This window comes from Azospirillum sp. TSH64 (genome assembly GCF_003116035.1).
GTDB lineage: Bacteria > Pseudomonadota > Alphaproteobacteria > Azospirillales > Azospirillaceae > Azospirillum.
Genome location: NZ_LGQW01000004.1, coordinates 1 through 52,140 on the forward strand (window position 1 = coordinate 1; position 52,140 = coordinate 52,140).

The window sequence follows — 52,140 nt, forward strand, 5'->3', positions numbered from 1 at the left end:
TGGTGCCCAGGGACGGAGTCGAACCGCCGACACGGGGATTTTCAGTCTTATTCGAGCCTCCCGGTTTCCAAGGGCTCTAGATAACAATGGGCGCATTTTGTGCCGTTTTTGTGCCATACGCGCCGCCCGCCGTTTCTCGCCCCAAGCGCCGGGCGAAAAGAAACGGGGCGCCGAAGCACCCCGCCAGGATCAGCCGAAAAGCGCGGAGGCGATCCCCTCGGTCCGCTTTTTCCGCCGCGCGTTCGCCTCGGCGTCGTCGAAAAGATGCCCGTATGTGTCGAGCGTGATTTGTGCCGACGAGTGCCCTAGCTCCCGCTGCACTTCCTTGATATCGGCCCGGCTCTCGATCAGAACCGAGGCGCGGAAATGCCGGAGAGCGTGGATACCGTACCGAGCTTTCCCGTCCTCGCCGACGACCTTCGCCTCGACCTGTAGCGGATACCAGAACCGATTTGCGATGTTGGAGAGGCTCTCGACCTTGCCCGAGCCGTTGGGGAAAACGAGATCGAGCGGTCCTTTTGGACAGGCGATCCGCCACGACTTGAGCTCGATCCGGAGATCGTCGGGAATGACGATGCGGCGCCGGGAGCCTTTGGTTTTCGTCGGGCCGATCGTCCCTTTCTCGTCGGCGCGCTGCACGATCTCGATCGCCCCCTCCTCGAGATCGACGGAGCCCCACGGGAGCCCCCGGAGCTCCGAGATACGGGCGCCGGTCAGGATTGAGCATTTCAGCAGGAGGAGAAACCATCGGTGCCGATTGAGGCGGATTGCCTCGAGCTCCGACGGGCGCCCCTTGGGCGACGCCTTCCCAAGCCCGACGCCGTTCCGGTTTGCGCCGTGATCCCCAACCGACCAAGCCGCCGCCCGGCGGACGAGATCGCGAACCTCGTCCTTCGTCGGAATCTCGACCGAGGTTTCGTGCCGCCCGCTCGTCGAGATCGTGACGCCCTCGGCGGCGTTGATCGCGACGAGCCCGCGGGTTCGCGCCTCGCTCAAAATCCCGACCAAGCTCGTCAGGACCTTTTTCGTCATGGCACGGGAGACGCCGTCGCGGAGGAGCTCGTCGCGGTATTCGACGACCCTCGGGGTCGTGAGGCGATTGAGGCGGAGCGCACCAATCCGCGGGACAATATGCCGGGAAACGTGATTCCGGTATTGCTTTAGCGTCCCCTCCTCGGCGGGCGGACGCCCATTCCGACCAATCTCCACAGCCCCAAGCCAAACGGTCGCGGCCTCCTCGATCGTAACGGAGTCGCGGTCGTGAACGTGCGTCCCGGCCTTTACCGCCCCCTCCGTCTCGACGCGATAATCCTCGGCGTCCTTTTTTCTGTCGAAATTCTTCGCTCGGCGCTTCCCGCTTTGGTCGATGTAACGGACTTGCCAAGCGGAGCTTTTCGATCCGTCTCGGTTTGTCCATTCGATTTTTTTGACTGTCGCCATATTGCATTCCGATCTAGGGTAAATCCGCCAACACGACGGATTTTTGCATTGTGTCATAAACTCCCCCGGTCGAAAAGTCTTGCGTCGGGGAAACGGTTGCCCTATCTAAAAACGGCGATGGGGAAACTGTTTCCCCATTTGCCCCTAGATCGGAGATCAAACCATGACCGCTTTTCTCCTGATGCTCGAGAGCCAGGGATCGAATCACAAGGGCGCAATCCGTCACGTTCGCGTGCGAGCGCAAAACCGGAAAGCCGCCCTCGCGCTTGGTGACAAACACGCGCGGAGGGACGAGCGGGTCCTCGCCGCGCTCCTCGCGGTCTAAGGGGAGGGGCGGATATGACCAGCCAAAACACCACTCGCGACGAGCGCGTCGGGAAAGTCCTTCGCCTCGCTTACGGGCGCGGCACGCAATACGCGCGGATCGAGGCGGTCCGTACCGACCGGCGCGGCGGCGTCAAACTCCGTATCCGGCGCCTCGAGGGGCTCGGGACCTCTGCCGCACATTGGAACGTCGAAACGAGCGAGATCGCCGCCACGGATAGGCGGATCATCGGGGAAATGGTCGATAGGGTTCCGGTCGGAGCCCCGCCTCCGCCGACGGTCGCCGACCTCGAGGCGCTTGTCGCCAAACGCGAGGCGGAGGTCGCCAAGGCGGAGGCGGACCTTGCAACGGCAAGGGGTGAGGAAGCGGCGGGGAGCGCCAGCGAGTTTCGTGTCTCCAACGCCGCGCGTCGCGTTCGTTATGGGCAAAGCGACCTCGACGCCGCCCGGAAGGCGCTCGAGCTCCTTCGCCTCTCCGGCCTCTAGGCTGCACGGCGGGGCGCAAGCCCCGCCTGTGACATTCCGCCGATTCAGCATGTTTTTCCGTCAATATGAACGAACGTTTGAGTTACGTTAATCTCCTTGTGGGAATTTTCCTACACCGTCTATCCTCGTTCGCGGCGCCCTGCCGTCACGTCTCGAGGGATCGTTGATGCCTACCGTTGTTATCTGCCCGTCCGAGGGCGCGAGTCCGACCGTCCGCCGGATTCACGGGGCTTACTTTGACTCCGGCGCCGAGGTCCGCCTCGTTCAGCCGGTCGGGCCGGATGCTTTCGAGGTCCGCGTCGCTTATCGGGTCGAGCGCGATCAACTGGCAGAGCTCGGCGACGCCTATGTCGCAGCCGCCGGAGAGGCGCCCGGCGGCGCCGAGGAGCCGTGCCCGGACGGATGCACGCTTATTTCGGTGACGCCGATCGAGGACGACGATATCGAGGTCGTTTTCGCCTACCGGCTCTCGAGCCGCGCGCTCGGCGATATCGGGCGCGCGTTCCTCGCTGCGGCGCGTGGCGTCGCTAAGGCGTTGGTCGTGTCGCTCGGGATCGCCTCTGCCTGTGTCGCCGCCGACGCGGACGATCGCTTTGATCCGCTCGACCTTTTCAGCGATCCGCCGACCGCGGCGGGCGAGGCGGGCGACCTTGGCGCATAAAAAGAGAAGGCGCCCTCGAAAGGACGCCCTCTCCCCCTAGATCGGAATCCGGTCGCCCGAAATCCGTTCCCGCGGGGATCAGCCGCGGGAAAATTCTAGATACGCGCTCACGCCGCTATCGACAAGCCCGAACCATCGCGCGGAGCGTGTAATAGTCGGCGAGGAGCTCCTCGATCGCCGAGCCGGGCGGGAGGAGGTCGAGCTCGTTGGCGGCTCGCTCCTCGATAACGCTCGGGTATTCGACGACCGGCGGACAGTTAGAAGCGATGGGAGCGCAAGCGGTCGCGGAGATCGTCACGATCGCGAGGGCGATCGCTCGCCGCGCGAAGTTGCTCCGCCTGGATTTCTGCCGCTCGTTCATTTTGCGCGCTCCGTTCTGCCATGCGCCCGGCGACGTAGATCGCCAGCCTATCGAGGACCCGCGTCGCGAGCTCGAGGAGGGCGGCGACCGCCGTCCGCATTACTTCGCCGCCGGGTTAGTCGGGCTTGCCGGGGAAGGCTTGCCGGTTTCTTTCGCCCGCCCGAACGTGAGGGCGAGCCACTCGAGAACCCGGTAAGCCTTGCCGAGTTTGCTCGAGGGGTCGGGAGTCCGCGTGCCGCTGACGATCAGCGACGCGAGGGACAGGATCGCCAGCAGGACGCCGAGGACGACGTCGAGGTTTGCGAGGAGGAGGTTTAGGGTTTCCATCGCGGGAGCCCTCCGGCGGTTTTCGGAGGCTCCACTTTGCGACGAATGGCGGGCGACCGGGAGCGGCGTCGCGTACCCGGCTGACGCTTAACAAGATGGCTTGACACCCAGAAAACCAATTCGTAACTTTTGCCGGTATCTAGCACGGTTCTACAAACGGTATTGCATACGGTGCTTTGTACGGCATATGATGCGGCTTCCACCCGCTCCTCAGGTCGTAACCGCTGAAACGAGGGAAAGATATGGTAACCAAATCAGAGCGTTTTGAGCTCCGCCTCGACCAATCATTGCTCGAGCGAGTAGACGCTTGGCGCGAAACGCAAATCGAAAACCTGTCGCGGGCAGAGGCTATGCGCCGTTTGATTGAGACAGGATTGGGTTTGAACAGGTCAGCTGGTGAGGGAATCAGCGAAGGAGAAAGGGCTATTCTCGCCGTCTTGTTAGATTTTCCGGCCGCTAAGGAGAGAATTAGAAGCATTATGGAGGAGGGCCAATACTGGGCGTTGTCCAGCGCCGTACCGCAGGCTTTTACTAAGCCAAAAGAGCCAAAAATATCAAAAGAAGTAAGTGATATACTAGGTATGTGGTCGAAAATAGAAAGCTCATACGGACAACTTCGCCATGGTACTCAAAATAAAATACGCTCAATGATGGCGTCTGAGGATATGGAAGTCAGTTTTCCGGGATTTTCTGCAACCTCAGAGCCTGCTCATGCGCAGGCGGCATGGTATCTTACAACTAAACTTGGACAATTTCAGAATTTCAAAGGCAGGCATCTCGCGACTGGACCGATGCTGGAGAGGTATTACCGAATGATGCGAATATTCCGCCCAATCGAGTCAAAGAATGAAGGTGAGCCGTTTTACTACCTAAACGATGATGAGAGCCTCGCCCTCATCAAAGCATGGCTCGGTATCGACATGGGGCCGCGGAGCGTGTCCTAATTGTTCTGTCAGCCAATAGTTGCGCCTAAAGCCAGAGCGTGTTGCGTCGTGTCCTTCGCTTCTGGAATTTTGGCGCAACTATCGGGGCATTGTTTGCTCTACCAGCTGACGCCGAGGGCGAGCCGCGTCTCGGCGCCAAAAGCGGCGCCATTAAACCCGCGCGCAGCCTGGAATCGCTGCAACGCCTCTTGCGTTTTCGGGCCGGAGAATCCGTCGACCGTGAGGGCGGCGCCGTGCGCGTTTAGCGCCGCCTGGATCGCGGCGATCTCCGCGTGAGCGGGGTCGAGCTCGCGGCGGATCGCGGTCGTAAAGGCGGAGGCGAGGCGGACGTCGTAAGCGTTCGCTCGATAGCCCGGTCCATTGTAGCTCTCGGCGAACCGCGCCCACTCCGCGCGACGGAGCTCGTCGTCGAGCTTGCTCGAACGAACGAACGCGACGAACGCCGCAAGGTGATTCCCGGCGCTTTCCGAGTGCGCCTCGACGAACGCCTCGACCTCGGCGTAACCCGCCGCCGCGTGATTGCTGCCGAGGATTTGAAACGCGCCCCACGACGCCGCCTTTAGCGCCGCCTCCCGGTCGAGGCGCATGGCGACGAGGAGGCGCTCGTATTCCCCGGCGCCGCCGCGATAGAGGCTCCGGTCCCATTTCGGGGCGGAGACGGCGGGGTTTGACCTGTTGAACCGCCCGCGCGTGAGCCGCGAAAAGACGTGCGCCTCGAATAGTATTTTTGGGCGACCGTCGGGGAGGAACGGGGCGCCGCCAGCCTCGACGGCGAGGACCGCCCGCACGACGGCGGGGAGGCAACCGAGCGCCCTTGCCGCCGCCTCGATATCCGCGGCGACGAGCGGGCGAGCGGCGCCAGCAAACGGAAGGCGGGCGCTAGACATTCCCGCCCCCGTGCTGCATGGCGCGCGAGAGGATCAATTGATCGAGGCGAGCGGTAATTGAAATCCCCTGCGCCCGAATGTCCTCGCGGAGCCCGGAAACGTCGGTGTGGAGTTGCGCCATATCGCGAGCGTAATCGTCTCGACGGACGTACTCGCCCCGCGTTTCGTCGATCCGGCGATGAAGCTCGCCGACGTCCTCGGAGAGCTTGTTTCGGAGCGTGTCGTCGCCGTCGTCGATCCTCTTAAAGAGGAAATGAAAACCGCCCCAAATGCCGCCTACGATGGTCAAGCAAACGGCGATGATCGCCAGGATACTCGATAGATCAATCGTCACTTTCCGCCCCTCCGCCGCCCTTGATTTCCGCTGAAATCCGGCTCGAATAAGATTGAGTAGTTAAGGAGTGCTCGACGCTTTTTATCGAATAGGAGCCGTTGACCTCGGAGCGGAACCCCTCGAGCGCGAGAAGGCACTCGGCGAATAGGTCGGGGCGACCGGGGAGGGTGAGGTCGACGGTTGCTTTCCCGCTCTCGCCTTTGTCGAGTTGGGATTCCGCTGCGCTTTTGGCCTCCGCCTCTGAGGCGTAGGGCAAGCGGTCGCGGAAAGTCGTTTCGCCGGAGCCCGCCTTTACCGACTTGCGTTCGCCGGTCGCGTGATCCTGCCAATAGGTTTCGACGGCGCCGAACGAGCCACGCTCGGCGAGCTTCGCTTTCCAGCTTGTGACGTCCGCCGGGCGGAGCGTAAACGTCGGCGCCGGGGCGCCGGAGACGGTCTTTCCCTCGCCGCGCTTCACGAACAGGAGGCGCCCGTCGGCGGGCTTGGCGACCGCTCCGTTTTGCCCGGCGATCCTGGTAAGAAACGCCGCGTCGCTCTCCTCGGTCTGGTCGATATGGGCGACCTTGATCGCGGCGAGCTCGTCGCCGACCCGCGTCTCGAGCTTGTTCTCGGCGGCGACCTTGCGGACGATCTCGCCGACCGTCGTGTCGTGCCAGGACCGGGTTTTCGGCTCCCGGTAGCCGCCGGAGAAATCCGCCGCCTTGGCGCGGATCGTCATGGATCGCGGACCCGAGCCGACCTCGACCTCGTCGAGCTTGAACGAGCCCATATAGGCGGGGAGCGTGCCCGGCGGCTCATACCCGAGCCAAACCTTAAAGGTCGCGTCCTTTGGCGGGTACGGGACCTTGTGCTCGCGATCGTCGAGCGTGATCTCGAGGCGGTCGGACGTAACGCCCGCCTCGTCTGTCACCTTGATTTCGAGGAGCCGGTCGCGGAGGGCCTCCGTTATGTCGGTCCCGTTTGCCTCGATCCGAAAGCTCGGTTTGTAATTGTCCTGCATGGATCAATCCCAAAGCCGGATTAGCCGTTGCCGCTCGGGCTCGGCGAGCTCGGGGAGCTCGATCAAGAGCCCGCCGGGGAGTTTGGGGCCGTGATCGGCGAGGTCCGGATTCGCCGCTAGGACCGCCTCGACGGTCCCGGCGGTGCGCCCGTAGTGGCGCCAGCAAATCCAATCGACCTCGTCCCCGTCGCTCGTCCGATAGGTCGCCATCGTCAAGCCTCCCAAACGACGGGGTCGGGGCGCGGGCTGTTCCAACGGATCGCCTCGGCTCCGGAGGCGGAGCTCGCTTGCGCGATTCCCTTTGCGGCGGCGGTCAAGTAACCCGCGCCGCGCCCCGGAACGAGCCGCGACGCGATCGAGAGCGCCGTCGAGGCGGGGATTTCGCGGAGCCGGTCGGCGACGCCGAGGAGGGTTCCGGTCGGGTTCTCGACGAACCGCGAGGCAAATTCCCCGGTGTCGATCGCGAGCGCGCCGAGCCCGCGCCCGAGCTCGTCGAGCGAGCCGGGGAGCCGATTGAGCGCGAAGGATACCGGATCGGTTCCGACGGCGCGGGAGAAGTCGGCGAGCGCCGGGATAGCGGCCAAGCGCCCCATTCCAGGGAGCTCGATCCCAACCGCGCGAGCGGAGCGCGCGGCGGCGGCGGCGACCATCGTAAACGAGCCCCCCGCCCCGTCGACCGGGACGCCGACGGCTTGGAGCCCTTGCGAGATCGCGGAGCCAGCCTCGCGCGAGACGTCGAGCGCGGTCGCCAGGACGGCGCCCGCCGGGCCGACCTTGACCTCGTCCCAAGCCGCGAGCCCCATCGCCTCGAGGGAGGGGAGGGCGCTCGCCTTGACTGCTGCCGCGCTGTCGCGCAATTCCCGCTCCGCCGCGCTTAGAGTGTTGTCGGAAATGACGCTCGAGACATTCGCCTCCGAGCCCCTCTCGCTGTCGTCCCCGTACCGGAGGAGCTCGAGCGAGAAGTCGACTTTCCGCGGTGTTCCGTCGGACAGAAAGAGAGCTTGCGTCTCCTCGATCTTGGTAACGACGTATTTCCCATGGACCCGCCCGCGCCCGTCGACGAGGAGGAGGGGCTCGCCCTTCCCGGCCTCGGCGCGGAGCTTGTCGAGTTGCCCGATCCCGCCGCGGAATTGCGGGAAGATCGTCCCGGCGAGACTGATTTGATCGGTGCCCGGTCCGAGAAATTGGAGCGCCGGAGCCCGGCCTAGCCGGTCCTGCGACGGCCATCGGTACTCGGTCGACCGCTGCAACGTCTGATATGCGGCGGTGTCGATCGAAAAACGGTACTCCCCGAGCGCCAGCATTACCCCCGCCATACGATCGGCCTCCTAGTTTGGGAACATGGTCGGAGGAGGCGAGCGCCTGGTTATGCTCGTTCTCCTCCTCCGTAGGTGTTTAGTCGTGTAGGGCGGACCGCTGCCGCGCCGCCGCCTCGTCGATAATCCGCTCGACCTCCTCACGGACGAGCCGGGCGATCTCGTCGCCCTTGGCGCCCGGTGGGACATTGAGCGTGATCGGCGCGTTGACCGTGATCGGTCCGCCCGCGCCGCCCGGCGCCGTGCCGCTGGGAGTGCGAATGGCGAGGCTCTCGATCGGCGGGAGGGGCGAGGCGAGGGCGGGCGGGGCGCTCACGCCCGGCGGGAGCGGGGCTCCGGTCGCCATTGCCGGGGCGACCGCCATTGCGGCGCCGAGAGCCGCCCCAAGGGCGCCCGCCAGAGGGCCGGAGGCGGCGCCCGGCCCTTCCTTGGCGATACCCTCGCCGAAGGTCGGGAGGACCGCCGCGCCGCTCCGCGTGAGCTCGGAGAGCGGTCCTTCCTTCGCGTCCGAGAACGGGAGGAGGTTCCGGACGCTCTCGAGGGCGCCCTTTACGAGCTCGGCGGGCTTGTCGAGCATGGAAGAAATGCCGTCGACGAACGTCGAGAGGAGCGCCCGACCGGACTCGAACAGGTTGATCCCCGAAATCGCGAGGACGATCTCGTTAAGCGCGGTCCCTATGATCGCGCCGGGGTGGAAGTTGGTCAGGAGCGCGGTTATCCCCCGGATGATCCCTTGATCGAACCCGGCGCGCACGGCGTCGAAGGAGGGGAGCGCCGCCGACACGATCCCCGCAAAAGCGGTGCCGATCGCCGAGGCGAGCCCGCCGATCGCGCCGAGGACCAAGCCGGGAAGCTCGGCGATCTTCCCGCCGAGGTTCATAACCCACACGACCGCCCCGCCGACCGCCGCGCCGACGCGCTCGCCGAACGACCGGAATCCCCCCTCCGCCCCCTCGATCGGACCGAGGAGGTTCGATACCCATTGCCAGAGGGACGAGATCGAGGCGATTACGCCCTCGACCATCGGGCGTGCGGGTCCGAGCGCCGCCATAAAGGCGGTTCCGAACCCGTCAAACATGGCGGCGAGATTGCTCCAATTGTTGTAAATCCACGTCCCGGCCATCGCGAGCCCGACGACGACCGCGCCGATCCCGGTCCCGATTACCGCGACTTTGAGCGCGAACAGCGCGCCCCGGACGAGTGCCATCGGGTTTAGGAGCGTCAGCATCGCCCGGCCCATCATGCCGACCGCGGAGACGACGACGCTCGAGGTCGAGAGCGCGGCGCCTTTTAGGAACGTCCAAGCGTATCCGGCGCCGATCGTGGCGATCTTTAGGGAAATGAGCCCGACCGCCGCCCCGGCGATGACCTTCGTCGCAATCGGGAACTGCCCGGCGAGGTCGGCGACCTTGGTAACGAGCGGGCCGACGAATGCGAGGGTGTCGTTAAGCGCCGGGAGGAGGATCGAGCCGATCGTGATCCCTAGGACACTCACGCGGTTCCGGAATAGCTGTAGGTTGTTCGCCGTCGTCGCGGAGCGCGCGTCGTATTCCTTTTGCGCGGAGCCGAGGTAATTCGTCTCCTTCGACGTAGTCTTAAACGCCGCCTTCAAAGCGTCGAGGTTGGAGAGCATGGGCGAGATTGCGCCGAGCGACTCCTTGCCGAAAATCTCCGAGGCAACGGCGATTTGTTCGTGTTGCGGGAGCTCTTTCAATGCCTCCATAACGGCGACGATCGACCCGACCGCGTCCTTTTGCATGTTCTTCGCGAGGCGCTCGGTATTGAAACCGAGCTTTTTGAATGCCTCGGCTTGCTTGTCGGTCGCGCTCGATCCCGCCGACATAGACATAACCATGGTCTTTAGGGCGGTCGCCGCGACGTCCGAGGTCGCGCCCGCCGAGAGCATGGCGGAGCCAAGCGCCGCCGTGTTCTGCGCCGAGAGCCCGGTCGTTACGGCCAAACCGCCGACCCGGCGGAGGACGTCGGCGATATCGGACGCCTTGCTCGCGCCCTCGTTGGATAGCTGATTGACCGCGTCCGCGAGCGCCTCGACCTGGGGCTGAGTCAGCTTCATAGCGGTGCGCCATTGCGCCATGGTCGTGCCCGCCTCGTCGGCGGAAATGTCGAAGGCGATTCCCATCTTCGCCGCCGCCTCGGCGAACCCGAGGAGCTCGTCCTTTGCGATGCCGGATTGACCGGCGGCGGCGACGATTTGCGCGAGCCCGTTCGCCGCCATCGGGATTCGCTGCGACATTGCCAGGACGTCGGCGCCCATTTGCTTGAACTGTTCCGGCGTGTCGAAATCGACAACCTTTTTGACGTCCGCCATAGAGGACTCGAACTCGACGGCGGGCTTAATCAGTCCATACAGGCTCGCGCCGAGCGCGGCGGCGTCGCCGATTTGCAGCCGATAGGAGTTGCGGTCCGCCTTGTTCTGCGCCTGCGCCTTCGCGAGCTCGTCGCCGAGCTTGCCAATCTGCGCCTTTGCCTTCCCGACTGCGGAGCCGAAGGAGGAGGCGACGTTCGCCCCGATGTTTACGACGACCGAAAACGCCGTTGCCATTTATCGCCCCTTGCCCGCCGCCTTCGCGATCTCTTTCTCGAGGTCGTGCGCCTCATTGATCCAAGCGAGGAGCTCCTCGACCTCGAGATCGAGGAGCTCCTCGAGCCCCCAACGTGTCCGCCTGTTGAGGATTAGGACGGCTCGCCGGAGCTCTTGCTCGGAGAGGCGCCGCGAAAAGCCCCGTACTGCGCCTCGAGCTTGGAGAAGTCGGCGGCGTCCATGCCGAGGAGGTCGTTCGGGGCGAGCTCGCAAAGGGACGCCAGGAGGTCGACCGCCTTTTTCGCGGCGCTCCCCTTCGCGTCCTGAAACGCGAGCTCGTCCCGAACGGTCGGGCGGCGCATACGAACCGCCCGGACCTTGGTCCCGTTGATCTCGACCGGAAAGTCGAGCTCGATATCCGCAAATCTCCGCTTGTCCATTGTGAATCCCTTCCCTTAGACGCCGATCGCCGAGCGAATGCCCTCGAGTTGATCGGTCCCGCCGATCTTCCGAATCATGTTTTCGACGTCGATCTCGATCAGGCTCTCGCCGCCGATCTCGAGCCGGTAGTAACGAACCGCGAACGTGAGCTCGAGGGTCGCCTTTTCGCCCGCCGCCCAAGAGCCGGTAGCCATGCCCTTGATGCTGCCGCGGAGATTGCACACGACCGGGACGACCGCCTCGCCGTCGCGCTGCAAGGCGCCGCGCGCCGTGACCTGTACCGCGCTGCCGTTGGCGAGCCCGAACAGACGGATCACGTTCTCGTCATAATCCGAGAGCGTCGCGGTCGCCTCCATCGCCTCGAGCCCGAGGTCGATGTCGATAGGCGCGTCCATGCCGCCCGCCCGGTGCTCCTCCGTCTTAACGGTGAGCTCGGGGAGCTCGAGCTCGTCGATCCGACCGGCATAGCCGCGCCCGTCGACGAACAGGTTAAAGTTTTTCAGAACGCGAGGGTTTGCCATCGCTCCGACTCCTTACTTGAAAATCTCGGTGATGTAGTCGTTGACCAAGTGCGACCGGAACGAGACGCGCTCCGCCGGATAAGGCGGCGTAAAGTCGAAGTCGAAGTAGATGCGGCCATCGGCGATCGACGTCGGCGTGTTCAATTCGGGATCGACCCAAGCGTCGCCGCCGAGGATTGCGCCCTTCGCCTTCAGAGAGCGGAGATACTCGCGGACGCCCTCGAGAACGTCGTCGACATAGGTTTTCGTGATGCAGCGATCGACCGCCCACAAGTGCGCGCGGAGCATGGACTCGTGGATCATATCCGCCGTGCGGACGACCGAGAGGAAGGTCCATTTCGGGTCCATCGCGGTCGTGCGATTGCCCCAAAGCCGATAGCCGTTCTCGCGAATGATCGTCGCGACGTTGTTCTCGTTCAGCAGATTGGCGCGCGAGTTGACGTCGCCGAGCGAGAAGTCGATCGGGCGGGTCGTGCCGCCGATGCCGTAAATCTCGTTGTTCGAGGGGCTCCACCAAAAGCCGCGGTCATTGTCGATCCGGCAAATGATGCCAGCAACGCGCGCCGAGGCGGGCTCGCTCCGGAAAGCCGAGGTTGCAGTATCCCAAACCTTCACGCCAGGATCGACGACGTAAACGCGCCGGTTCCCGAAATCCTTCGTATAGGCGATCGCGGCGGCGTCGGTCGTGCCGGGACCGTCGGCGACGATGATCGCGCGGAGCCGGTCGGCGACGCCCTCGAGCTCGGCGACGACGGGGTTTTTCGAGGCGACGCCCTCGACGACCGGACGGTCGGACGTGAAGCCCGGCGCGATCAGAATGCGCGGGGTGACGCCGAGGGCGCCCTCCGCGGCCTTGAACGCATGGACGCCCGTATACGCGCCGGTCGAGGCGTCGACGCCGCCGATCACCTTGGAGATCGTCGCCGCGTGTTTGGCGGCGTCGTCCGCGCCGGAGCCCTCCTCGACGCGGATAACGACGACCATCGCGCCCGCTTGGTCGAAAATCGCGTCGATCGCCGTCGGTAGCGTGCCCGTCTCGCCGATCCCGGCGGCGTCGGTGCGCTTGCCAGCGACGAGGACCGGCTCGTTCAGCGGAAATTTCGTCACGTCCGCGGCGGGCGCGGTCCCGATCAAGCCGATAACGGCGCTCCGGACCGTGCGGATCGGACGCGGACCGGCGTCGATTTCGATTACCTCGACGCCGTGCAAAAAGGTTTCAGACATAGGAGGTCCCTCCGTTTTCCCGGTGTGTATTGATCGCCGGAACGGAGGGGCGCCGCGAGCGAGAGGCGGTACTCTAAAAACAAAGCCCAGCGCGGGCGCCCGGCTGTTTGAGGGGGGCGGTTAGAGCCCGCCGGAGCGTCGGAGGGTGCGGACAATATCCCGCCCGCCCTCGTCCTCCTCGATCGAGCTCTCGCAGTGCCGAGCCTGCCGAAACACGACCCGAAAGACGGCGTCGACCGCCCACCGTATCGGCGCCGTGAGTCGGGCGAGCGAAGGGCCGAAATCCCCGCGCCGGGCTTTGCCCAAGCGCGAGGATATCGTCTCGTCGGGATCGCCCCCGAGGATCGCGTTCGCCAGTTGATCGAGCGCGACGAGGACGCCGAGGAGGTAGCGACCGACGGCGGAGATCATTGCGCGGGCCAAGCGATCGGGAAAACCGCCTCGACCTCGGCGATCGCCCCGGCGGCGGCGATCCTCTCGCACGCCCCACGGCGACGCCCCTCGATTTCGGCATTGACCGCCGTCCATGCGTCGGCGGTCGCCTTGACGATCGCCGCGACCTCCGCGAGCGCCTTGCCGGTGTATTCGGCCTCGGCGGCGAGATACGGATAGCGCGCCGGATCAGGCGCCGGGTCCGCAAAAAACTCGCGAGCCTCTCGCCCCTTTTCGGAATAGGTCCCCTCCTGCCCGGTGGCGACGGTGATAAATCGAGCCCTAACTTCGCCAGCTTCGCGGTTCACCTGCGTTATCGCCAGGGCTCTCGCGGTCACTAGCGCCGTCGCCGACTCTTCCGCCACTTCTTCCGGGGGCTTGTCGGTGACGCGGTAAGCCACCATCACCGCGTCCGCCGTCATCACCCATTCGCTTTCCGGCAGGCGCTCGACCCGCTTGCCGTCGCCTACGGGCCTTTCGTCAACGATAGGCAGAGCCCGCCAACCGGGGCACATCGCCTCCCAATCCTCGCGCGCCCAAAACCGCCACGCATCAGCCGGATGCTGAACGCCGCCAGGACCAACAAACGGGACGGCGCCCTCAAACACAGAAAACGAACCGTCGCTGCGAACCAGAGCAGTAGGAAAGACAACCATAATACACCTCGGCAATAGAGGATTATTTAGGGGGCTAGAGGTATGGCCGGTAAACTACAACCGCCAATCCAGGGTACGTCCCTGGGCCAAGCGTGGGCGTTCCAGCATTTCCGTTGTAGTAGGGGCTGGAAGTCATCGGGGGTTGCGTCGCAGCAAGTGCGGCGGTCTGCGTATCGCCAGCTAGGCTGTCAGAGGCTATGTATCCAGACCCGCCGCCGGGGCCGGTGCCGCCGCCGCCGAGGTAACTGGCGTTGCCGCCGCCGCCGCCCTTCCAACCGCCCCCGCCGCCGCCGCCAGCTTCGCGACCGTTAGTGCCTACGCCGCCGTTCATCCCGCTGGCGTTACCTCCCGCGGCGGCTTGCGTCCCGCCTGTCGCGGAGTTTGCGCCATTTCCGCCCGAAAGCCCGCCGCCACTCCCGCCCCTGTACGGGTTCTCGCCCCCGGTGCCGCCCGCGCCGCCCGCGACGGCCTTAATAACGTTGTCGATCAGGGCGACCGTGGCGCCGCCGCCGCCGCCACCATAGTTATAGTTGTCCGTGCCGGTTCCGCTGTTGCCGCCGTTCCCGTACCCGCCAGCGCCAGCGCCGCCAGCAGCGGGACCATTCCCACCGCCTCCGAGCCCGCCCGACTGCCCGGCGCCGTATTTGACGACCTGCCCGGCTAAAACCTCGAATTTCGCGTAGGTGTACCCGCCGGGACCGCCCAAGGCGTTCGAGTTGCCGCTTCGCCCCCCCGGCCCGCCCCAAAGGTAGAACTCCACCACCCCATCTTGCGGGATGGTAAGAGAGGAAAGCGTCGCAGACGTAGTGCTGTATTGAGTTGGAGCGCCGGGGGTGTCCGACTTCGACCCCATCATAAGGTCACTTAAAGCCAGCATTACGCCCCCCTCACAATCGCATAGTAAAACTTGCCGTCCGGGTAGACCTTCCCAACGGCAAAATTCACTTTGTTGGCGGAAGTGTTCGGGTTCGTGCCGCCGACATTGACACAATTTCCGCCAAAACTTAGGGTGCGCCCGCCGACGGCGTCTTGCGCCCAACGGATAGCGATAGATTGCACCGCGCCAGCCGCGGGCGGATTGGCGATGTTCGCGAGCGTCGAGGCTGCCGAAATTGTGCCGAGATCGAACTCGTTGCCGAGGTTCGCGTCGACGGTGAAGGTGTTGGAAACCGCGGATACCGTCGTCAGGTTGGAGCGCACGGCGGTGGCGAACATCACATAAATGGACGCCACGCCGTTGCGGACGAACCTAAGAAACGAGGTATAGGCGGACATGGCCTCGTTCCAGATTCGGAAAGTCAGCGCCTGATTTTCTGCGTTCGCTTCCCACGTCTTTCCGTTCAAAGGGGCGTCGGATTCCCGCCAATAGAAGCTCGGGGAAGCGGCGTCAGCCGTCATGACTGCGGCGTTCATGACCGTGGCGTTCATGGTCGTGCCATTTAGCGCGCCGGTCATCGTGCCGCCGGTTTTCAGCACCGCATCCAAGGCGTTGATTTGCGCGATCTTCGCGGCGGCGGCGTCGAGGATCGCCTGCACTTCCGCAATGCGCTTGGCCTCGAGGTCCGCAACGCCGCTCGTCGCCGCGCCGACGACCTCGGAAACCGAGACGTTTCCGACCGCGGCCTCGATCGCTTTGGACAGGAGGAGGAGGGTTTTCTCGTCCGAGGAAGGGCCGAGCGCGTCAACCCTCCCTTGGATCGCCGATTGAAGGTTCGCCAGATTCAGCGGCATTTAGCGCCCCCTAATTTCCGAGCGCGAGCAAAAGAACCTCGAGCTCCGACACGTCGGAGTCGATCGTCGTAATTGCTTCGCGAATCCGCCCGACGTCGTCGTCGAGGTTGTTTTGCACGCTGGGGAGGGGGTATGCCCTCCCCTCCGTCCGATCGTCGATGATTTCCGGTCCCGCCATCGGAGCCCCCTCGGGATTACGTCACGACGACGCGGAGCTTTCGCGCCTTGGGGCGATAAAGCGCCGTGCCGTTCAAGGTGAGGCGGATTCGGACGTCCTGCGCCGTAAACGGCGTGAGGACAAAGGTCCGCTCCTCCCAACCATCGCCGACCGACGAGCCGCTCGCGAGCGGGATCGGGTGCCATGCCCCGGCGTCGTCCTCGGCCTCGACGACGATCGTCGAGGTTCCCGGCGTGAAGGTGTCGAGGGTAACGGCGACCTTGACGTTCGTCCCGGCGGGGATCGCGCGGGAAATGTAGGTCGCCGATTCCTTGAGCTTCCCAAGGATCGGCTGCACGCCAGGGTAAAGGACGGGCGAGCGGTAGGCGGAACCCTTGAGGACCGCCGTAACCGTGAGGTTCCCGTTCAGCTTCTCAGCGAGGGAAACGACCTGTCCGTCGGCGGCGCGGATCTGGGAGCCGTCGGCGCGGGTAAAGACGAACTCGACATTGCAGTCCGCCGCCGGGCGCTCGACGCTCGCCGCCGCGATAATGTCGGTCGCGTCGGTCGCCGAGATCGTGCCGAGATTGATCGTCCGCGTCGCCGCGTTGAACTTCGCCGCCAGGAGCCGGAAAGCGAGGTCTTTGTCCTGGTGCGGAGTCCACGTCGAGGCGTTGCTCGAGGAGAGCAACACGCCGACTTGGTAAGGCTGCGCCGTGATCCAGCCGGAGACGGGATCGTATTTGCCGAGCTCGGCAATCGCGAGCGCGTGCGCGTCGTCGTCGGTCAGGATGACGAGCGCGTATTCGCGGTTGGGCTCGATCCAAACCGGGTTGAACGTGCAACGGGTCGCGACGCCGCCGAGCTTGATATCGGCGGGCGCAATGACGCCCTGCGCGATAACCTCGCTCGTCGGGAGCCCGGTCGCCGTGCCGCGGATTTGGACGTAAACGGGCTTGCTGCCTTTGGCGGTAAACCAAACCTCGGCGCCCGCAAGGTGCCGCCCCTCGGCGAGCGTGAAGGTCTGCGCCAGCGGGTCGACGTGGTACTCCTCGATCGTCACGACCCGGCGGCGCGTCTCGGTCGTGATCTGCCCGCGCCCGGTAAACGCCGCCTGCCCGAACGACCCGCCCGCGCCGCGGAGCGTAATCCGCTTGGTGCCCGCCGGGACGTTGGCGGGGATCAGAAACGCCCCCTGCACCACGCCGCTGTTGTTCGCCTTGATGTTCGCCATTCCGATTCCCCTTTAGGCGCTCGGCGTTACGTTGATGCCGTCGAAAAGAACCTCGACGAGCTCCTCGCCCGGCCCAAAGCCGGAAGCCTTAAAGTTGACGGTGATTTGCCGGAGAAACTCGACGTCGGCGCTCGACTGCGAGACGACGGTGTCGGAGACGCTTGTCGACCGGGAAACCGCGGTGCTAACGCCCGGCACGAAATGGCCGGTCTGGACGAACCGCTCGGTCGAGTCCGAGGTAAACACGGTGTCGGTTCGCGTCCAAAAATCGACCTCCGGCGTCAGAGTGACGACCGCCGGGATCGGCTCGAAAGCCATGTACGGATTGATGAGCATGAACCCGGACCGCTTGGTCTGCTCGAGAGCCGCCTCGAGATCAAAGGTCAGGGTGACGCGATCCGAGCCGGTCGGGTCGAGGATCGCCGCCTCGATCGGGAGCATAAGCTCGCCGTCGATGATCGCGGCGGTCTGCGCCGTGCCTTGGTCGCGGAGATCGTTGTCGATAAAGGGATCGACGAAAACGCCGCGCTTGGACGCGGGCTCACGCGAGGCGATATCGGTCCGGAGGCGTTCCTCGGCGACGAGGCTAAAGAGGTCGTCGATCCGGCGCCCCATTTCCTCGAGCGACGCCATCGGGACCGCGCGCACGGCGTTGTTCCGAACGGTCGGGAGCGCCGAGCGCCACGCCTGCGAAATCTCCGCGATGCCGAGGAGGCTCGCCGGGAGCGACGGCGCCGCCGGGCGGATCGAGTGCGACAATCCCTTTACGCGGACGATCTCGCCGTTCCGATTGAGCGCGAGCGCGTCGACGCGCGGGAGCTTCCAATCGTAATCGACGAGGACGAGCGACCCGGACACGGCTCCGGAGACGGTAAAGCCGTCGTCGTCGACCGCCGTCGGAGAAACCGAGGTCAGATACCGATAAACGACGGTGTAGCTCGAGCCGGGCGCGGGCTCGGGTCCGCCGCTCGGCGACCAATCGACCCGATCGGCGTTGCGGAAGTAGCTCGTTCCGACGGCGTAGGTCGTCCCGCCCGTGAAGGCGGAGCCGCTCCAAGTGCCGCCCTGGTTTACCGCAACGATCTCGACGACGGTCGGGTCGGGCAGAGTGTCGGCGGCGTTGGTAAAGGTGCCGTGCGTGAGCGTCACGACCTTTTGCGCCGTGATGACGACATCGCGGATCGTCTTGATCGGGGTGTGATTCAGCGTGATCCGCTGCGCCCCGCCGTTCGCCGTCGAGTAGGAGTGCGGCTCCGAGTTGATGCTCTCGATATCCGGATCGACCGGGTAGCGGATACGAGTCGAGGTCGCGCGCGAGGTCTTGAAGCCCTCGATATTGGCGGTTCCCTCCTCGATCGAGAACACTTGCTCGGCGCCGTCGACGGCGAGCGCATGAACCCGGAAGCCGGAGACGACATAGTTTCCGTTCGCCTCGACGTCATACCGGGCGAGCGCGATCGCGACGCTATCGAGCTCCGGCGGCGCGGAGCGATTCAGCAGGACGCCGTTTTCGATCGCATAGATCGGGTAGAACTGCCCGGCGCCGCCGTCGGCGTCCCAAGCCCAAGCGATCGACCGCTTTAGCCGACCGGCGCCCGCCTCCTGATAGTTGCGCGTGCCGACCGCCGGATCGCGGAGCTCCGGGTCCTCGAGCTCGGTTACGGTTGTCTCGATCATGCGAACGCCGACCGCGACGGTCCGATTGACCGGGATCGTAAAGCTCGCGCCCCCGACCGCGCGGATCGCGCCGACGAGATAGACGGCGCCCGCGGCCAGGGTAACGGCGCCCGTGTCCGGGTTGACGGCGCACGCGGCGTCGCGAACGACGTCGCCCTCCTTAAACAGAACGTCGGCGATGTTCTTGATCCGGTCCGCAAGGATCGCCTGCGACTCGTTAAGCTCGGCGGACTGCAAGCCTCGCCGCGCCACGAACTGAATCGAGTCGTACCCCTTCGCCGGGTCGAACCGATTGTAATATTCCTCGAGAGCCATTCCCCGCCCCGCTTAGAAGGTTACGACAAATTCAAACGTCTCGCGCGTAGCCGCCGAGCGAATAATCGGGGCGCTCCGCTGCAAAACGAGAAGGATACCGGGATCGACAATCTCCGCCGGAGCGAAGTAAAATTGCCCGAGCGGCGCGTCCGGGTTTGTTACGGTGTCGACGAAGATCGCCGTTTCCTTGATCGTCTCCCCGGACCCGTCCGAGAAGTCGAAAACGAAACGGAAATAGAGGTTGTTCGTCGGGGTCGGCGAGATCGCAAACCGCCCGGTCGGAACGACGATCCCGCCGTCCGCGTCCGGGGTGACGAACTCGATTTGTTGCGCCTTGCGGCGACCGACCTCGGCGACCAGCGCCGCCGCGTCGGAGGGCTCCGCCGGGCGGGCGACGTAGAACGAGACGCGGACCGTCGCCTCCGGTGCGATCGAGCCGCTCGGGGAGCGAATGATCCGACCGGCGACCGGCTCGACCGTGTAGTCGGCGCCCGCGCTGTATGTCGTCTCGCCGTCCTCGCTCTTGACGACGACGCTCGAGATATTGCCGAACCCGGTCGCGACCCGCTCGTCGGCGCCGAACGCGGCGACAAGGTTTTGATTCGAGTCCCACCACGAAACGCCGTTCCCCCATCCGAGGAAAATCGGGCGGTCCTTGATCGCCGCCGCGATCGCGGCGCGTCCCGGCCTAGTTAGAACTGCCATGCGAAGCCCCTATGATCTCGCGCGTTGTCGACCAATTGGACGAGGGCCAGCGAGCCGACGTCCAATACTGCCCCTCGAGCTTGCCGTCGGCGGATTGCACTCGCTCGACGCCCATCCCTGCCGAGCTCGACAAAGGCGGAGGCTCGGAGAGGATCGGCCAGTGCCCAATCGCCGACGCGAAAACGACGGTGAGGCGCTCCGCGCCGCCGCCCGACATTTCCGCCGGGTCGACGTATTGGGCGCCGTCACCTATGCCGCGCTCGAGCCGCTCCGGAACCGGGACCGCCTCTCGCCCCCAAGAATGCGAGGACGGGGCGCCGCCGCTAGAGAGGTCCAATACGCCGCCGGTTTCGCGCCAGTAGGCGACCGGGAAACAGGCATTCGACGACCCGAGCGGCTCGGAGTCCGATAGGACGATTTGCGCCCGCGAGAATTTCAGCGGAGCCGGGAGCGCGCCGGGGTCGGGGAGGGGCTCGTTATCCGAGATCGCGAAAAGGTGCCCGTGCGCGCTCGCATGATTGGGTTCGTGCCAGCCTGCTCCGAGCTCGTTCGCGTCGAGGAGGAAGCGGTCGCCATACTGCACTGTGAGGGCGACGGAGGGCGCCCGGCTCGGCTCGACGGAGATCGCGCTCGCGTCGATATCCTCGGCGAACGCGCGACCGAACGAGAGGACCGGCCAATCGTCGCGGAGGCGGACGCCTGAGTAATCGGACAGGAGCGAGCCGTCGGACAAGCCGGTATGATCGAGCCGCACGCGGCGGAGGTCGAGCCCGCCATAAACGCGCGAGAGCCGCGAGCGGATCGGCGCCGAAAGGCGAGCGATTTCGACGACGCGCTCGACGAAAGCGAGGTCGGCGGGCGCACGGTCGAGTCCAAGTTGGAACTCCGACCATCGGAGAGTCCCGGCGCCCTCTCCGGCGCCCTCCTCCTCGACGGTCGCGACAAAGTCGATCCAACCGAGCGCGGTCCGGAGCGCCGCCGGAGTGCCGCGGACGCGCTGCCAGAGGACGCCCTCGGCGAGCGCCCGGCGCGGGTCCGTCAGGAACGGGAGGAGCTCCCCGAGCCCATACTCGTAAATCAGCCACGGGACGAACGAGTCCGGAATGTCGATCCGCTTGGCGGTCCGGATCGCCGGGACGCTCGCGCCAAAACGGGCGAGGTAGTCGATCGCGCTCGAGGCGTCGCGCTCGAGGTCGGTCGCGTTGGGCGGGAGGAGGTCGCTCATTACCGGCGCCGCCCGGCGAGGCGAAGGGCGACGGAGCCGATCGCGACGCTCGTCGTCCCGTTCGCGACAATGTCGGCGCCGGGCGAGGCGAGCTCCACCTTATGCACGCCTCCGACGTGGAGTTTCGAGACAAGCCAGGAGCGGGTTAGGTCCCAACCAAGCCCCGCCTCTTTCGCGAAGGCGGCGCGGAGCCCGGCCTCGAGCCCGTCGAAAACCGCTGTGGGCGTGTCGGGGAGGAGCCAGATATCCGCCGAGATTGTCGCCGGAACGACGGTCGCCGGAACGACCGAAACGGTATCCGTCAGGACCCGGACGTCGTCGCGAAGGACAACGGCGCGGACCGCCTCGAGGAGCTCGGCGGTCGCTGCGCCATCGCCCTCGGTCGAGAGGATGGAGATCGTCACGTCGCCAGGACCGAGGCTCTCGACCGCGGCGTCCTTTACGCGCGGATCGGAGCCTCGCGCAAAGCGTCGGTAATGCGCCGCGCCGCCCGCCGCCGAGGAGCCTTGCGTCGCCTCGACGACGCGGGCGCGGAGCGCGACGTCGCTCTCGTCGGGGAGGCGGACGACGCCGTAAAAGGCGGCGAGGTTGTCGAGATCGCCGCCGCCAGCGAAGGCGAGGAGCGTCGCGCGGACAGCGTCGTTAATCCGCTGCCGGAGGAGGAGCTCGCGCGAGGCGGCGACCTCGAGGAGCTTGATCGCCGGATCACTCTCGAGGAGCGCGGCGTAAGCCGGATCGCGGGCGACGAGCTCGCGGATCATGCTCGCGACAATCGCCTCGAACGAGAGCTCCTCGACGACGCCCGGCGCCGGGAGGGAGGAAAGGTCGAGAGCCATTAGACGACGATCCCCTCGAGCTTGATCTCGCGCCCATCGGGCCGATAGACGCCCTCGAGCGAGAGCTCGACGCGACCCGGCGAGGCGGATACGATTTTGATGGTGCGGACCTCGAGGCGCGGCTCCCAACGGTCGAGCGCCGCCGCGGTCGCGGCGTAGAGGTCGACGAGGAGCGCCTCGTTAACCGGGCGATCGACGAGGCGCGGAAGCTCGGAGCCATACTCGCGGCGGTGCTGGCGTGTGCCGATTGGCGTCGTCAGAATGTCGCGGATCGACTGTTGAAGGTGCCGAACGCCGTCGACCTCCCGCCCGCTCTCTCCGCTCATTCCCCGCATGGAATCCCCGCGCCTCAAATCCCGCGGGGAAAACTACGCTGTGCGTTCGAGACTGTCGGGCGGCGTCCGGTAGCCTGTCCATAGAGTGCCGATTTGAGCCGATCTCGACAGGGGCGGAATAGCGGACTTGGTCCACTGGAACGGGTTTAACGAGCGAACTTAACCTACGCCTGCCTTGCCGCCGGGCTGGATCTAGGTGAGCTCGGGCCTTAAAGTGCTGATGACGCTTGGTCTGGCGCACAATGGCTATTAGCCCGATTTGATTCCGGACTGCTTTGGTCGCCACGCCCTAGATGCCGTAGCAAGTTTACTGAGATTGCATTTTAACTACTAAGCAGGGCCTAAAAATGAAGGTTGATGAGGCAAAATACTCGATCGCTGAAATCGTGGATTGGTATAAGAATAAAGAGCTCGTTGCAAATAAAGATTACCAGAGGGGCACGGGAATTTGGCCAAAGACGGCCGAAAGTTATTTCATCGATACTATTCTGAAGGAATTCCCGTTTCCAAAGGTTTATTTTCACGAGCACCTTGATAAAAAAACTCGCAAACCCATGAGAGAAATCGTTGATGGGCAGCAGAGGATTGCAGCAATCGTCAAGTTTGTCGATGGAGGATTTGCGCTTGGTAAAAATGCTAAGGGACATGAGGGCCAGAAATTTGATGATTTGGCCGAAGATATAAAAGAATCATTTTTTTCTTATACAATATCTGTAGATGTTATTCGTAACGCTAATCGTTCTGACATTCTCCAGATGTTTAGGAGAATGAATGCTTATACTTTGCCGCTCAATCCTGCGGAGAAGAGGCAAGGCGAATTTTTTGGAGAATTTAAGGATTGGGTGAATACTATTTTGGACGAGTATGGATCAATACTAGTAAATTGGAAAGTTTTTACAGGTAAGCAAATAATCCGTCTAGCAGACGCTGAGTTCATCGCTGACTTGGCGTTGGCGGTTGATCAAGGCATTGTGAGTACAAGTCCAACAAGCTTGTTTGGTCTGTATAAAAAGTATGATGCTGATTTCAATGAGAGAGGTCGATTTGACGAAAATATCAGGGGGGCGTTTAACGTCCTCTCTGTTGATTTCTCTGAAATTCAATCAACTTATCTCACAAGGCCGCATATTCTTCACTCTCTTCTTTGTGCATTGATCCATAACCGTCACGGGCTCCCCGGCGCGCAGGAAGCGATTGGCGTTGCACCCATCGGCCAATATTACGTTGATCGAGGCTCTGCATTAGAGGCGCTAAAAAGGCTGGCTACTGCGCATGAGGAAAAAGATACTATGACGTATAGAGAATATGTTCAGGCGGCTTCGGAAGGAGGGAATCGCATAAATCAACGAAAGGTTCGGGTGAAGTATCTTTGCCAAGCCTTACTTGGGGAGTTGCCATAAAGCGATGAGCCTTCCTGCATTATTCATGACCCTAGAAAGTGAGCTAGATAATGTTTCATTTCATATCAGGGAGTTTGTCAGAGGAAAGCCTCAAATAACATCATCGACCAATTTTTCGTTTCAAGAAGAGTGTTACCTCGAGGGTTTGATATCGCGTGCTTGGCAGGCTTGGGGCTCTTTTTGTCGGGAGTGCATAATAGAGTCCTGTACGGGAACGGTTAATCTGTCTGGTGTAGCGATTACTGCACTGCCTCTAGCTGGAAGCGCAGGGCATGTATCTTGGGCTGCAATAAAGGCTAAGTCGACGAGTAACGCCCCTCCTTATTGGGGGGGAGTGAATGGACAGTTATGGAAAGAGCCAACTTGGGGTGATGCGGACATCTTGGATAGAATTTTGCTCCGCTTAACACCCCATAATCACGGACAATTTAGGTCGGCGATTTCTGCTTATCACCAGAGTATAAAGTCTATACAGATAATTCGGAATGGATCAGCACATAACAATCATCAAACTATGACTCAAGTAATGTCTCTTGTTTCGAATTACGTTGTATTTCCAATTAGCCATCCGGTGCACGCAATGTTCTGGGCAGAGCCTTTGACTAGAGATTTTCTCGTGACTTTTGCTTTGTACGAAATGAAAGCTGCGGCTCTTGGTGCAATTTCATAAATTGCGCTATATTAAAGGGCGCTGCTTTATTTAGCAGAGTCTAACGGATCGGTGAGGCGCCGCCCGGCTTTGATCTGTGTCCCTAGCCGGGCGGGCCGGTCCTACCGCCACTGTCGCCGATGTGTGTATGCCCCTTGAGGGAAATTCCGTCGGCGGTGACGTCTCCGCCGGTTACATCGAGGCGCCCGTTTAGGGAAAAACTCCCTGTCATGGTCGCTTTCGTCGACCCGCCGCTCGCCGAGATATTGACTGCCGGAGCCGTGACCGAGACGGAGGCGCTCGACTTGATCGCGACCGGACCGGACGCCTCGATCGAGATATTCCCGCTTGCCTTGACCGAGACGTTTTTCTCGACCGTAAGCTCGGCGTCGCCTTTCACGTCCGCCGAGAGCTTGTGCGCCTCGCGGTCGTATTCGACGACCGTCCCATCGTCGTAAATCGTCCGCTGCACCGTCTCCCGGTCGGCGGGCGCCGGGCTCCCCGACGAGAACGTCGCCGGGAGCGCGACGGCGTTCGCGAGCTCGCCGCCGGGCGCTAAGACGAGGACCGTCTCGCCGACCTCCGGAGCGTGCCACGTCCGATCTTTACCGGCACGGGTCGTGAGCCATGGAATCCAGTTGGTGACGATATGCCCGACCGGGTCGCTAGCGTCTCCGACGACGACACGGATTCGCGCCGCCGGATAGTCGGCGGAATGAACCTTGCCCATGCGGAGGAGGTTCGTTAGGCGGCGAAGGACGTCGGTTCCCTCTTGGCTCCCGACGCCGCCGGTCGCCGCGCTCGAGCGCGGAAGATCAAACATTAGCGAACCGCTATCGAGGCGGGGCGGAGCCCGTGCCAGCAATACCGGACGGCGAGCGGGATTTCTCGCGCCGTCGGCTTCGAGGCGTCACGCGCGGCGTACATGCGGACCGCCAGGAGGCGGATTCCCTGCGCGGCGTCCGTCGGGATCGAGCCCTCGAGCGGGCGCCCGGCGTAGTCCTGCGCCGCCTCCCGCGCGTTGCGGACGGCGAGCTCGAGGAGGGGGCGGTCCTCCTCCGGAACGGCGCCGCCGAGGAAGGCGGAGACGTCCTCGAGGTCGGGGATCGCGGAGCTTGTCGGAGCGACGCCCTCGCTCGTGGCGGGTTTCTTGCGAGCCATCAAACGACCCTTTTGTAATCGGTGACGGGCGCCCCGCCGACGGTGATCCGCTCCCAAATCTCGGAGGGCGGGTCGCAAACGGGCGGGACAGTGCGGTATGGAGCGCGGTACTCGACCGCGAACGAGAGGCGGACGGCGCCGATCGGGAGGCGCCCGTCGGTCGAGACGTCGATATCCGTGTCGGTTAGGTGGATCGTCGCCGTCTCGAGCCCCGGAATTTCGAGCCACTCGAGCGCGCCCTCGACCTGTAGCGCGAAGGCGTCGAGGGTGTCGTCGACGTCGTCCAACGCGCGGACGACCGCCTCGACGGCGATCTCGAGGGTCCGCGTCGTCGAGCCATTCTCGCCGGAACGCGGATAGCTGTCGGCGGCGACTTTCTCGCGCCGGGCATAGACGAGGACCGCCGGGAGATCGCGCTCGTCGAGGTTTCTGGCGCGGGAGGCGTAAACGTGCCCCTCCGCCATCGTCCATCGCTCGCCGGGCGAGCCCGGCGCGTCGTCGGAGGGCGGGATCGGGGCGACGCGGTAATCGGCCAGCCGGGCGGCGATAGCGTCGCGGATATGGGCGCGAGGGTGTTTCATAGCTCGAAAATCCGGAGGACGGTTACTCCGGTCCCGTCGTCGTCCCGATCGGCGATCTCGTATCGCTTCCCGGCGACCTCGAGGCGATCGCGCTGTCGCGCGTCTCGCGCGTCGGACGTCCGGAGCGTGAAGGTCGGGCCGCTCGAGCCGACGTCGAGGGTCGTACCGGGCGAGACGCCGACGTCGGAGTTATCGAAAATGCCGAGGACCGGGGAGGGCTCGGCGGTCCCGAGATAGAGGAGCGCCTCCTCGCCGAAATCCTCCGGCGAAAAGAACGCGAGGAGCTCCTCGTCGGTCAGGACCGCGGCCATGATTTAACCCTCGATCTTCGCGAAAGCGGCGTCGCGCTCCGCGGCGGTTGGGCGATAGCCGAGGATTTCGGCGAGAGCCGAAAGCTCGGGCTTGCCGCCCTTGTTGAAGTGCTCGGCGTTGCCCGGCTCGAGGAGCGCGATCGCGTCGGCGATCTCGGCGATCCGGTCGCCCTCCGGCTCGATCTCGGCGATCTCGGGAGGCGCTTCCGGGTCGGCGGCGGGCGCCAGGGTTTCGGGGGTGGGGGCGGGGGCGCCGGATTTACTGGCGCTCCACTCCTCCGGCTCGACGGCGACGGCTGAGGCGATATCCTCCGCGGTTGCCTTGCGCGCGAACCGCCGACCGACGAGAGCGTCCGCCTCGTCCCGGTCGTGGATTTCCACGACCGAGCCGGGCTTTTTGCTCTCGCCGCCGACGACCAGCGTAACGAGCGCGACGACGAACATTAGCGGACCGACGTCCGGGCGGCGGCGTTGACGCGGTACGGCACGACCAGCGGCGCCGACTGCATCAGAACCCAACGGACCGCCGGGTCCTCCTCCACCCACGACTTGAGGAAATAGGGCATGGCCTGATAGCCCGCCTTCTCGTCCTTGATCGCGCCGTAATGGCGGACGCCCTCGAGCCCGCGGCTCGCCATGATGACCGTATGGGGCGGCAGATACGGGACGACCTCGCCCGCCTCGTTCTCGTAATAGTCCTCGTAGATCCAGAGGCGGAGCTTGCCGAGGGTGCCGACCATCTGCGCGCCGTCGGCGCCGATGATGATCGGGCCGAGGGTGACGGAGGCGGCGGCGAGGTTGGCGACCTTGGTGTCGACCGCGTCCTTGTATTCCGGGTCCTTCTTCAAGAGCTCGTAGGCGTCCGCCGTCATGACGACGTCAGTCGGGGCGCGACCCGAGGCGAGGAAAATCTCCTGCGCCCAAGTCTGCAAATCCTTGACCGGGGAGACGCCAGCCTCGCCCCAACGGGCGGTGCCGGTGAGAGCCTTGGTCAATTCGGCCTTGCGACCGAAATCGACGACCTTCGTCGGGTAGCCGTCGCCCTCGACCGTAACGCGACCGTCGAGGAGAGCTTCCGCGGCCATAAGCTCCTGCCGACGGGTCAGCATTTCGATTTGATCCGCCGTCTCGCGGGCCAAATGCGCCTGGATGCGCTGCGCCGGAGTCAGGGAGCCGCCGACCGTCTCGCCGACGGTGCGCTTAAAGCCCTTCGTCGCGTCGAAAACGCGCTTGTCCTTCACATAGGCGGGCTTGAAGGAGTCGACGCGGAAGCCCTGCGAGGCGACGATCTTTCCGGCGACCAGCGGGGAGACGAACGGGGAGATTCGACGGCGCCCATTGACGACGTGAAACTCGATCGTCTCCTCGGTCGAGGAGTCGACCGTCGGGAAAAACATATTCAGCAGGAAGGACGCGGGAGTCGGCGTGTTCTCGACGACGCCGCGCAACACGCGAGGATCGAACATATCCATTCTGAGGGAGCCCCCTATTAAGCCATGACGTCGGCGAGGAAGATTCCGCCGCCGCGAAGTGCGTCGCGGACGGTGGCGGCGGTGTGCCCGGCGCCGTAGGTCAGCGCGCCCGCGTTGAAATCGCCGGAGACGTAGACCAAGCCCTCGGCGTCGCCGCCGGTCGTGTCGACGTCGGAGACGACGATCGCAGTCGGGACCTGGGAGCCGTCGGACGCGGCGGCGGCGGAGATCAAATGCTCGCCGGTCGCCGTGACCTTGCCGACGACGGCGCCGCGCGGCACGACGCCGTTACCGCCGGAGAAAACGACCTTGCGATCGCGGAGGGTGCCCCCAACGATCAGCGTGTCGGGCGAGAAAACGCCCTCGCCCTTCGTAAAACCTGCCTCGAACATTCGGAGCCCCTCCGGTTAAGCCTTGCCCGCCTTGACGATCGAGGCGACCAGCGCCGCGACCTCGTCGCCCTCGCCCTCGGATGCGCCGGGAGCGGGAGCCTCGAGAGCGTCCTCGTCGCCAGCGATCGCGGAAAGCGAGGCGCCCGCCTTGGCCTTTTCAGCCGCGACAATCTCCATCGCGAAAGCCTCCGGCGACGAGCCGGATTCAATCGCCCGAATCTTCGCCTCGTCGTGACCGGCGAGGGCGATCTCCTCGATCTTCGCGATCCGCTGGCGCTCGGCGGTCGCGCCCTCGGCGCGGAAGTGAGCGGCGATCGTCGGGTGATCCTTCGCGATCGTCTCGGCGGTGATCGCCGGGGCGGTCGCGACCGGCGCGGTTTCGGTTTCCATCCTGGTATTTCCTTTGCTTGCGTGAGAGCCGCCGGTCGCGCCGACGACGAGCCCGCCGAACGAGGCGGGCTTTTGCTTTTGGACGCGGGCGGCGAGGTCGGCGAAAACCGCCTCGAACGAGCCGAGGCGATCGGCGAGTCCGGCGGCGATTGCCGCCTCCCCGACCTCGGTTCCGCCCTGTCCGAATTTCGAGAGGACCGTCTCGCGGTCGACGCCGCGGTTACGGGCGACGGCGCCGATAAAGACGTCGGCGAGCGCGTCGATTGTCCGCTGAATCCGCGCCGCGCCCTCGTCGGTCGCCGGGTCGTCGATCTTCGCCGGGCTTTGCGAGCTCGCGAAATTCATCGTCCGGACGCCCGCGCGCTCCTCGGCGGCGCGCGTATCGCGGAGCGCCATCCGGACGCCGATCGAGCCGACGATCGCGGTCGCGTCGACGACGATCTCGTCGGTGGCGGAGGCGATCCAATAGGCGGCGGAGGCGCCGAGTCCGCCCACATAGGCGACAATCGGCTTACGCCCCCGCGCGTCGTAAATCGCCTGGGCGAGCTCGGCGGTCCCGAGCGCCTCGCCGCCGGGCGAGTCGATATGCAGCAGGACCGCGCCGACCTCGGGATCGTCGAGGGCGGCGGCGAAGTCGCGCCGGAGAACCTCGTAAGAGGTCGCGCCGCTCATGGCTTGAAACACATTGGCGCGCTTGAACAGCGGACCGCGGACGTCGAGGATCGCGACGCCGTCACGGACTCGCGCCTGCTCCCCGCGCTCGAGCCATTGCGCCCGGTACGCCTCGAGCGCCTCCGGCGTTACGGCGTTCTCGCGCGCGGCGATCTCGAGGAGCCCGCGGAGCGAGCCCTCCTCCATTGCCCATACCGCCGCGAGTGCGGCCTCGTAAGCCCTCATTCCTCGCCCCCTTCGCTTTTGGTTTCCTTCGCCGGAGACGGGGCGCTCGGAGCGGTCCCGGTCGCGGAGTTGACCGGCGCCGCGGGCGGAGCGTCGAGCCCTGCCGCCCGCCGGAGCTCGACCTCGCGGGAGCGGGTGCGATGCTTCGTCGCCCAATCGCCGCCGGTCTTTTCCGCCGTGATCTCCTCGGAGGTTTTCCAGCCGCGCGCCTCGGCGATCTCGTCCGCCTTGTTCTCGTCGAGCGGGGAGAGGGAAATCCGCGCGTCGCCGATCCACTGAGCGCCCGACCAAGCGGCGCGGCGGATCGGGTCGGTAAAGAAGCCCGGCGCCGAGAGGAGCTCGCGGGCGACCATTTCCGAGAGGAACCATTCGTAGACGGGTTGGCAGAACGACGACGCCAGCCAAGCGCGGCGGGTCCGGAAGTGCTGCCACGCCGTTTCGATCGCGGCACGCGAGGCGGAATAGCTCGAGTTGAACGTCTTTAGGAGGAGCTCGTATGGAATCTCGAGCGCCACGCCGATTTGCTTGACGATCGCCAAGAAAAACGGCTCGAATTGAGCATTGGGACGCGCCGGGTTCGCGAACTCGACTGACTCGTTACCGGCGAGATCGACGACCGCGCCCGGTCCGAGGGCGATATCCCCTCCGAGGTTGCCCGGTCCGCCCTCGAGCTCGCCCAAGCCTTCGCCCGTCTCCGTTTTGACGAACACGGTAAAGAACGACGAGACGACCGCGGCCATAAGCTCCGACTCGGTGAAGCGGTCGAGTTGCTTTAGCGGCTCGATAACCGGCGCCAGGAACGGCACGCCGCGCCGCTGCCCGTCGCGGAGCTTGCGGTAAACGTGCAAGAGTTGGCGCTCGCCGGTTTTGGCGCCATAGAACGGGATCGCCGTATATTCCTCGTCGGCGCCAATGGTCCCGAGCGCGTCGCCGGGATGCTTGTTTCGGACGAACGCACGGACCGCCGCGCCGTCGCCGTCGCGCTCGATACCGGCGGCGACGCGCTCCGTCTCGGGGATGCCCGGCGGGTTGGCGACCCGGTCCGCCTCGATCAGTTGCAGCGCGAGCCCGGCGATCGCGCCTTTCCGCGGGAGGTAGCGCCGGAGCGGAAAGATATCGCCGCTCTCGAGCGCACTCCGGAAAACGATATCCTGTAATCCGGGGAAGTTGGTCGATAGTGTCGCGTCGCAGAAATTCGAGCCGCCCCAAATGCCGAACAGGAGCTCGGCGCGGCGCTCGAACTTGTCCGCCGCCTCCTCGGTAATCCCGAGGAGGTCCGCGTCGACGGTCGACCGGAGCCGGAGCCCGGTTCCGACGACGTTCGTCGTCTCGGTCGCGAGCGCGCCGACGGCGAGCGGGTTATTCCTGCCGAGGTCGCGGGAGCGCGAGCGGAGCGTCGCGAGATCGCCGAGGGTGTCGGAGTCCGCCGATCCCGAGGTCGTGTGCCAATTTTTCATGCTCGCTTTGTCGGAGCGGGCTCCCGAGTAGGAGCCGCCGCCGACGTAAAGCGCCGCCGCCTGCCCGAGCGCCTTCGCCTCGGCGCGGGTAAGCCCAGCGCTCGGGACGTTGCGGGCGGGGATTCGAACGCGAGGCTTGCTCATAGCGGGACGATCCGGCGCATACGGAGCCCCCCGCGCGTCTCGCGCCGGGCGAGGGGCTCGAGGCGCTTGCGCTCGGCGTAAAGGCGATCGAGGTCCGCGCGCCATAGCTCGCGATCCTTGATAACGACTCTCTGCCCGCGTTCCTCGACCGCCTTAATCGCGGCCTCGACACTGGCGAGCTTGTCCGCGTATTGGCCCAAAGCCCCGCCTCCTCTCGCAAATCGAGGCAAAGTTACCGGGCGCCGAACGATCGCGAGAGCGAGGTCGAGTACCTATGCGGCGACGCCGCGGGAGCGCGCCCGGCCTCGCGAAGCGGCAGGCGGGCGGGGCGCGGCGGGCGCGGCGGGAGCGGGATCGGCGGCGCCCGGCTCCGCCCGTCCGCGACCTCGAGGGGTGGGCGCGGGCGCCGGTCGCCCCTTGCCGCCGAGGATTTCGGCTCGGCGATAGAGGTCGACCTTGATCGAGAGCCGGGCAGCGATTGCGTAGACGCGGCAATCGAGAGCCTCGTTCCGCTTGCTGCCCTCCTTTTCCCATACCTTGTAGGGGAAGCCGTTTTTGTATTTAGTAACGGCCTTTTCGGCGGTGAGTTGGTCGAAATAATCCTCGCCGTAACGCTTGGGAAAATGACAGTAACCGGGGCCGGGCTCTCCAATCCCGAGGCGCTTATAGATAAGGTCTTTTGCTGTATCCACGCCGACGATGAAAACGTTAACTTTCTTGGCTACGTTTTTGGTTGCCTTTTCCGGCCAAATTGGGCGCGCTCCGGCCATGCCCTTGATTGCCCAAACCCGGCGCCCGAACCGCGAGCGGCAAAAATCATAGACCGCCTGTGTATGGTGTCCGCCGGAGTCGACGCACGCCGCCTCGACGCCAAGGGTCCGCCCCGACGGATGAAGGAATCGCCGCTGCAACGCCTCGTCGATCGCCTCCCAAAAGGCGGAGGTCGTCGGGTCGCCATAGAGCCGGAGATAGTCGATCGAATACGTCTCCTCCTCGAGCCCGGTCCCGAGGTACTCGATCTCCGCGCGGTCATCCTGAATATCGACGCCAGCGTTTACGAGGAGCACGCCCGGCGGGAGCGGCTCGACGCCGTATTCCTCGCGGCGCTTGAAAAGCCCGCCCGCCTCGAGGCTCTCGCCCTGGTCCTCCCACGTCTCCGCAAGGGTCGTGTTGATCCAGACCTTGAGCGAGTCGGGGAATTTCTTTGCCTCGAGGAATTTCTCGACGATCTTCGGAATCGTCGTCCAAGGGCTCGCGAGCTTGTTGAGGTGGAATCCCGCGTGACCATTGAACGGCGACGGTCGATTGCAGCAAACGCAAAGCGAGCGCCCGTGCTCGTCCCACTTGCTCGGGGTTTGCTTGTCGCCGCAACAAATGAAGTCCGCCGTTTGCCGCCAACGCCCGCGCTTGACGCCGCGGAGCCGTTGGCTCTCCGACCACGCCACGCCGCACGCCTCGCAATAGTACGCGGCGGTTTCTGCCTTCCCCTCCTCCCAACGCACTTGCGACCATTTTAGGTGCTGCGCCGCGTGGCAGTGTGGGCACTCGAGGAAATACCGGCGTTGGTCGGACTCGAGGAAACTCGCCTCGATCCGGCTCGCGCCCTTGATTGTCGGCGTCGAGAAAAGCCCGATCTTCCGGTTCCAAAAGGTCGAGGTTCGCTCGGTAACGAGCGAGACGGGGTCGCCCTCGGTTCCTGCCGAGCGCGGGTAGCGATCGACCTCGTCGCAAAGCACGATCCGGACCGGGCGGGACGCCAGCGACGCGGGCGAATTGGCGCCCGCCATCGTGATATGCCCGCCGGTAAACGTCTTATGCAGGATCGTATTTTCGCTGTCCTTCGCCCGCGCGTCGCCGATTTTGTCGCGGAGGATCGGCGTGTCGCGAATCATGGGCGCGAGGCGGTCTTTCGACCACGCCTCCGCCATCGCGATAGTAGGTTGCAGGACCATCATGGGCGCCGGGTCCTGCGAGACGTGGAACCCGACGAGGTTGTTAAGCGCCTCGGTCTTTAGAACCTGGGTGCAAACCATCGCCGTAACTTTCTCGACCCGAGGATCGGAGAAAGCGTCCATCACGCCGCGCGCGGGCTCGACGCGGGCGGTTTCCCATTTGCCGGGCTCGCTCGACGCCTCCGGCGAGAGGTATCGGTATTCGTCCGCCCATTCCGAGACGGTGCGGCGGGGCGGCGGGGCGCACGCGCGCTTGACGGTCTGCACGACCGCGCGCCGGAGCGCCCGGCGAGACTCCTCGCGCATTTCCTCGAGGACGCCCGCGGCGGCGAGCGCCTCCCCGGCGAGCAAGCCCGCGACGACCCGGTCGGCAGCGGCGCTAATCGGCTTCGCCATCGTCGACGCCCTCCTCGACCTCGCTCTCGTCGACGTGCGAGACGATCTCGGAGAGCCCTTCGTAAATCCCCTTGGTGATCGCGTCGACGATCTCGGTCGACGCCTCGGGGTTCCCGGTCCACTCGTCGACGAGCGGGCGGACCTTGGTCGGGATCGCGAGGAGGCGGGTTTTGCAGCGCGAGAACTCCGCGCCGACGACCTTCGCGACCTCGTCGATCGGGACGACCTCGCGCTTTGCCTTTGCGAGCTCGAGCTCCTCGCGCGCCGCTCGCGCCGTCTCGTACCGCTTGCGGATTTCCTCGAGCGAGAGCCGGGACATATCGCCTTGCGTCGCTGCGATCGCCCGGTCCTCGAGCCATTTCCGGACCTCGCCGGTATCGAAAGCGTACTCGCGCCCTTTCCGGCCTTGCTCGAGGACCGGCATTCCCGCTCGGAGCCAAGCCGAGACGGTCGGGAGCGAGACGTCGAAAATCTCGGCGAGCTCGTTTCGGTTTACTTTCTTGCCCATGCTCGGACTCTCTGGGGAGTGCCGGGCGACGGAAAGCGAGCTCTGGTCGCCCGGCGGGCGGGCTTAGGCGAGCCCGCGGCGGTCGGCGTAAGCCTCGAGGATGCTCTCCGAGAGCTCGGCATGGCGGCGGGCGGCGCGATCGGGTCGGAGGCTGTCGGCGGCGATCTGAACGGCGGAGGGCTTGCGGTTCGCGGCAATGTCGCGGGCGAGCTCGAGGATATCCTCGACCTCCTCCTCGAGCGCTTCGAGCGTCCCGCCATTCCAGAGGATCAAATCCGCCTCGATCCTGTCGACCCGCTCGGAGGGATGGATCGGGAACCGGAACCCGAGCGCCAGGAGGAGGCGCCCGACGATCCCCCAACGGGCGCGGGGCTTCACGCGCGGGTTTTCGATCCGGATGATAACGCCGCCGCGGGCGCGGATCGCAGCCGCTTCATTCGGGAAACGGACGTCCTCGGCGGCGAGGTCGGTTTCGTCGAGACTGTCGACCCGACGCTCCCAAGCGCGGACCCAAAGGTCGGCGCCGATCATCCTCCGCCCCCAAGCGGTCCCGAGCGTCACTTTCGCGTGCCTCGACGTCTTGCCGCAAAGCGCCTCAAGCGGCTCCCCGCTGCCATCGCCCTCGAGCTCCCGGTCGGAGAGCCCAAGCGCGCGGAGCATTGCCTTAAACGGGTCGGCGAACCGCGCCCGCTCGAAACCATGTGCGTCCTGTAGAATGTTGGCGACGGTCGATTTTCCAGACCCGGCGAGTCCGGTGATCCCGATAAGCATTTCTGGCGAGCTCCGATCTAGGTTGGAGCCGCGAGGTTGCCGGGGAGGCGAGGGGGCGGCGAGCGAGGTCCGATCGCCTCAAAGAAATGCGAAACGGTTTCGCTTTTCCGCTTGTCATGCGAAATGGTTTCGCATATTCTCAAAAGCGTCGGGGGGCCGGAATAGTCCGACCCCCCGGCTCTAGCAGAGGAGAGAAGTCCATGATCCGATGGACATTCCGACTCCACTGGAAGGGAAAGACGATCGAGATTGAAATCGAGATCGGCCTAACCTTCTAACGGAGAAGGGGGAGGGAGTTAGCGGCTCCCTCCCCCGCCTCTCTAAAGGAAAGATAAGCGAGCACGCGGCGAACGTGAAGGGGGCTAACGTGGCAACTTCAACCAACGAGCGCAAAAACAGCAGCATGACCGGGGCGGATTTCCTCGCGTGGCGGAAGGCGCAGGGGATGACCCAAGGGGACGCGGGGGATCGCCTCGGAGTGACGCGGCGGACGGTTCAGCTTTACGAGGCGGGGGAGCAACCGATCCCGCGCACCGTCGCGCTTGCCTGCCGCGCCATCGCGGAGGGGTGGGCCGATTTTGCGGAGCGCGCGGAAACGGAGCTCGGCGCGTCGTGAGCTATGCGTTTTTGCTTCGCCGCCGTTAGCTTGGTTGTGCGTTTCCCGCATAGCTCGAGGCGTTTCAGCGGCGGCGAGGCGCCGGGGCAATGGAAACAAAAAACGCGGTTTGGAATTTTGTTGCCTAGCCGATTACCGGGGTCGCGAGGCACCCGTGACGGTGGGGTGTCTAGGAGGACCCATACCGGGGGAGGGGGGGGCCGCCCCCTCGATCCCCCTCGAGGGTTGCTCCTCCCGCCCCGCCACTGCCCGTCTGTTGCACCGTGCGAGGATCGAGGGCTTTCGAGGTAGCCTATTGCCCCCCGCTCCCATCCTGCGGCCTTCTATGGGCGCAGGGGGCGTGCTGCCCTCATATTACTGCCCATTCCCCCATACTCGAATCTTGACGACCCGAGCGAGACGAGCCACAGCAACGATGAGCGGAGCGTTCGGATGGAGGCTCCGTATGCTCTCGAGCATTCAAACGGCCAACGTGGAAAACAAAACGGCCCCGCATTTGCGGGGCCGCGCCTTACATCAGAGCCTAGTTCAAACTAGGCCTAACGTTACGCCCTACGAGCGACCTTACGCTCTTCCTGGGCCTTGTGATCGTACTTGCTCAGGGCAGCCTCGAACGCAGCGTCGTCGCGCCACTTCGCGAACGTCGTTCTGGCACGCTCCTCGGCGTTCTGGCAGAACTCGATCTGGTCTGTCCTGTTCATAGCTCACTCCCCATTGGTTCACATAGCTAGCGCCTATCCGAGGCGGGAATCAAACGATTTCTGAATCCCCGAGCGTGGCTAGCCAAACGCGCTTTCCGTTCCAGTCGTCACATTGCAACACCCTGTACCCGCACCCAACAAAGACACGAGATATCATATAGTGCTTGTCCATAGATTTTTCAGGGGGGTTATGGTCGTGCGTACACCTATCCACCTGTTTAGGGCGCTTTATATTCAAAATCATCTCAGTTAGATAACAAACGACTCCCAAAATCATCCATCGGTCTTGCTTCGTAAACTCATCATGAATGCTTTTGCCAGTCCAGTGCTCAACAGTTTCCCCGGTGAAACTGTTCCTTTCGACGATATAAAAATAGTACTCTGGCCGATCCGGCTGGTAGGGGCCGAGCGCCACCGCGGCGAAGTACGTTGAACCTTTATCCTGGTCTGCTCCGAGATAGCAGAGCGCCATACAATCGTGCTCGCCACGATCAAAAAAATCGTAGTCGGATGGCGGAACGGTAGCCTCAAGGACAAACGGCATAGCAGCACTGTCGAATTTAGAATGGGGCGCGGAGCTTACTCGTCTCGCAAGTTTACGTAAAGCAGTGCCTGCTCGATGCAGCCAAGGTCTTGTATTGCGTTAGTCGCCTAACAACCCTGCCAAACGCTCGCGGTGCGAGACGCGGGACGAGGAGCTTCCCTCCTCTGCCCCTCGCCTCTTTCCTTGGTCCTCATGCGTGTCCTAAGCGGCAATGCTCGAGGCGTGCCTCGTGGGAGGATACTCGGAGTAATGGCGCTCCGCCCGTTCCCAAGCCTTAATCTCGACCTCGCGCACGATGTAGTGGACGGCACGAATAATCGCCGGGTTAGGGTTGAGATTGAGGAAGTTCTCGACCGCGTCGGTAATGTGACCGTGATCGAAGCGCGCCTCTTTCCTCTCCTCGATATCGAATGCGAGGCTGATTAGGCGATCGTCCCAATCTTCGACGATGCCAGAGTTTCCGAGGTTTTCGTTTTCAGCGTTTTCGGTGGCGATGCTCATTGCGCCCTCGTTTCTGTGTGACGTGATTTATCGTCTCACGGATTTGAAAGGACGCAAGCTATGCACCCCCGCATATGCGCAACGTAATTCATTGAGGTTTCTCAATCAGTTGCGCATGTATCCCGTTCGGAATAATTCAATCAGTTTTTCGTCAGCCCCGGCGCTCGACTTTGCGCCGGGGCGCTCATGCCTTTTAGCCATTCGGGATACGAACCCGATCCGCCCCGTAGTACCGCGCCGCCCTCTCCCATGCCCGAACCTCGACGGCATGAGCGAGACGCAATGCGGCAACAATGAGCGGATCGCTCGGGTCTAGGAGGAGGAGACGATCCGCCTCGGCGACCGGGTCGACGCAATCGTTGAGCCCGGCCCCCGCGCTCTCAATCCCCATCGCGAGGCGAACTAAGCGATCGCCCGCGTCCTCGCAGTAATCTCCCTGGTTGTACGGCATATTTCCTCCGGTTCCGATCTAAGGTTGCCATACTAGGAGAACATATCAGGAACTCAACCCTATTTGAGAAATATCGGGGTATGTGTTCCTAACGGGCGGTCGCGAGGGCTTGCTCGTATGCCCATTGGAAATTCTCCGAGAACCGCTCCCTAACAACGAGCTCGGTCGTGTCGAGCAAACCGAGCCGAGGCTTGACCTCGACTCCTGCGTCAAATTGATACATCAGCCGGATGGGCTGTCGCTTTTGCCCGCTGTAGGGTCCGCCTTGGACCCTGCGCTTTCGCCCGAACCGTTGCCAGATAACGAACTCCTCCGATCCGGTTTCGATCGGCGCCAGGAAATAGCCGCGTTTCCGGAGGAGGGCGCTCGGCCACTTTCCGGGGCGAGTAGTGTCGGTGATCTTCCGGCGGGCGCCGATCGGGATCGCGCTGTTTCCTTCGCGCTCGCCGCCGGTTTCCTGCAATTCCATGAACGGGGAAACCGAGCCGACTTGCGCCTCGAGGTTCTTTTTCCCCGCCGGGCGATATCGAATCCCGTTGGGAACGTATTTCCCGCGGATCGTGAAATTCGACGTGAGGCTATCCCTCACGCGACCTTGCGCGTCCTGGGCGGTTTTCGTGAGCGCGCGGGCGATCGCGTATGGCGCTTGGCGCCCGAGGTTGTCGATTTTTCGGAGGTCGCGCGGACCGAGCTTGATCTCGAAACGGAGCATTTGCACCCCTTGGGGAAACGGTTGCACTCCTCCGGCCTTGCGGGCGGGGAAACCGTTGCCCTATGATCGGAGTGCCTCGATCGTTCCCCGTTTCCCGAGAGTAGAAAAGTTGGATCGCCTCGCCCGTATCCTCGCCGCCCTGCGGCAAACCGGGCTCGGCTATAACCTCTCCGCGATGAAACCGGCGGACCTCGAGCTTTGTCTCGAGGCGTGCCGGGCGGAAGCCGAGCCCGACGACGACCTCCGCGGCGCCCTTGCCGATCTCGAGAGAGAGGGGTATCGGCGTTGGGCTTGGGAGGTCGTCCTCGAGTTCGCGCGACGAGCCGGAATGCGAACCGAGGAGGCTCGCGCCGACCTCCGCCAGAACCGCGAGGCGATCGAGGAGGCGTACCGCGCCGGTATGTCGCCCGAGGACGCCGTCGCCCTTTACCTCGACCTTTTCCCAAGGAATCCCCAATGATCGAGAAAATCGACCGAGAGCCCGAGACGACGCGGGAGGAGCGAGGATCGCGCCAGATCGCCGCCGCCCGACGAAAGGCGACGGAGCTCGCCTCGCATTGCCAGTTTTACGGGATACCGCTCGAGACGGTCCTCGATCTCGACGTCCCGACCCTCCCCCCGCCGATCGACCTTGCGGCTTTCGACGCGCCAGCGTTCAACGCTTGGCGAGAGCGCCTCGGGCTCTCCTACGTCCGCGCCGCGGAGGCGCTCGGGATTTCCGATCGCATGGCGAAGTATTACGGGGGCGCGGGAAAGCCCGTCGAAGGGCGGAGCGGGAAGATTCCTCGGACTGTCGCTCTCGCGTGCGAGGCGCTCGAGCTCCGGAAAGCCCTCGGGCGCTGAATTGGTCCCGGCGTGCGACCCGCGCCGGGTTCGCTGTTGATAGGCGCGAAAAAGCCCGGCTCCCCCTCCCGAGAGCCGGGCTTTCCCCCACCAATAAGGCGCGTCGTGTCCCTAGTCGCGAGGCGCCTTATACTCGACCCCGCCGCCAGGGGGAGGCGAGGTCGAGTACCGTCGCTCCCTGACGGGCGCCCGCTTCACCGGAGCCCCCCGCGATCCACGTCTCGACCACGCCGCGCGAGACGGCGCCGGTTTTCATGGCGACCATTTGCCCGCCCTCGAAAAAGGCGAGGGTCGGGAGCCCGCGGACGCCGTACCGGGTCGCAATGCCGGGCGAATTGTCGGCGTTTACCTTGACGATCGAGAGGCGCCCCTCGAGGGCGGTCGAGAGCGCGTCGAGGACCGGAGCGATCGCTTTGCAGGGGCCGCACCAATCGGCGTAGAAATCGACGACGACCGGGATCGGCGAGGCGAGGACGACGGCATCGAAATCCGCGTCGTCGAGCTTGCGGACGGTGCTCATAGCTGGACTCCCGAGAGGAGATACGCCGCTGCGACGATCGCGACGGAGGCGGCGATCGCGCCGCCGTAACGGTGAAGGATCGCCAGGACGCCGCCCGCGAGGGCGGCGGCGAACCCGAATAGAACGGTTCCGACAATGATCGCGGCGGCGACGACAGCCATAGCGACCGCTGCGAGGACCGCGATCGCGGTTTCGAGGAAGTCGGTCAATTGCCTTCGCCTTCCGCCTGGATTTGATCCCAGCAGTCCCCGACGAGCTCGAGGAGCTTTTCCCGCCCCACGCCGCCCGCGGCGGCGAGGGATGCGGCGAGCATGGCGCCGACGGCGACAAGCGCCTCGGTCGGGAGGTCGATCCTCCCGAGGACGGTAAGGACTCGATCAGCGGCGATTCCCATTTTGCGCGCGAGTATTTCCTCGGCATTCATGGCGTTATTCCACCATCCCGAGGGCTTCCTTGTAGAGCTCGAGGACCGCCTCTTGCTCCTGTCGGTCCGCCTTGTCCATCTTTCGGAGGCGGATAACTTGACGCATGATTTTCGTGTCGAACCCGGTTCCCTTCGCCTCGGCGAACACGTCCTTAATGTCCTCTTGGAGTCCTCTTTGCTCCTCGAGGAGACGCTCGATCCGCTCGACGAAGGATTTCAGCCGCTCCGCGGCAATCCCGCCAACGTCACTCATTTTCCGTTTTCTCCGATCTAGGGTTATGCGGCGGTCGACTCTGCGCCCGCCGTGTGCAAGCCCGCGAGCGGGAGGAAATACCCTCGCGCCCCAAGGGCTCGCATGATCGAGGCGGCGCGTTCGTCCGCCTCGGGAAAGGGACCGGCCCCGATGATCCCGCGGAGCCGAGCGATTGCCCGATCCGCCTCGGAGCCGGAATGCAGGACGAGGAAACCGTCCTCGAGGACGAGGTCGATCCATCGGAGGGCAGCGGCGAGGGCGACGTCGGTATCGACCAAGCCGCGCCCGACGCCGTCCTGCACCGCGCCGGATGCCCGCCGGATACGCTCGACGACCTTCCGGGTATCTCGGAGCCCTAGCCCGTCGAGAGGCGCTCTAGCGGCTCCCTGTAGGGCGAGGAGGATATCGGCGTCCTCGGGTTCGGCGGCGGGGTTAGCGATCTCGAACAGGATCGCCGCCGGGAGGGCGAGCTCGACCCGTTGCGTATCAGTGAGCCGGGGCATTACGCCGCCTCCCCAAACTTGCCCGCCATCGCGCCCCAAGCGTGCCAACCGGGGCGGGCGGTCCTCGAGAAAAGCTCGATGTAAGGACCGGGAACGAGCGCCTCGATCCGCTTGTATTGGCAATCGGGTTTGCGGGAATGCTCCCGACGCTCGTCGACGATCAGCCGACGGACCCGGCGAGCCTCGGTCGTGTCGTTCCGCGAAGGGCTCCCGCGCGTGCCGAGGAGGCAAAGCTCGGGGTTTGCGCGGGTCCAATAGCCCATGCCCGAGAAAAATGCCTCGTCGGTCGCCGGGAGCTCGGCGCCGCCCTTCCGGAGCTTCGCCCAATTGAAACCGACCGTTTTGTATGTGAAGCCCCAAGCCCGCATGACCTCGAGCCCAACGGCGAGGAGCGGGTCCGTCACCCATAGGAACAGGACGCAATCCGGCGCCGCGAGCTCCGCGACCGGGAGCGACTTGATCGCAGGAATCGTCATGGTGTCGTAATGGCGCTCGATCTTCTCGCTCGCCCCGCTGTAAGCGTTGAAGCGCCAAGGGGGATCGGCCAGGATCGCGCCCGCCTGTCCGAGCGGGACGTCCTCGAAAACCGCCTCCGCGACGGCGCGATAATCGGTAGCGTCGAGGCTAAGGCTATGCCGCGTCATGCCGCGACCTCCTCGTCGTACTTGCCCGCCAGGACAGCGCCGAGCGACCGGACGTGTCCGCTCGCGCGCTTTTTGGGGTCTGCCGCCTCCTCGCCGCGCCGGATCATGGCGACGGTCTCGTCGAAACGCGCCCTCGCCTCCGGCGGGAGGTCCTGATAACGAATCCGGCTCCGCTCCGCCTCCGCCTCCTCGGCGCGGCGTGCGTGCTCCGCAAGGTGCTGTTGCGCCCGCGTGGCGACGAGTCGGCGCTTTGCGACGAGGCTCCGGAGAACCTCGGCGACGTCGGCGGGCGCGGGCTGGAAGCGGAGGCGCTCGATCAAGTGCTCGACGGCGAGCTCTCCGATCTCCGGCGGGAACTTTGCGAAAATCTTCGCGAGCGACCGGGCATAGATCGAGGGCTCGACCGCGTCGCGCCGGGCAGGAATGGAGCCGACAAGGACGCCGACGAGCCCGACGGCGACGCGCTCGGGCGCGACGACGGCGAGGCTTTGCTCGACCTCGGCGACGACCCGCTCGCACGCGGGCGCCGGGACGAGGCGGGTATAGCTGTCGACCTTGTCGGGGCTGTTTAGCGCCGCCCAATGGCGAGCGGTCGTCGGGAGGGCGGCGGTACTGACGGGAGCCGGGAGGTTTTGCAGCGCGACGGAGAGCGCCGGAAGATTTGCGGTATGGGTTGCGTCGTCCATTGGGGCGATCCGGTGATCTAGGGGGAGGGGAGGGTCGAGGGGGATTAGGCGGCGAGCTCGCGATCCTGGGCCTCGCGATAGAGCTCGCGGACGGCGTCCATTACCGGGGAGGAGCCGAGGCGGGCGGCGCTCGGCGCCGGACGGCGGTCGTCGTATGAGCCCTCGAGGAGCTTGGTAAAGCTCCGCTCTTGGCAGAGGAAATCGAGGTCGGCGCGGAAACCGCGGTCGGTCCGCCCGGTCAGGAACGGCGAGGCGCCGAGCTTTTCGAGAGCGACCTCCCATCCGGGGAGCCCGCCGCAATCGCGGAGCCGGGCGGCGAGGGCTCGGCGGCGCTTGTCGGTGAGCTTTTGCGCCCGCGGGAGTCCGTTCTGCTCGGCGGTCGCGTTGTAGAGATCGACCGCGAGCGAAACCTCCTGCGCCGTCGGACCGGCGGGCGCCGTCGAGCGAACGCGAGACGGGACTCCCTCGTTAGAGGGAGAGTCCTCTCTTTCTTTATCTGTATCTGTATCTAGGGCGGCGTTATGCGTTACGGACGGCGTTACTTCGGCGTTACGCTCCGTTACCTCGGCGCCCCCGACCTCGCGCGCCGCCTTTTGGCGCTCGCGGAAACGACGCTGCCGGTCGGCGTTCGTCTCGTCGGATTCACGCTCCCGTTTCGGTTGACGCTTGTTCCAATTGGAGATTTTGTCGCCGTCGAGGAGTCCACGCTCGCGCATATGGTCGACAATCCGCTCGACGACGTCGTCCTCGAGATCGAGGTCGAGCGCCATTTCCTCGAGGTCGAGCCCTTCGATCGTGCCGCGGTTTTGGTTCTGCGAGGCAAACTCGAGAAGGAAAACCCACGCCGAAATGACGGCGGTTTTGTGCGCCTTTGCCTTTTTAGCGATCAGCGCGAGCTTAGTATCGCGCACGGTGCCGTGATAGAGGCGCAACCAATCCCAAGCCATGCGTTAGCCCTCCACCGTCGCGGCGTTACGCGGCGTTATGGTTGCGTTACGAGTGTCGAGCCATGCGTCCGCGATCCACCCGACAAGGGTCGAGGGCTCGGGTTGCAACCCGACGGGGATTTCGTGTCCGATGGACGCGGCGAGCTCGCGAGGCGAAAGCCCTCCGCCTCCGGCGGCGATCCGCCGGGTCGCCCACTCGAAATGATCGACGGCGACGGCGAGCGCGGCAGTCCCGAAACCGATCGAGCTCATAGCCGATACTCCTCGACGATGATCTCGACGCGCGGCTCGGCGGCGTACCGCTTGCGGGAAATGAGATCGACGACGACCGCGTCGTCTCGGTAGGCGACCCGGTTAAGCGCGTCCTGCACGCCCTTGGAGTAGTTGTCGACGTCGGGGCGCGCGGTCGGGACGACTTCGCCAGCGAGCGCCGCCTCCCGGCGCCGGAGCGGCCAGGACTCCGGAACCGCGACAAACGTCCGGACCTCGAGGACGACCGCCCCGGCGATCGGAGCGGCTCCGCGGAGCGCGGCGCGGGCGCGGATAACGACCTCGTCCTTGAAGAACCGGAGTCGCTCCCGCGTGAAGAAGCGACCGGAGCGCCCATCATGCCCGGCGCGCGACCAAGGGACCGCGGCGCCGGGGATTGTGATCTCGAGGCGGCGCGTCATGCCCGCGCCTCCGTCCGGTAGGCGTGCGCCGGGCGGCGCTTGAAGTAGTAGCCGCGCCGATTGGCGTTGTTCTCCGAGACGGTCGCCCAACGAAGATTTTTCTTACGACAATCGAGCCCTTCGCCGTTCCGGTGATCGACAAGGATATGATCCTCGGTCGGCGGAAGAACGCCGAGGACGTCCAGCATAATGAAGCGATGGAGATAGATTACCGAGCGGACGCCGCCGACGGTAACCCAACGCTTTGCGTAAGCCTTGCCGCGATTGTCCTCGCTGTAGGTCCACACATGCCGGGAAACGATCGGGACGACTTTGGGGTCGACGAACGCAAAGCGATCGCCGCTCCTGCCGAGGAAAATTCGGGAGGGCTCCTCCGCCTCACGCGCCCAATCCCTCGGGTCAAACGGATCGAAGGATTCGGAGAAATCGGCGAGGTCGAGCGGGTCGAAGAAATCGAGGCTCATTTCTGCCCCCGCTTGCTCACGGGAACGAGCCCAAGCTCGCGGCGGCGCTCCGAGCGGCGAATAGCCGCTTTCGTAATGTCGTCGAGCCGCTCGTAATTCGCGCGGAGCTTGGCGTCGAGCTCGGGCGGAACGTGCTCCCGGCAATACCAAAATTCGGACTGTCCGAGGCGCTTGTTCCCGACGCCGAAAGGGGGATTCGGCTTGTCGCAGATCATGCACACGGGCTTTTGCCACGGAACGGGGGCGGGTTTGCTCGACTTGCCGAGAAACGCGGCGAGTTGCTCGACTTGGTCGAGGAGGGACGGGGGGCGCGTGCTCATGCCGCGATCTCCGCGACGCGGTCGAAGCGGGAGCCCTGGTATCCGGACATAAAGCGGCGGATCGCCTCCGCTTTGCGGAACGTCGGGGAGCGCCCGCTCTCGAGGTCGCTAACAAGGTGGGGGTCGTTCGCCGCCAACCGCCCGAACCGCGAAGGCGCGAGCCCGGTTTCAGTCAGGAACGAACGGATTTCGGCGAGGAGGTCGGTCGTCATGCGGACTCTTGTAATCCGCCTTGTGGGAAATTTCCATCAATTTTCCGTCAATGTGACGGATAGTGTCGTGTCGACGCCCGACGAAGCGGCGGATATATGTCTCGGCGTCCTGCGTAAAACCAATTGTGCAAGGGCTCAAATTTGCGTTAGATGGGTATCTGTTTGCGTCACAATGAAGGATTGCCCGCTATGAATGCGGAGCTTGATAACCCGACGGGGGCTCGCGCTCGCTTACTGGCGCGTGCAAGGGATCGTCGCTTTTCTCTCCGAGAGCTAAGTCGCCTTCTCGAAAGAAACCCCTCGTACCTACATCATTTTGTTCATAAAGGGTCGCCGCGGGATTTGCCCGAGAAGGAGCGTATTAAGCTCGCGTCTCTCTTACAAGTTGACGAGAGCGAGCTCCGCGACTCCGACTTTTCCGCGGTTCCTGAGCGACCAAGTACCTCGCAAAACTTAGATCGCTCAAAGCCTCCGAGCCTTCCGATCCTATCGGCTCGCGATCCAAGCGGCGCCATGATCCGAATAAATCGCGAGGATGCCGTCGAGTTTACAGACGTCTCGATATTCGGATCAGGAATAGCTTTTGCGATACGAATTACAGATCCCTCACTCGCTCCAAAATTTGATCTCGGAGACGTTGCTATAGTTGATCCGGATGCCTTGGCAGGACCCGGCGACTATGCCTGCATAACTTTAAAAGATAAGAGAATAGTCGTTGGTCGACTTGTCGAGAGAAGCGGCGGATTGATTGAGTATCGCCGCCCCGGAATTTCTGAGTTTTACCAACTCTCCGCCTCTGATGTTCACGCGATCGAAAAGATCGTCGGCGTCGTTCTCCGTTAAACTCGCTCCCTAATTTTCGTGCCTGCGAAAGCCCGCCGATTTTCGACGGGCTTTTTCGTTGCCCGCAAAGCGTCGGATCGTTACGCCCTCGTAACAGACGGGCACCCGCCGTGTTATCGGAAAAAAATGCGACTCGCGAGTCGCGATGACGCAAATTTCCGTTGCGACATCGGATTAACCCGAGGTATATACGCTGCATAGCGCCGAACGACGCTAGACCTAGATCGCAGATCCCCGGAAACCCCCCAAATGATGAATCGCCAACACGCGATTATGACGGGAGTCGTATTCCCCCGCCTCGTCGCCTCCGCGGTCGCCAAGCGCGCCGAAAATCCCGCCGCTCCTCTTTCTCACGCTGAAACAATCGCGGTCCTCCTCGACCGGACGCGCAACCGTTGGGGCGATTCCCCGGCGGCTCTCGAGCTTGCCGAGCGTCTCGGAAACCTCTCCGGTCGCGAGCTCGCCCTCCCGCTGCGCCTGTGATGGAGCGGAGAGAATGGCGACCTCTCTTTCCCTCGACGTAACCCTCGACCTCGGCGACCTCGGCGCCGTCGATCTCGTCCTCGAGTGCGCCTATAGCCCGGCAACGCGGGACTATTTCGACAAGCCTCTCAGCGTCTATCTGCCGGGCGACGGGGAGGAGATCGAGGTTTCGCGCATCTTCGTTTGCCGCAACGGAAAGACGGAGCCTGCGCCGGAGATCGAGCTCCTCGTCGAGCGCCTCGGGTTCAATCTCGAGGAGCGTTTCGCCGAGGCGATCCGCGAGGCGCACGTCGCCAGGAACGCCCCGCCGGAGGATCGCGACGAATGATCCCCGCCCGCCAACCTTACAAGGCGAGCGGGCGATATGCCGGAGAGGCGGCGCGGGAGGTCGATAGTCCCCGCGCCGGTTACTTCCGGCTCCGGCTCCGGAAGGGGGCGCCATACGTCCCCGCCCGTATCTGGATTGGACTGCCGCGCGACCCGCTTACCGGGGAGCTCCTCGATCGCTCTTACCGCCCCATCGTCCAAATCGCCAACTTCCCGGCGACGGACGATCCAGAGGAGGTCGCTCGGGTTTGGCACCACGGCGAGACGATCGACCCGGCGACCTTCGCTTACATGCGGTCCCGCGCCGAATGGGCGCGACTGCATGACCCGGAGGCTCCCGCCGCGAACCCCCTTCGCCCGGTCGACCTGTCGACCATGCGCCCGCCGTTCTGAAACCCCCTAGATCGGATCAAGCCCTATGGAAACCCCCGGTATCGGACACAACAATCCGCCGACGGACGAGGAGCTCCTCCTCGACGAACTGGACTCCGCGATGTTCGCCCATCGCCAGCGTGCCGCCGAGCTCGCCGCGTCCTGCGAGCGCGCTCCGGAGGCGGTTTTCGACCTCGAGACGGCGACAAAGTCGATCCTCCTCGCTGCGCAAATCGGCGCCTTTCTGTCCAAGGTCGAGGCGGAGCGCAAGGATCGCAAGGACCCGATCCTAAAGCACGCCGCGACGATCGACGGGTTCTTTAAGGCGCTCGTTGGCGACCTCGAGGCGTCGCGCGACGCCGTCCTCGAGCGGATCGCCGATTATCAAACCGTGATCGCCGAGGGTCCGGACGACAAGGCGCAAATCCGGACCGACGAGGGTCCGCTCGCGACCTCCTCCATAACCCGGACCGTCCGGATCATCGGCCCGGACAAAGTCCCGAGCCACTTCCGGACGATCGACGTCGCCGCGGTTCGCGCCGCCGTCAAGGCTGGCGAGACGGATATCCCCGGCGTCGCGATCGTCGAAACCCGCAAAGCCCTTATCAAGTGAGTCGCCAAATGCACAACCTCCCGACGATTGCCAACTCGGCGCCGGTCCCCTCGACGATCGACATTTTCCTCGACGCCTCGAAATTCAATCAGCTTTGGCGCGTCGCTCAAGCCTTCGCGAGCTCCAACCTCGTCCCGGCGACCTACCGGGGAAAGCCCGAGTCCTGCATGATCGCGTTCGATCTCGCGAACCGGCTCGGCGTGCATCCGTTGATGCTCATGCAGAATACGACCGAGATCGGCGGTCGCCCCGGTTTCTATGTGGAGTTTCTCGCCGCCCTCGCGGCATTCCGCGGCGTGTTTACGGGGCCGATCGACTACATCGTCGAGGGCGCCGCGGACGCGGGCAACCTCAAGGTTACGGCGGTCGCGACCCTCACGCGGGATGGAAAGGAGCGGCGGGAATCCGTCACGTTGAAGGAGGCGAAGGCAGATGGATGGACCCGCAACTCGAAATACCAGTCGATCCCCGAGCAAATGCTCCGCAAGCGCGCCGCCGGGCGCTTGATCGGCCTCTATGCGCCGGAGATCAAATTCGGCTTTCCGACGACGGACGACCTCGAGGACGCCCTCCTCTCGACGACGGCGATCGTCGTCCCTGAGAGCGCCGAGCCCGTCCGCCCCGAGCCGATGAAGCCGGGCAAGGTCGAGGCGATCGACGCGGAGGTCGTCGAGCCGCGCCAAATGGATATCGAGGAGGTCGTCGGTCGCTCGGAGCCCAAGCCCGCCGCTCCCGCGCCTGCCGCCCCGGCTCCCTCCGCCGCGCCCGCCCCGGCTCCGGCTCCGGCGCCCGCCGCCGAGGACAAGGAATTTCCGGGTTTCATGGTCCGCGATCGTTTCGGGGAGGAGATCACCTTTTACGCGAAAGCCGGTGTTCACGCGCAAAAGGCGATCCAAGCCGAAATCGCGAAGTGCGCGACCGTCGACGAGATCGAGGCGGTTCTCGAGCACAACGCCGAAACGGTCGGCGCTATGTCGGCGGGTTGCGTTGCGAACGTGAGGGACGCCGCCGAGGCGCGGCGCGGAGAGCTCGCCCCCGCCGCTCCGGCGCCGGAGGCTACCGAGGAGCTTCCTCCGGTCGAGAAGCCCGCCAGCGAGCCGGAGGGGCTCGAGGATGAGCCCGCCGCCTCGGCGGTCGACGAGAGCCTCCGCGTCCCGGTCCCGATCAAGGGCGATGGCTCGGTCGATTACGCCGCCCTCTTTGCCAAGCTCAAAGGCGGCGTGACGAACGCGGCCTCCGTCGCGGCGCTCGAGGCGTGGAAGGCGGCGAATATGCCGACCCTCGAGGATCTGAAAGCGAACGTCCCGACCTGGGCGAAAGCCCTCTCGGACGCCATGCAGAAGCGCCGCGCCGAGCTCGGCGCCTGAGACGACGGGGAGCCGGTCGCCCCGGCTCCTCCTTCCCCTAGATCGACGGAATCCTCCCCATGAAAAACGCCTCTCTTGACCTCGTCGGCGGTTCTGCCGCCGCCCCGTCCCGCCCGTCCGACCTCGCCGAAATCCGCTTCTCGATCTGCAAAGGCGCGAACCCGCGCGTTTCGATCGGCGTCGCAAAGGAAATCGTCGACGCCATGCCGTCGACGCCGCGCCGAGCCGACCTCGAGGTCGACGGCGAGGGGCTGGTTTGCCTCCGGTTCGATCCGGAGGGCCGGTTCTCTGTGATCTCGAGCGAGGGCTCCAACTTCTACTGGATTCAATTCGGCACCGATGCCGCCCCTTGGCCCTGCACGTCGGAAAAGCGCGGCGCGCACACTGTCGGCGCCGTCGTCCGCGGGCTCGAGGTCGTCTCGACCGCCCCGATCCCCGAGTCCTTTTACGTCGGCGGAAAGCGCCCGGCGCCGATCGCCTCGATCGAGGAAATCCGGGCTCGCGTCCTTTGGCTCAATGAACAGATTTCCGCCCGCCGTTTCCGCGGAATGACGATCGAGCCGGTCGTCCGCGACGGCGAAATCCGTCTCCGCGTCGTCGAGGAGGTCGTCCTCTAATGTCCTCCGTTCGCTATCTGGATTTCCGCGCCGCCTCCGCTCGCCTTGCCGAGATCGGCATTACCCGCCCCGACGGCTCGCCGGTCCCGGCTGATACCGTCCGGACGTGGGCGGACAAGGGCAAGCTCCCGTTTTTCAAGGGACCGGACAATAAGCGCCGGATCGCCGAGCCGGAGCTCCTGTCCGCCTTCGCCAAGCTCCAATCCGAGGCGGCGAAACCGTCTCGCCGGAAGTGAGGGGGGCAGCCATGCGGCACAACCGCCCCTCTCGCGTAACGGTCCCGGCTCGGGCGCACCCGATCGTGCGTTTCATCTTCGCCGAAATGCGGCGCCAGGGAGTGACTTACGTCGAAATGTCCGAGAAATCGGGCCTCGCACGCGAGACGCTTACCGCATGGCGGACCCGGAACAAGCCCGACCTCGAGAGCCTCGAGGCGGCGCTCGGGGTCTTAGGCTTCGATCTCGGTCCGCTCCTGCGAGGAGCTCCGGTCGACCTCGGCGGCGAGATCACAGCCTCCGCCGCCGCCCTCGCCGGATACCGGCTCTCCCCCCGTCTCCCCGATCCGGGCGCGCTTCCCGCTCCCTTTACCTCTCTGACCAAGGACGAGTCCGAAGAATGAACGTATGGACCTTTACCGGGCGCCTCGGCGCCGACGCCGAGCTCCGGACGACGCAATCCGGGGAAAAGGTGCTCGGGTTCCGCGTCGCGAACGACGTCGGTTTCGGCGACCGGAAAACAACCCAATGGGTCGATTGCAGCCTTTGGGGGCGCCGGGGCGAGGCTCTTGAGCCGCACATGAACAAGGGAACGCAAGTCGTGATCTCCGGCGAGGTGACGATCCGCGAGTTTGAGAAGCGCGACGGGACGCGCGGCGCCGGGCTCGCGGTCCGCGTCGCCGAGGTTTCCCTCGTCGGCGGGCGCCAGGACGGCGACGGAGGCGGACGCCGTGAGGAGCGCCGGGACGACCGCGGCGGCTATGGCGGCGGAGGGTATGGAGCCCGTGACCGCGAACCGCCGCGCTCCGAGGGCGCTTACGGCGGAGGGTCGCGCCGCCCGCCGGGCGACCTCGACGACGAAATCCCCTTTGCGCCCTGCATCCACTGAGCGACCGGGAGGGGGCTCCGCCTCCTCCCTCGGCCTCCCTCCTAGATCGGATCACCCTCCCCATGAACACGAACGCCCCGGCGCCGAGCGCCGATCGTATCCCGCGCCATGCCCGCGACCTCCGCCACGCTCTCGCGTCCGAGCTTCCCGAGGTTTGGTCCGGACTAATCGACTCGCGCGTCGACGCCGTCCTCCGTCGGGAGGTCGCGAAGGTCGTCGACACTGAGACGCGACCGCTCCGCCACGATCTCGCGAACGCCACCCAAGTGCGGGTTTTCCTCGAGGGGCGGGTCGCCGAGCTCGAGGGGCGCCCCGAGGTTCCGGCGGCGCTCTCGCCCTGGTTCCCGTTCGTCGCCGAGTGCCTTCGCGATTACGCCCGGCTCCTCGAGGACGGCGCGATCGACCGCGCCGGGCGCTACCTGTCCCACGATATCGAGAAAGCCGCGGAGACGCTCGAGCGTGCGGTCGAGCCCGCGGCGCCGGGCGAGGTCTGTAAGGTCTGCGAGGGAATCGGGGAGCTCGTCGTCGGGCTTTCCCTGGAGTCCTGTCGCGCTATCGAGCTCGTCCCCTGCCATGCGTGCCGAGGCAAGCCGACCGACCCGGCAATCGCCGCCGTCGTCGCCGAGGAGAGGGGCGCGGCCTAATGCCCCGCGTCCTCGCTTTCGACACTGAGACGACGAGCAAGTATCCGAACGAGGCGCACGTCGTCGAGCTCGCTGCCGTCCTGTACGACGCCGACGGGCGCGAGCGGTCGGTCCTCGACCTCATTATCCGCCCCGACGGCTATACGATCCCGGCGGAGACGACGGCGATCCACGGCATTTCGACCGAGCTCGCCCTCGAGGTCGGCGTCCCGCACGCTTTCGCCGCCTCGGTCTTTAACGCGCTTTGCGACCAAGCCGACGTGTTGGTCGCCCACAATCTGCAATACGACCTCCCGGTTATGGAGCGGCTCTATCGGCTCCTCGGCAAGCCCCATCGGATGCCGGGCAAAACCGCGCGGTTCTGCACGAAAGTTTGGTCGACGGACATCGTCCAAGTGCCGCCGACGGAGAAGATGAAGGCGGCGGGGCGCCATCACTGGAAAAGCCCGAGTCTCTCCGAGTGCATGGCGTTCTTTTTCGGCGAGGAGCACGTCGACGCCCATAGCGCCCTACCGGACGCCCGTGGGTGCGGTCGGGTCTATTGGGAGCTCCAACGCCGCAAGCGCGAGCGTGAGGAGGCGGAGGCGGCGGAGAAAGCCCGCCGAGCGGCGGAGCGCGCCGCCAAGCGCCAGCCGGAGGCGATCGTCTAATGCGCCTCCGCCTCGCAATCGTCCGGCTCCTCGAGGAGCTCCGCAACGCCCCGCGGACGCGGGTCGAATATACCAACGGCTCGACCGAGCGTGTCCTCCTCGAGCGCGATCTCGAGGCGCTCCAAGCGCGAGCCGACGAGGTCCGGCAACTCCTCGACCAAGAGCTCCCGGCCAAGCGATAGCCCAACGGGGCGGCGCGCTGCCGCCCCTCTCCCTCTAGATCAAAGGAAACTGGATATGACCGAGCTTGTTCTCACTCCCTACGTTCGCGCCCTCGCCGCCCCGGCGATTGACCTCGAACCGAGGCGGGCGACGCACGCCAGTAACGCCCCATAACGCCAGTGTCGCGGCGGAGCCGGGCGGCTTTCTTTCGATGGATTCGGGGCCACTCGGCTCTATGCCATTTTGTGCCGATTTTGTGGCGCGCGGAGTGACGTAGCGTAACGCCAACTAACGCAAACCTAGGGATTTCAACGGGTTAGTAACGCGGGGATAAAGCCGCTGTTTGCACCATTC

General features: G+C 64.7%; 69 protein-coding genes. 18 read left to right on the forward strand and 51 right to left on the reverse strand.

The genetic code is table 11. The annotated features are described in order from the left end of the window. Positions 1-189 precede the first annotated feature (189 nt). On the reverse strand, positions 190-1,440 hold the full coding sequence (locus TSH64_RS00935) for a site-specific integrase (RefSeq protein WP_158285316.1): 1,251 nt from the start codon (positions 1,438-1,440) through the stop codon (positions 190-192). 163 nt (positions 1,441-1,603) lie between these two features. Here TSH64_RS00935 and TSH64_RS35505 point away from each other — a divergent pair, with 163 nt between their 5' ends. From TSH64_RS35505 to TSH64_RS00945, 3 genes are all read left to right on the forward strand, one after another. Beyond that, on the forward strand, positions 1,604-1,765 hold the full coding sequence (locus TSH64_RS35505; RefSeq protein WP_158285317.1) for a hypothetical protein: 162 nt from the start codon (positions 1,604-1,606) through the stop codon (positions 1,763-1,765). Positions 1,766-1,779: 14 nt separating this feature from the next. Further along, the gene (locus TSH64_RS00940) at positions 1,780-2,250 is read left to right on the forward strand and encodes a hypothetical protein (protein WP_109095292.1); all 471 of its coding nucleotides are present in this window, start codon (positions 1,780-1,782) and stop codon (positions 2,248-2,250) included. 166 nt (positions 2,251-2,416) lie between these two features. Beyond that, the gene (locus tag TSH64_RS00945) at positions 2,417-2,911 is read left to right on the forward strand and encodes a hypothetical protein (protein WP_109095293.1); all 495 of its coding nucleotides are present in this window, start codon (positions 2,417-2,419) and stop codon (positions 2,909-2,911) included. A gap of 115 nt (positions 2,912-3,026) precedes the next feature. Here the strand turns inward: TSH64_RS00945 and TSH64_RS00950 are convergent, their stop codons facing one another. Together TSH64_RS00950 and TSH64_RS00955 are read right to left on the reverse strand one after the other, a co-directional pair. Continuing rightward, positions 3,027-3,272: a hypothetical protein gene (locus TSH64_RS00950; protein WP_109095294.1), complete on the reverse strand. Its 246-nt coding sequence runs from the start codon at positions 3,270-3,272 to the stop codon at positions 3,027-3,029. Positions 3,273-3,371: 99 nt separating this feature from the next. Next, positions 3,372-3,599, reverse strand: coding sequence for a hypothetical protein (locus tag TSH64_RS00955; RefSeq protein WP_109095295.1), 228 nt, complete (start codon positions 3,597-3,599; stop codon positions 3,372-3,374). 242 nt (positions 3,600-3,841) lie between these two features. On the opposite strand from TSH64_RS00955, the gene TSH64_RS00960 reads away from it, so the two are divergent. After that, positions 3,842-4,543: a YfbU family protein gene (locus TSH64_RS00960; protein WP_109095296.1), complete on the forward strand. Its 702-nt coding sequence runs from the start codon at positions 3,842-3,844 to the stop codon at positions 4,541-4,543. A gap of 98 nt (positions 4,544-4,641) precedes the next feature. Here TSH64_RS00960 and TSH64_RS00965 read toward each other — a convergent pair whose 3' ends face one another. From TSH64_RS00965 to TSH64_RS01055, 18 genes are all read right to left on the reverse strand, one after another. Beyond that, complete coding sequence (locus TSH64_RS00965; protein WP_109095297.1) at positions 4,642-5,430, reverse strand: N-acetylmuramidase domain-containing protein; 789 nt, start codon at positions 5,428-5,430, stop codon at positions 4,642-4,644. Then, positions 5,423-5,764, reverse strand: a complete 342-nt coding sequence (locus TSH64_RS00970) for a hypothetical protein (protein WP_109095298.1) — start codon at positions 5,762-5,764, stop codon at positions 5,423-5,425. The genes TSH64_RS00965 and TSH64_RS00970 overlap by 8 nt, the downstream gene beginning before the upstream one ends. Further along, positions 5,754-6,764, reverse strand: coding sequence for a contractile injection system protein, VgrG/Pvc8 family (locus TSH64_RS00975; RefSeq protein WP_109095299.1), 1,011 nt, complete (start codon positions 6,762-6,764; stop codon positions 5,754-5,756). Before TSH64_RS00975 ends, TSH64_RS00970 begins: the two co-directional genes overlap by 11 nt. 3 nt (positions 6,765-6,767) lie before the next feature. After that, entirely contained in the window at positions 6,768-6,974 is a 207-nt protein-coding gene (locus TSH64_RS00980; RefSeq protein ID WP_109095300.1) for a tail protein X, read from the reverse strand. 2 nt (positions 6,975-6,976) lie between these two features. Continuing rightward, positions 6,977-8,068: a phage tail protein gene (locus tag TSH64_RS00985; RefSeq protein ID WP_199237391.1), complete on the reverse strand. Its 1,092-nt coding sequence runs from the start codon at positions 8,066-8,068 to the stop codon at positions 6,977-6,979. Positions 8,069-8,159: 91 nt separating this feature from the next. Next, entirely contained in the window at positions 8,160-10,643 is a 2,484-nt protein-coding gene (locus TSH64_RS00990) for a phage tail tape measure protein (protein ID WP_109095302.1), read from the reverse strand. 131 nt (positions 10,644-10,774) lie between these two features. Beyond that, positions 10,775-11,062 carry a phage tail assembly protein gene (locus TSH64_RS00995; RefSeq protein WP_109095303.1) on the reverse strand — a complete coding sequence of 96 codons (288 nt, stop codon included), beginning with the start codon at positions 11,060-11,062 and terminating at the stop codon, positions 10,775-10,777. Between the two features lie 15 nt (positions 11,063-11,077). Next, positions 11,078-11,584, reverse strand: coding sequence for a phage major tail tube protein (locus TSH64_RS01000; protein ID WP_109095304.1), 507 nt, complete (start codon positions 11,582-11,584; stop codon positions 11,078-11,080). Positions 11,585-11,596: 12 nt separating this feature from the next. Continuing rightward, entirely contained in the window at positions 11,597-12,808 is a 1,212-nt protein-coding gene (locus TSH64_RS01005) for a phage tail sheath subtilisin-like domain-containing protein (protein WP_109095305.1), read from the reverse strand. 120 nt (positions 12,809-12,928) lie between these two features. Beyond that, complete coding sequence (locus tag TSH64_RS01010) at positions 12,929-13,219, reverse strand: hypothetical protein (protein WP_109095306.1); 291 nt, start codon at positions 13,217-13,219, stop codon at positions 12,929-12,931. Next, a complete protein-coding gene (locus TSH64_RS01015; RefSeq protein WP_146207966.1) occupies positions 13,216-13,896 on the reverse strand; it encodes a hypothetical protein in 681 nt (226 codons plus the stop codon). Before TSH64_RS01015 ends, TSH64_RS01010 begins: the two co-directional genes overlap by 4 nt. An 876-nt stretch (positions 13,897-14,772) precedes the next feature. Beyond that, complete coding sequence (locus TSH64_RS01025; RefSeq protein ID WP_109095309.1) at positions 14,773-15,627, reverse strand: hypothetical protein; 855 nt, start codon at positions 15,625-15,627, stop codon at positions 14,773-14,775. Between the two features lie 194 nt (positions 15,628-15,821). Continuing rightward, complete coding sequence (locus tag TSH64_RS01030; RefSeq protein ID WP_109095310.1) at positions 15,822-17,018, reverse strand: hypothetical protein; 1,197 nt, start codon at positions 17,016-17,018, stop codon at positions 15,822-15,824. Positions 17,019-17,030: 12 nt separating this feature from the next. Further along, a complete protein-coding gene (locus TSH64_RS01035; RefSeq protein ID WP_109095311.1) occupies positions 17,031-19,010 on the reverse strand; it encodes a DUF4815 domain-containing protein in 1,980 nt (659 codons plus the stop codon). Between the two features lie 12 nt (positions 19,011-19,022). Continuing rightward, positions 19,023-19,715, reverse strand: a complete 693-nt coding sequence (locus TSH64_RS01040) for a hypothetical protein (protein ID WP_109095312.1) — start codon at positions 19,713-19,715, stop codon at positions 19,023-19,025. Continuing rightward, positions 19,699-20,940 (reverse strand): phage tail protein, encoded by a 1,242-nt coding sequence (locus TSH64_RS01045; protein ID WP_109095313.1) that lies wholly within the window; start codon positions 20,938-20,940, stop codon positions 19,699-19,701. Before TSH64_RS01045 ends, TSH64_RS01040 begins: the two co-directional genes overlap by 17 nt. Continuing rightward, positions 20,940-21,776: a baseplate J/gp47 family protein gene (locus TSH64_RS01050; RefSeq protein WP_109095314.1), complete on the reverse strand. Its 837-nt coding sequence runs from the start codon at positions 21,774-21,776 to the stop codon at positions 20,940-20,942. Before TSH64_RS01050 ends, TSH64_RS01045 begins: the two co-directional genes overlap by 1 nt. Further along, positions 21,776-22,102, reverse strand: coding sequence for a GPW/gp25 family protein (locus tag TSH64_RS01055; protein WP_199237392.1), 327 nt, complete (start codon positions 22,100-22,102; stop codon positions 21,776-21,778). The genes TSH64_RS01050 and TSH64_RS01055 overlap by 1 nt, the downstream gene beginning before the upstream one ends. A 356-nt stretch (positions 22,103-22,458) precedes the next feature. Between TSH64_RS01055 and TSH64_RS01060 the strand changes: the two genes are divergently transcribed. Next, complete coding sequence (locus TSH64_RS01060; RefSeq protein ID WP_109095316.1) at positions 22,459-23,511, forward strand: DUF262 domain-containing protein; 1,053 nt, start codon at positions 22,459-22,461, stop codon at positions 23,509-23,511. Between the two features lie 752 nt (positions 23,512-24,263). On the opposite strand, the gene TSH64_RS01065 is transcribed toward TSH64_RS01060, so the two are convergent. The 12 genes from TSH64_RS01065 to TSH64_RS01120 form a co-directional block, all read right to left on the reverse strand. Then, entirely contained in the window at positions 24,264-24,983 is a 720-nt protein-coding gene (locus TSH64_RS01065; RefSeq protein WP_109095317.1) for a phage baseplate assembly protein V, read from the reverse strand. Next, the gene (locus TSH64_RS35510; protein WP_158285319.1) at positions 24,983-25,321 is read right to left on the reverse strand and encodes a phage head-tail connector protein; all 339 of its coding nucleotides are present in this window, start codon (positions 25,319-25,321) and stop codon (positions 24,983-24,985) included. Before TSH64_RS35510 ends, TSH64_RS01065 begins: the two co-directional genes overlap by 1 nt. Further along, the gene (locus TSH64_RS35515) at positions 25,321-25,902 is read right to left on the reverse strand and encodes a hypothetical protein (RefSeq protein WP_158285320.1); all 582 of its coding nucleotides are present in this window, start codon (positions 25,900-25,902) and stop codon (positions 25,321-25,323) included. The genes TSH64_RS35510 and TSH64_RS35515 overlap by 1 nt, the downstream gene beginning before the upstream one ends. Further along, positions 25,899-26,213, reverse strand: a complete 315-nt coding sequence (locus TSH64_RS01075; protein ID WP_109095319.1) for a hypothetical protein — start codon at positions 26,211-26,213, stop codon at positions 25,899-25,901. Before TSH64_RS01075 ends, TSH64_RS35515 begins: the two co-directional genes overlap by 4 nt. Positions 26,214-26,216: 3 nt before the next feature. Next, positions 26,217-26,657: a hypothetical protein gene (locus tag TSH64_RS01080; RefSeq protein WP_109095320.1), complete on the reverse strand. Its 441-nt coding sequence runs from the start codon at positions 26,655-26,657 to the stop codon at positions 26,217-26,219. Next, on the reverse strand, positions 26,657-27,685 hold the full coding sequence (locus tag TSH64_RS01085; RefSeq protein ID WP_109095321.1) for a major capsid protein: 1,029 nt from the start codon (positions 27,683-27,685) through the stop codon (positions 26,657-26,659). Before TSH64_RS01085 ends, TSH64_RS01080 begins: the two co-directional genes overlap by 1 nt. A gap of 17 nt (positions 27,686-27,702) precedes the next feature. Then, positions 27,703-28,077: a head decoration protein gene (locus TSH64_RS01090; protein ID WP_109095322.1), complete on the reverse strand. Its 375-nt coding sequence runs from the start codon at positions 28,075-28,077 to the stop codon at positions 27,703-27,705. Positions 28,078-28,092: 15 nt separating this feature from the next. Then, entirely contained in the window at positions 28,093-29,364 is a 1,272-nt protein-coding gene (locus TSH64_RS01095; protein ID WP_109095323.1) for a S49 family peptidase, read from the reverse strand. Next, positions 29,361-30,965, reverse strand: coding sequence for a phage portal protein (locus tag TSH64_RS01100; protein ID WP_158285321.1), 1,605 nt, complete (start codon positions 30,963-30,965; stop codon positions 29,361-29,363). The genes TSH64_RS01095 and TSH64_RS01100 overlap by 4 nt, the downstream gene beginning before the upstream one ends. 272 nt (positions 30,966-31,237) lie before the next feature. Next, entirely contained in the window at positions 31,238-33,313 is a 2,076-nt protein-coding gene (locus TSH64_RS01110) for a phage terminase large subunit family protein (RefSeq protein WP_199237393.1), read from the reverse strand. Further along, the gene (locus tag TSH64_RS01115; RefSeq protein ID WP_109095326.1) at positions 33,297-33,821 is read right to left on the reverse strand and encodes a terminase small subunit; all 525 of its coding nucleotides are present in this window, start codon (positions 33,819-33,821) and stop codon (positions 33,297-33,299) included. The genes TSH64_RS01110 and TSH64_RS01115 overlap by 17 nt, the downstream gene beginning before the upstream one ends. A 63-nt stretch (positions 33,822-33,884) precedes the next feature. Further along, positions 33,885-34,592, reverse strand: coding sequence for a hypothetical protein (locus TSH64_RS01120; protein ID WP_109095327.1), 708 nt, complete (start codon positions 34,590-34,592; stop codon positions 33,885-33,887). A gap of 367 nt (positions 34,593-34,959) precedes the next feature. Here TSH64_RS01120 and TSH64_RS01125 point away from each other — a divergent pair, with 367 nt between their 5' ends. Further along, positions 34,960-35,208, forward strand: coding sequence for a helix-turn-helix transcriptional regulator (locus tag TSH64_RS01125; RefSeq protein WP_199237394.1), 249 nt, complete (start codon positions 34,960-34,962; stop codon positions 35,206-35,208). Positions 35,209-35,753: 545 nt separating this feature from the next. Here the strand turns inward: TSH64_RS01125 and TSH64_RS35520 are convergent. The 5 genes from TSH64_RS35520 to TSH64_RS01140 form a co-directional block, all read right to left on the reverse strand. Further along, positions 35,754-35,909: a hypothetical protein gene (locus TSH64_RS35520; protein WP_158285322.1), complete on the reverse strand. Its 156-nt coding sequence runs from the start codon at positions 35,907-35,909 to the stop codon at positions 35,754-35,756. A gap of 49 nt (positions 35,910-35,958) precedes the next feature. Beyond that, a complete protein-coding gene (locus TSH64_RS35190; RefSeq protein WP_146207967.1) occupies positions 35,959-36,453 on the reverse strand; it encodes a hypothetical protein in 495 nt (164 codons plus the stop codon). 201 nt (positions 36,454-36,654) lie between these two features. Then, the gene (locus TSH64_RS01130) at positions 36,655-36,954 is read right to left on the reverse strand and encodes a hypothetical protein (RefSeq protein ID WP_109095329.1); all 300 of its coding nucleotides are present in this window, start codon (positions 36,952-36,954) and stop codon (positions 36,655-36,657) included. 193 nt (positions 36,955-37,147) lie between these two features. After that, the gene (locus TSH64_RS01135; RefSeq protein ID WP_109095330.1) at positions 37,148-37,405 is read right to left on the reverse strand and encodes a hypothetical protein; all 258 of its coding nucleotides are present in this window, start codon (positions 37,403-37,405) and stop codon (positions 37,148-37,150) included. 88 nt (positions 37,406-37,493) lie between these two features. Beyond that, positions 37,494-38,117, reverse strand: coding sequence for a hypothetical protein (locus TSH64_RS01140; RefSeq protein WP_109095331.1), 624 nt, complete (start codon positions 38,115-38,117; stop codon positions 37,494-37,496). Positions 38,118-38,226: 109 nt separating this feature from the next. Between TSH64_RS01140 and TSH64_RS01145 the strand changes: the two genes are divergently transcribed. Together TSH64_RS01145 and TSH64_RS01150 are read left to right on the forward strand one after the other, a co-directional pair. Continuing rightward, complete coding sequence (locus tag TSH64_RS01145) at positions 38,227-38,577, forward strand: hypothetical protein (protein ID WP_109095332.1); 351 nt, start codon at positions 38,227-38,229, stop codon at positions 38,575-38,577. Then, complete coding sequence (locus TSH64_RS01150) at positions 38,574-38,960, forward strand: hypothetical protein (protein ID WP_109095333.1); 387 nt, start codon at positions 38,574-38,576, stop codon at positions 38,958-38,960. Before TSH64_RS01145 ends, TSH64_RS01150 begins: the two co-directional genes overlap by 4 nt. 127 nt (positions 38,961-39,087) lie before the next feature. Here the strand turns inward: TSH64_RS01150 and trxA are convergent, their stop codons facing one another. From trxA to TSH64_RS01215, 13 genes are read right to left on the reverse strand one after another with little or no spacing between them, the layout of a single operon-like run. Beyond that, positions 39,088-39,480 carry a thioredoxin gene (gene trxA / locus TSH64_RS01155; protein WP_109095334.1) on the reverse strand — a complete coding sequence of 131 codons (393 nt, stop codon included), beginning with the start codon at positions 39,478-39,480 and terminating at the stop codon, positions 39,088-39,090. Then, a complete protein-coding gene (locus TSH64_RS01160; RefSeq protein WP_109095335.1) occupies positions 39,477-39,689 on the reverse strand; it encodes a hypothetical protein in 213 nt (70 codons plus the stop codon). Before TSH64_RS01160 ends, trxA begins: the two co-directional genes overlap by 4 nt. Continuing rightward, positions 39,686-39,904, reverse strand: a complete 219-nt coding sequence (locus TSH64_RS01165) for a hypothetical protein (RefSeq protein ID WP_109095336.1) — start codon at positions 39,902-39,904, stop codon at positions 39,686-39,688. Before TSH64_RS01165 ends, TSH64_RS01160 begins: the two co-directional genes overlap by 4 nt. A gap of 4 nt (positions 39,905-39,908) precedes the next feature. Beyond that, positions 39,909-40,157, reverse strand: a complete 249-nt coding sequence (locus tag TSH64_RS01170) for a DUF2312 domain-containing protein (RefSeq protein WP_109095337.1) — start codon at positions 40,155-40,157, stop codon at positions 39,909-39,911. Between the two features lie 23 nt (positions 40,158-40,180). Beyond that, positions 40,181-40,660: a hypothetical protein gene (locus tag TSH64_RS01175; protein WP_109095338.1), complete on the reverse strand. Its 480-nt coding sequence runs from the start codon at positions 40,658-40,660 to the stop codon at positions 40,181-40,183. Then, positions 40,660-41,304, reverse strand: a complete 645-nt coding sequence (locus TSH64_RS01180; protein WP_109095339.1) for an MT-A70 family methyltransferase — start codon at positions 41,302-41,304, stop codon at positions 40,660-40,662. Before TSH64_RS01180 ends, TSH64_RS01175 begins: the two co-directional genes overlap by 1 nt. Next, entirely contained in the window at positions 41,301-41,990 is a 690-nt protein-coding gene (locus tag TSH64_RS01185) for a hypothetical protein (protein ID WP_109095340.1), read from the reverse strand. The genes TSH64_RS01180 and TSH64_RS01185 overlap by 4 nt, the downstream gene beginning before the upstream one ends. 44 nt (positions 41,991-42,034) lie before the next feature. Next, the gene (locus tag TSH64_RS01190; protein ID WP_109095341.1) at positions 42,035-42,937 is read right to left on the reverse strand and encodes a hypothetical protein; all 903 of its coding nucleotides are present in this window, start codon (positions 42,935-42,937) and stop codon (positions 42,035-42,037) included. Between the two features lie 3 nt (positions 42,938-42,940). Beyond that, positions 42,941-43,189, reverse strand: coding sequence for a hypothetical protein (locus TSH64_RS01195; RefSeq protein ID WP_109095342.1), 249 nt, complete (start codon positions 43,187-43,189; stop codon positions 42,941-42,943). Next, complete coding sequence (locus TSH64_RS01200) at positions 43,186-43,608, reverse strand: RusA family crossover junction endodeoxyribonuclease (RefSeq protein WP_109095343.1); 423 nt, start codon at positions 43,606-43,608, stop codon at positions 43,186-43,188. The genes TSH64_RS01195 and TSH64_RS01200 overlap by 4 nt, the downstream gene beginning before the upstream one ends. Then, positions 43,605-44,072, reverse strand: a complete 468-nt coding sequence (locus tag TSH64_RS01205) for an HNH endonuclease (RefSeq protein WP_109095344.1) — start codon at positions 44,070-44,072, stop codon at positions 43,605-43,607. The genes TSH64_RS01200 and TSH64_RS01205 overlap by 4 nt, the downstream gene beginning before the upstream one ends. Further along, a complete protein-coding gene (locus tag TSH64_RS01210; RefSeq protein WP_109095345.1) occupies positions 44,069-44,392 on the reverse strand; it encodes a hypothetical protein in 324 nt (107 codons plus the stop codon). The genes TSH64_RS01205 and TSH64_RS01210 overlap by 4 nt, the downstream gene beginning before the upstream one ends. After that, positions 44,389-44,604: a hypothetical protein gene (locus TSH64_RS01215; protein WP_109095346.1), complete on the reverse strand. Its 216-nt coding sequence runs from the start codon at positions 44,602-44,604 to the stop codon at positions 44,389-44,391. Before TSH64_RS01215 ends, TSH64_RS01210 begins: the two co-directional genes overlap by 4 nt. Before the next feature lie 1,092 nt (positions 44,605-45,696). Between TSH64_RS01215 and TSH64_RS01220 the strand changes: the two genes are divergently transcribed. The 10 genes from TSH64_RS01220 to TSH64_RS01275 all read left to right on the forward strand — a co-directional run bounded on the left by TSH64_RS01220 (position 45,697) and on the right by TSH64_RS01275 (position 51,624). Next, entirely contained in the window at positions 45,697-45,930 is a 234-nt protein-coding gene (locus TSH64_RS01220) for a hypothetical protein (RefSeq protein ID WP_109095347.1), read from the forward strand. A gap of 13 nt (positions 45,931-45,943) precedes the next feature. Beyond that, entirely contained in the window at positions 45,944-46,258 is a 315-nt protein-coding gene (locus tag TSH64_RS01225; RefSeq protein WP_109095348.1) for a hypothetical protein, read from the forward strand. A gap of 417 nt (positions 46,259-46,675) precedes the next feature. Then, positions 46,676-47,242 (forward strand): hypothetical protein, encoded by a 567-nt coding sequence (locus TSH64_RS01235; RefSeq protein ID WP_109095350.1) that lies wholly within the window; start codon positions 46,676-46,678, stop codon positions 47,240-47,242. A gap of 8 nt (positions 47,243-47,250) precedes the next feature. After that, complete coding sequence (locus TSH64_RS35525) at positions 47,251-48,609, forward strand: hypothetical protein (RefSeq protein ID WP_158285323.1); 1,359 nt, start codon at positions 47,251-47,253, stop codon at positions 48,607-48,609. Positions 48,610-48,668: 59 nt separating this feature from the next. Beyond that, a complete protein-coding gene (locus TSH64_RS01250) occupies positions 48,669-49,226 on the forward strand; it encodes a hypothetical protein (RefSeq protein WP_109095353.1) in 558 nt (185 codons plus the stop codon). Then, entirely contained in the window at positions 49,226-49,462 is a 237-nt protein-coding gene (locus TSH64_RS01255) for a hypothetical protein (RefSeq protein ID WP_109095354.1), read from the forward strand. Before TSH64_RS01250 ends, TSH64_RS01255 begins: the two co-directional genes overlap by 1 nt. A gap of 65 nt (positions 49,463-49,527) precedes the next feature. Then, entirely contained in the window at positions 49,528-49,845 is a 318-nt protein-coding gene (locus TSH64_RS01260; protein WP_146207968.1) for a hypothetical protein, read from the forward strand. Then, positions 49,842-50,330 carry a single-stranded DNA-binding protein gene (locus TSH64_RS01265; protein ID WP_109095356.1) on the forward strand — a complete coding sequence of 163 codons (489 nt, stop codon included), beginning with the start codon at positions 49,842-49,844 and terminating at the stop codon, positions 50,328-50,330. Before TSH64_RS01260 ends, TSH64_RS01265 begins: the two co-directional genes overlap by 4 nt. 62 nt (positions 50,331-50,392) lie before the next feature. Next, positions 50,393-50,974: a hypothetical protein gene (locus TSH64_RS01270; RefSeq protein ID WP_109095357.1), complete on the forward strand. Its 582-nt coding sequence runs from the start codon at positions 50,393-50,395 to the stop codon at positions 50,972-50,974. After that, positions 50,974-51,624, forward strand: a complete 651-nt coding sequence (locus TSH64_RS01275) for a 3'-5' exonuclease (protein ID WP_109095358.1) — start codon at positions 50,974-50,976, stop codon at positions 51,622-51,624. The genes TSH64_RS01270 and TSH64_RS01275 overlap by 1 nt, the downstream gene beginning before the upstream one ends. The last annotated feature ends 516 nt before the right edge of the window (positions 51,625-52,140 follow it).

Excerpts from the sequence above, each read along its gene's own strand:
- TSH64_RS00995 (WP_109095303.1), bottom strand. The coding sequence starts at position 11,062 with ATGGACAAGCGGAGATTTGCGGATATCGAGCTCGACTTTCCGGTCGAG.
- TSH64_RS01225 (WP_109095348.1), top strand. The coding sequence starts at position 45,944 with ATGGCGACCTCTCTTTCCCTCGACGTAACCCTCGACCTCGGCGACCTC.
- TSH64_RS00990 (WP_109095302.1), bottom strand. The coding sequence starts at position 10,643 with ATGGCAACGGCGTTTTCGGTCGTCGTAAACATCGGGGCGAACGTCGCC.
- TSH64_RS01110 (WP_199237393.1), bottom strand. The coding sequence starts at position 33,313 with ATGGCGAAGCCGATTAGCGCCGCTGCCGACCGGGTCGTCGCGGGCTTG.
- TSH64_RS01045 (WP_109095313.1), bottom strand. The coding sequence starts at position 20,940 with ATGAGCGACCTCCTCCCGCCCAACGCGACCGACCTCGAGCGCGACGCC.
- TSH64_RS01040 (WP_109095312.1), bottom strand. The coding sequence starts at position 19,715 with ATGGCAGTTCTAACTAGGCCGGGACGCGCCGCGATCGCGGCGGCGATC.
- TSH64_RS01255 (WP_109095354.1), top strand. The coding sequence starts at position 49,226 with ATGTCCTCCGTTCGCTATCTGGATTTCCGCGCCGCCTCCGCTCGCCTT.
- TSH64_RS00950 (WP_109095294.1), bottom strand. The coding sequence starts at position 3,272 with ATGAACGAGCGGCAGAAATCCAGGCGGAGCAACTTCGCGCGGCGAGCG.
- TSH64_RS01180 (WP_109095339.1), bottom strand. The coding sequence starts at position 41,304 with ATGACGCGGCATAGCCTTAGCCTCGACGCTACCGATTATCGCGCCGTC.
- trxA (WP_109095334.1), bottom strand. The coding sequence starts at position 39,480 with ATGAGCACCGTCCGCAAGCTCGACGACGCGGATTTCGATGCCGTCGTC.
- TSH64_RS01270 (WP_109095357.1), top strand. The coding sequence starts at position 50,393 with ATGAACACGAACGCCCCGGCGCCGAGCGCCGATCGTATCCCGCGCCAT.
- TSH64_RS01150 (WP_109095333.1), top strand. The coding sequence starts at position 38,574 with ATGATCGAGAAAATCGACCGAGAGCCCGAGACGACGCGGGAGGAGCGA.
- TSH64_RS01170 (WP_109095337.1), bottom strand. The coding sequence starts at position 40,157 with ATGAGTGACGTTGGCGGGATTGCCGCGGAGCGGCTGAAATCCTTCGTC.
- TSH64_RS35510 (WP_158285319.1), bottom strand. The coding sequence starts at position 25,321 with ATGGCTCGCAAGAAACCCGCCACGAGCGAGGGCGTCGCTCCGACAAGC.
- TSH64_RS01060 (WP_109095316.1), top strand. The coding sequence starts at position 22,459 with ATGAAGGTTGATGAGGCAAAATACTCGATCGCTGAAATCGTGGATTGG.
- TSH64_RS01115 (WP_109095326.1), bottom strand. The coding sequence starts at position 33,821 with ATGGGCAAGAAAGTAAACCGAAACGAGCTCGCCGAGATTTTCGACGTC.
- TSH64_RS00965 (WP_109095297.1), bottom strand. The coding sequence starts at position 5,430 with ATGTCTAGCGCCCGCCTTCCGTTTGCTGGCGCCGCTCGCCCGCTCGTC.
- TSH64_RS01140 (WP_109095331.1), bottom strand. The coding sequence starts at position 38,117 with ATGCTCCGTTTCGAGATCAAGCTCGGTCCGCGCGACCTCCGAAAAATC.
- TSH64_RS01090 (WP_109095322.1), bottom strand. The coding sequence starts at position 28,077 with ATGTTCGAGGCAGGTTTTACGAAGGGCGAGGGCGTTTTCTCGCCCGAC.
- TSH64_RS01025 (WP_109095309.1), bottom strand. The coding sequence starts at position 15,627 with ATGCCGCTGAATCTGGCGAACCTTCAATCGGCGATCCAAGGGAGGGTT.
- TSH64_RS01010 (WP_109095306.1), bottom strand. The coding sequence starts at position 13,219 with ATGATCTCCGCCGTCGGTCGCTACCTCCTCGGCGTCCTCGTCGCGCTC.
- TSH64_RS35190 (WP_146207967.1), bottom strand. The coding sequence starts at position 36,453 with ATGCCGTTTGTCCTTGAGGCTACCGTTCCGCCATCCGACTACGATTTT.
- TSH64_RS00960 (WP_109095296.1), top strand. The coding sequence starts at position 3,842 with ATGGTAACCAAATCAGAGCGTTTTGAGCTCCGCCTCGACCAATCATTG.
- TSH64_RS35525 (WP_158285323.1), top strand. The coding sequence starts at position 47,251 with ATGCACAACCTCCCGACGATTGCCAACTCGGCGCCGGTCCCCTCGACG.
- TSH64_RS01120 (WP_109095327.1), bottom strand. The coding sequence starts at position 34,592 with ATGCTTATCGGGATCACCGGACTCGCCGGGTCTGGAAAATCGACCGTC.
- TSH64_RS01030 (WP_109095310.1), bottom strand. The coding sequence starts at position 17,018 with ATGGCGAACATCAAGGCGAACAACAGCGGCGTGGTGCAGGGGGCGTTT.
- TSH64_RS01065 (WP_109095317.1), bottom strand. The coding sequence starts at position 24,983 with ATGTTTGATCTTCCGCGCTCGAGCGCGGCGACCGGCGGCGTCGGGAGC.
- TSH64_RS01100 (WP_158285321.1), bottom strand. The coding sequence starts at position 30,965 with ATGAGCAAGCCTCGCGTTCGAATCCCCGCCCGCAACGTCCCGAGCGCT.
- TSH64_RS35515 (WP_158285320.1), bottom strand. The coding sequence starts at position 25,902 with ATGAAACACCCTCGCGCCCATATCCGCGACGCTATCGCCGCCCGGCTG.
- TSH64_RS00940 (WP_109095292.1), top strand. The coding sequence starts at position 1,780 with ATGACCAGCCAAAACACCACTCGCGACGAGCGCGTCGGGAAAGTCCTT.
- TSH64_RS00945 (WP_109095293.1), top strand. The coding sequence starts at position 2,417 with ATGCCTACCGTTGTTATCTGCCCGTCCGAGGGCGCGAGTCCGACCGTC.
- TSH64_RS01130 (WP_109095329.1), bottom strand. The coding sequence starts at position 36,954 with ATGAGCATCGCCACCGAAAACGCTGAAAACGAAAACCTCGGAAACTCT.
- TSH64_RS01175 (WP_109095338.1), bottom strand. The coding sequence starts at position 40,660 with ATGCCCCGGCTCACTGATACGCAACGGGTCGAGCTCGCCCTCCCGGCG.
- TSH64_RS01095 (WP_109095323.1), bottom strand. The coding sequence starts at position 29,364 with ATGAGGGCTTACGAGGCCGCACTCGCGGCGGTATGGGCAATGGAGGAG.
- TSH64_RS01235 (WP_109095350.1), top strand. The coding sequence starts at position 46,676 with ATGGAAACCCCCGGTATCGGACACAACAATCCGCCGACGGACGAGGAG.
- TSH64_RS01185 (WP_109095340.1), bottom strand. The coding sequence starts at position 41,990 with ATGGACGACGCAACCCATACCGCAAATCTTCCGGCGCTCTCCGTCGCG.
- TSH64_RS01275 (WP_109095358.1), top strand. The coding sequence starts at position 50,974 with ATGCCCCGCGTCCTCGCTTTCGACACTGAGACGACGAGCAAGTATCCG.
- TSH64_RS01220 (WP_109095347.1), top strand. The coding sequence starts at position 45,697 with ATGATGAATCGCCAACACGCGATTATGACGGGAGTCGTATTCCCCCGC.
- TSH64_RS35520 (WP_158285322.1), bottom strand. The coding sequence starts at position 35,909 with ATGAACAGGACAGACCAGATCGAGTTCTGCCAGAACGCCGAGGAGCGT.
- TSH64_RS01000 (WP_109095304.1), bottom strand. The coding sequence starts at position 11,584 with ATGGCAAACCCTCGCGTTCTGAAAAACTTTAACCTGTTCGTCGACGGG.
- TSH64_RS01250 (WP_109095353.1), top strand. The coding sequence starts at position 48,669 with ATGAAAAACGCCTCTCTTGACCTCGTCGGCGGTTCTGCCGCCGCCCCG.
- TSH64_RS01035 (WP_109095311.1), bottom strand. The coding sequence starts at position 19,010 with ATGGCTCTCGAGGAATATTACAATCGGTTCGACCCGGCGAAGGGGTAC.
- TSH64_RS01195 (WP_109095342.1), bottom strand. The coding sequence starts at position 43,189 with ATGAGCTCGATCGGTTTCGGGACTGCCGCGCTCGCCGTCGCCGTCGAT.
- TSH64_RS01210 (WP_109095345.1), bottom strand. The coding sequence starts at position 44,392 with ATGAGCACGCGCCCCCCGTCCCTCCTCGACCAAGTCGAGCAACTCGCC.
- TSH64_RS00935 (WP_158285316.1), bottom strand. The coding sequence starts at position 1,440 with ATGGCGACAGTCAAAAAAATCGAATGGACAAACCGAGACGGATCGAAA.
- TSH64_RS01055 (WP_199237392.1), bottom strand. The coding sequence starts at position 22,102 with ATGAGCGGAGAGAGCGGGCGGGAGGTCGACGGCGTTCGGCACCTTCAA.
- TSH64_RS00975 (WP_109095299.1), bottom strand. The coding sequence starts at position 6,764 with ATGCAGGACAATTACAAACCGAGCTTTCGGATCGAGGCAAACGGGACC.
- TSH64_RS01205 (WP_109095344.1), bottom strand. The coding sequence starts at position 44,072 with ATGAGCCTCGATTTCTTCGACCCGCTCGACCTCGCCGATTTCTCCGAA.
- TSH64_RS01165 (WP_109095336.1), bottom strand. The coding sequence starts at position 39,904 with ATGAATGCCGAGGAAATACTCGCGCGCAAAATGGGAATCGCCGCTGAT.
- TSH64_RS35505 (WP_158285317.1), top strand. The coding sequence starts at position 1,604 with ATGACCGCTTTTCTCCTGATGCTCGAGAGCCAGGGATCGAATCACAAG.
- TSH64_RS01200 (WP_109095343.1), bottom strand. The coding sequence starts at position 43,608 with ATGACGCGCCGCCTCGAGATCACAATCCCCGGCGCCGCGGTCCCTTGG.
- TSH64_RS00955 (WP_109095295.1), bottom strand. The coding sequence starts at position 3,599 with ATGGAAACCCTAAACCTCCTCCTCGCAAACCTCGACGTCGTCCTCGGC.
- TSH64_RS01015 (WP_146207966.1), bottom strand. The coding sequence starts at position 13,896 with ATGGTTGTCTTTCCTACTGCTCTGGTTCGCAGCGACGGTTCGTTTTCT.
- TSH64_RS01075 (WP_109095319.1), bottom strand. The coding sequence starts at position 26,213 with ATGGCCGCGGTCCTGACCGACGAGGAGCTCCTCGCGTTCTTTTCGCCG.
- TSH64_RS01085 (WP_109095321.1), bottom strand. The coding sequence starts at position 27,685 with ATGGATATGTTCGATCCTCGCGTGTTGCGCGGCGTCGTCGAGAACACG.
- TSH64_RS00980 (WP_109095300.1), bottom strand. The coding sequence starts at position 6,974 with ATGGCGACCTATCGGACGAGCGACGGGGACGAGGTCGATTGGATTTGC.
- TSH64_RS01135 (WP_109095330.1), bottom strand. The coding sequence starts at position 37,405 with ATGCCGTACAACCAGGGAGATTACTGCGAGGACGCGGGCGATCGCTTA.
- TSH64_RS00985 (WP_199237391.1), bottom strand. The coding sequence starts at position 8,068 with ATGCTGGCGCTCGGGGAGTACCGTTTTTCGATCGACACCGCCGCATAT.
- TSH64_RS01265 (WP_109095356.1), top strand. The coding sequence starts at position 49,842 with ATGAACGTATGGACCTTTACCGGGCGCCTCGGCGCCGACGCCGAGCTC.
- TSH64_RS01080 (WP_109095320.1), bottom strand. The coding sequence starts at position 26,657 with ATGTTCGTCGTCGCGCTCGTTACGCTGGTCGTCGGCGGCGAGAGCAAA.
- TSH64_RS01215 (WP_109095346.1), bottom strand. The coding sequence starts at position 44,604 with ATGACGACCGACCTCCTCGCCGAAATCCGTTCGTTCCTGACTGAAACC.
- TSH64_RS01050 (WP_109095314.1), bottom strand. The coding sequence starts at position 21,776 with ATGGCTCTCGACCTTTCCTCCCTCCCGGCGCCGGGCGTCGTCGAGGAG.
- TSH64_RS01005 (WP_109095305.1), bottom strand. The coding sequence starts at position 12,808 with ATGTCTGAAACCTTTTTGCACGGCGTCGAGGTAATCGAAATCGACGCC.
- TSH64_RS01190 (WP_109095341.1), bottom strand. The coding sequence starts at position 42,937 with ATGGCTTGGGATTGGTTGCGCCTCTATCACGGCACCGTGCGCGATACT.